The 56,970-nt window shown below is 57.5% G+C and carries 52 protein-coding genes (2 of these 52 only partly in view); 27 read left to right on the forward strand and 25 right to left on the reverse strand.

Translation table 11 applies throughout. From position 1 onward, the window contains the following. From H6G07_RS21810 to H6G07_RS21825, 4 genes are all read right to left on the reverse strand, one after another. Positions 1-86, reverse strand: partial view of a M67 family metallopeptidase gene (locus H6G07_RS21810; protein ID WP_084173460.1) — the 5' end (the start) only. It extends 433 nt beyond the left edge of the window; the window shows 86 of its 519 coding nt (coding positions 1-86); the start codon lies at positions 84-86; its stop codon lies beyond the left edge, outside the window. Between the two features lie 31 nt (positions 87-117). Then, positions 118-1,806, reverse strand: a complete 1,689-nt coding sequence (locus H6G07_RS21815; protein WP_171973074.1) for a TolC family protein — start codon at positions 1,804-1,806, stop codon at positions 118-120. Positions 1,807-1,997: 191 nt separating this feature from the next. Next, positions 1,998-3,455, reverse strand: a complete 1,458-nt coding sequence (locus tag H6G07_RS21820; RefSeq protein WP_073610303.1) for a TIGR03279 family radical SAM protein — start codon at positions 3,453-3,455, stop codon at positions 1,998-2,000. Positions 3,456-3,497: 42 nt separating this feature from the next. Continuing rightward, entirely contained in the window at positions 3,498-4,412 is a 915-nt protein-coding gene (locus tag H6G07_RS21825) for an undecaprenyl-diphosphate phosphatase (protein ID WP_199312336.1), read from the reverse strand. A gap of 504 nt (positions 4,413-4,916) precedes the next feature. Between H6G07_RS21825 and H6G07_RS21830 the strand changes: the two genes are divergently transcribed. The 5 genes from H6G07_RS21830 to H6G07_RS21850 all read left to right on the forward strand — a co-directional run bounded on the left by H6G07_RS21830 (position 4,917) and on the right by H6G07_RS21850 (position 9,524). Then, on the forward strand, positions 4,917-5,594 hold the full coding sequence (locus H6G07_RS21830; RefSeq protein WP_073610305.1) for a DUF3120 domain-containing protein: 678 nt from the start codon (positions 4,917-4,919) through the stop codon (positions 5,592-5,594). Between the two features lie 132 nt (positions 5,595-5,726). Next, entirely contained in the window at positions 5,727-6,710 is a 984-nt protein-coding gene (locus H6G07_RS21835) for an adenylate/guanylate cyclase domain-containing protein (RefSeq protein WP_073610306.1), read from the forward strand. A gap of 317 nt (positions 6,711-7,027) precedes the next feature. After that, the gene (gene rpmG, locus H6G07_RS21840) at positions 7,028-7,216 is read left to right on the forward strand and encodes a 50S ribosomal protein L33 (RefSeq protein WP_017298241.1); all 189 of its coding nucleotides are present in this window, start codon (positions 7,028-7,030) and stop codon (positions 7,214-7,216) included. Positions 7,217-7,225: 9 nt separating this feature from the next. Next, positions 7,226-7,441 carry a 30S ribosomal protein S18 gene (gene rpsR, locus H6G07_RS21845; RefSeq protein ID WP_073610307.1) on the forward strand — a complete coding sequence of 72 codons (216 nt, stop codon included), beginning with the start codon at positions 7,226-7,228 and terminating at the stop codon, positions 7,439-7,441. Between the two features lie 40 nt (positions 7,442-7,481). Beyond that, entirely contained in the window at positions 7,482-9,524 is a 2,043-nt protein-coding gene (locus tag H6G07_RS21850; RefSeq protein ID WP_073610308.1) for a ribonuclease catalytic domain-containing protein, read from the forward strand. A 131-nt stretch (positions 9,525-9,655) separates the two neighbouring features. Here the strand turns inward: H6G07_RS21850 and H6G07_RS21855 are convergent, their stop codons facing one another. After that, positions 9,656-11,125: an MFS transporter gene (locus H6G07_RS21855; protein ID WP_073610309.1), complete on the reverse strand. Its 1,470-nt coding sequence runs from the start codon at positions 11,123-11,125 to the stop codon at positions 9,656-9,658. A 51-nt stretch (positions 11,126-11,176) separates the two neighbouring features. On the opposite strand from H6G07_RS21855, the gene H6G07_RS21860 reads away from it, so the two are divergent. Further along, positions 11,177-11,317, forward strand: a complete 141-nt coding sequence (locus H6G07_RS21860) for a hypothetical protein (protein ID WP_171973075.1) — start codon at positions 11,177-11,179, stop codon at positions 11,315-11,317. A gap of 82 nt (positions 11,318-11,399) precedes the next feature. On the opposite strand, the gene grxD is transcribed toward H6G07_RS21860, so the two are convergent. The 3 genes from grxD to H6G07_RS21875 form a co-directional block, all read right to left on the reverse strand. Next, positions 11,400-11,723: a Grx4 family monothiol glutaredoxin gene (gene grxD, locus H6G07_RS21865; RefSeq protein WP_073610310.1), complete on the reverse strand. Its 324-nt coding sequence runs from the start codon at positions 11,721-11,723 to the stop codon at positions 11,400-11,402. 55 nt (positions 11,724-11,778) lie between these two features. Further along, complete coding sequence (locus H6G07_RS21870) at positions 11,779-12,033, reverse strand: BolA family protein (RefSeq protein WP_073610311.1); 255 nt, start codon at positions 12,031-12,033, stop codon at positions 11,779-11,781. 136 nt (positions 12,034-12,169) lie between these two features. After that, positions 12,170-12,757, reverse strand: a complete 588-nt coding sequence (locus H6G07_RS21875; protein WP_073610312.1) for a hypothetical protein — start codon at positions 12,755-12,757, stop codon at positions 12,170-12,172. Positions 12,758-12,954: 197 nt separating this feature from the next. Here H6G07_RS21875 and H6G07_RS26760 point away from each other — a divergent pair, with 197 nt between their 5' ends. After that, a complete protein-coding gene (locus tag H6G07_RS26760; protein ID WP_073610313.1) occupies positions 12,955-15,078 on the forward strand; it encodes a S8 family serine peptidase in 2,124 nt (707 codons plus the stop codon). A 99-nt stretch (positions 15,079-15,177) separates the two neighbouring features. Here H6G07_RS26760 and H6G07_RS21885 read toward each other — a convergent pair whose 3' ends face one another. The 3 genes from H6G07_RS21885 to H6G07_RS21895 form a co-directional block, all read right to left on the reverse strand. Next, positions 15,178-16,029, reverse strand: coding sequence for an alpha/beta hydrolase (locus H6G07_RS21885; RefSeq protein WP_073610314.1), 852 nt, complete (start codon positions 16,027-16,029; stop codon positions 15,178-15,180). A 143-nt stretch (positions 16,030-16,172) separates the two neighbouring features. Then, positions 16,173-17,615 (reverse strand): Asp-tRNA(Asn)/Glu-tRNA(Gln) amidotransferase subunit GatA, encoded by a 1,443-nt coding sequence (gene gatA / locus H6G07_RS21890; RefSeq protein ID WP_073610315.1) that lies wholly within the window; start codon positions 17,613-17,615, stop codon positions 16,173-16,175. A 220-nt stretch (positions 17,616-17,835) separates the two neighbouring features. Beyond that, positions 17,836-18,561 carry a Bax inhibitor-1/YccA family protein gene (locus H6G07_RS21895; protein WP_073610316.1) on the reverse strand — a complete coding sequence of 242 codons (726 nt, stop codon included), beginning with the start codon at positions 18,559-18,561 and terminating at the stop codon, positions 17,836-17,838. A gap of 325 nt (positions 18,562-18,886) precedes the next feature. Here H6G07_RS21895 and H6G07_RS21900 point away from each other — a divergent pair, with 325 nt between their 5' ends. Further along, positions 18,887-19,396 (forward strand): hypothetical protein, encoded by a 510-nt coding sequence (locus H6G07_RS21900; protein ID WP_139297145.1) that lies wholly within the window; start codon positions 18,887-18,889, stop codon positions 19,394-19,396. A 70-nt stretch (positions 19,397-19,466) separates the two neighbouring features. Here the strand turns inward: H6G07_RS21900 and H6G07_RS21905 are convergent, their stop codons facing one another. Further along, positions 19,467-21,056 (reverse strand): glucose-6-phosphate isomerase, encoded by a 1,590-nt coding sequence (locus H6G07_RS21905; protein ID WP_073610318.1) that lies wholly within the window; start codon positions 21,054-21,056, stop codon positions 19,467-19,469. 132 nt (positions 21,057-21,188) lie between these two features. Further along, on the reverse strand, positions 21,189-21,572 hold the full coding sequence (locus tag H6G07_RS21910) for a cyclic nucleotide-binding domain-containing protein (RefSeq protein WP_073610319.1): 384 nt from the start codon (positions 21,570-21,572) through the stop codon (positions 21,189-21,191). A 254-nt stretch (positions 21,573-21,826) separates the two neighbouring features. Here H6G07_RS21910 and mscL point away from each other — a divergent pair, with 254 nt between their 5' ends. After that, on the forward strand, positions 21,827-22,261 hold the full coding sequence (gene mscL / locus H6G07_RS21915; RefSeq protein WP_073610320.1) for a large conductance mechanosensitive channel protein MscL: 435 nt from the start codon (positions 21,827-21,829) through the stop codon (positions 22,259-22,261). Between the two features lie 96 nt (positions 22,262-22,357). Continuing rightward, positions 22,358-22,564 carry a DUF2949 domain-containing protein gene (locus H6G07_RS21920; RefSeq protein WP_073610321.1) on the forward strand — a complete coding sequence of 69 codons (207 nt, stop codon included), beginning with the start codon at positions 22,358-22,360 and terminating at the stop codon, positions 22,562-22,564. 35 nt (positions 22,565-22,599) lie between these two features. Here H6G07_RS21920 and H6G07_RS21925 read toward each other — a convergent pair whose 3' ends face one another. After that, positions 22,600-22,959: a single-stranded DNA-binding protein gene (locus H6G07_RS21925; protein ID WP_073610322.1), complete on the reverse strand. Its 360-nt coding sequence runs from the start codon at positions 22,957-22,959 to the stop codon at positions 22,600-22,602. Positions 22,960-23,282: 323 nt separating this feature from the next. On the opposite strand from H6G07_RS21925, the gene H6G07_RS21930 reads away from it, so the two are divergent. Genes H6G07_RS21930 through mreD form a run of 3 tightly spaced genes read left to right on the forward strand, consistent with a single transcriptional unit; the run spans position 23,283 to position 25,750 of the window. After that, positions 23,283-24,317 (forward strand): rod shape-determining protein, encoded by a 1,035-nt coding sequence (locus H6G07_RS21930; RefSeq protein ID WP_073610323.1) that lies wholly within the window; start codon positions 23,283-23,285, stop codon positions 24,315-24,317. Positions 24,318-24,350: 33 nt separating this feature from the next. Beyond that, the gene (gene mreC / locus H6G07_RS21935) at positions 24,351-25,175 is read left to right on the forward strand and encodes a rod shape-determining protein MreC (protein ID WP_073610324.1); all 825 of its coding nucleotides are present in this window, start codon (positions 24,351-24,353) and stop codon (positions 25,173-25,175) included. Beyond that, positions 25,172-25,750, forward strand: a complete 579-nt coding sequence (gene mreD, locus H6G07_RS21940; RefSeq protein WP_073610325.1) for a rod shape-determining protein MreD — start codon at positions 25,172-25,174, stop codon at positions 25,748-25,750. The genes mreC and mreD overlap by 4 nt, the downstream gene beginning before the upstream one ends. A 317-nt stretch (positions 25,751-26,067) precedes the next feature. Here the strand turns inward: mreD and gatB are convergent, their stop codons facing one another. The 3 genes from gatB to H6G07_RS21955 form a co-directional block, all read right to left on the reverse strand. Continuing rightward, positions 26,068-27,570: an Asp-tRNA(Asn)/Glu-tRNA(Gln) amidotransferase subunit GatB gene (gene gatB / locus H6G07_RS21945; RefSeq protein ID WP_073610326.1), complete on the reverse strand. Its 1,503-nt coding sequence runs from the start codon at positions 27,568-27,570 to the stop codon at positions 26,068-26,070. Positions 27,571-27,699: 129 nt separating this feature from the next. Next, positions 27,700-28,584, reverse strand: coding sequence for a 4-hydroxybenzoate solanesyltransferase (locus H6G07_RS21950; RefSeq protein ID WP_073610327.1), 885 nt, complete (start codon positions 28,582-28,584; stop codon positions 27,700-27,702). Positions 28,585-28,672: 88 nt separating this feature from the next. After that, on the reverse strand, positions 28,673-29,638 hold the full coding sequence (locus H6G07_RS21955) for an RsmB/NOP family class I SAM-dependent RNA methyltransferase (protein WP_073610328.1): 966 nt from the start codon (positions 29,636-29,638) through the stop codon (positions 28,673-28,675). Positions 29,639-30,117: 479 nt separating this feature from the next. Here H6G07_RS21955 and H6G07_RS21960 point away from each other — a divergent pair, with 479 nt between their 5' ends. The 3 genes from H6G07_RS21960 (at position 30,118) to H6G07_RS21970 (ending at position 32,496) form a co-directional block, all read left to right on the forward strand. Beyond that, positions 30,118-30,435: a hypothetical protein gene (locus H6G07_RS21960; RefSeq protein ID WP_073610329.1), complete on the forward strand. Its 318-nt coding sequence runs from the start codon at positions 30,118-30,120 to the stop codon at positions 30,433-30,435. Between the two features lie 142 nt (positions 30,436-30,577). After that, positions 30,578-31,540 (forward strand): putative 2-dehydropantoate 2-reductase, encoded by a 963-nt coding sequence (locus H6G07_RS21965; RefSeq protein ID WP_073610330.1) that lies wholly within the window; start codon positions 30,578-30,580, stop codon positions 31,538-31,540. Positions 31,541-31,608: 68 nt separating this feature from the next. Continuing rightward, complete coding sequence (locus tag H6G07_RS21970; protein WP_084173466.1) at positions 31,609-32,496, forward strand: methylated-DNA--[protein]-cysteine S-methyltransferase; 888 nt, start codon at positions 31,609-31,611, stop codon at positions 32,494-32,496. A gap of 154 nt (positions 32,497-32,650) precedes the next feature. On the opposite strand, the gene psb29 is transcribed toward H6G07_RS21970, so the two are convergent. The 3 genes from psb29 to H6G07_RS21985 form a co-directional block, all read right to left on the reverse strand. Further along, entirely contained in the window at positions 32,651-33,403 is a 753-nt protein-coding gene (gene psb29 / locus H6G07_RS21975) for a photosystem II biogenesis protein Psp29 (protein ID WP_073610332.1), read from the reverse strand. 87 nt (positions 33,404-33,490) lie between these two features. Then, positions 33,491-34,489 (reverse strand): glycosyltransferase, encoded by a 999-nt coding sequence (locus tag H6G07_RS21980; RefSeq protein WP_073610333.1) that lies wholly within the window; start codon positions 34,487-34,489, stop codon positions 33,491-33,493. Between the two features lie 94 nt (positions 34,490-34,583). Continuing rightward, complete coding sequence (locus H6G07_RS21985; RefSeq protein WP_073610334.1) at positions 34,584-35,489, reverse strand: LysR family transcriptional regulator; 906 nt, start codon at positions 35,487-35,489, stop codon at positions 34,584-34,586. 308 nt (positions 35,490-35,797) lie between these two features. Between H6G07_RS21985 and H6G07_RS21990 the strand changes: the two genes are divergently transcribed. After that, positions 35,798-36,085: a hypothetical protein gene (locus tag H6G07_RS21990; RefSeq protein WP_073610335.1), complete on the forward strand. Its 288-nt coding sequence runs from the start codon at positions 35,798-35,800 to the stop codon at positions 36,083-36,085. A gap of 335 nt (positions 36,086-36,420) precedes the next feature. Continuing rightward, complete coding sequence (locus H6G07_RS21995; RefSeq protein WP_073610336.1) at positions 36,421-36,906, forward strand: hypothetical protein; 486 nt, start codon at positions 36,421-36,423, stop codon at positions 36,904-36,906. A 29-nt stretch (positions 36,907-36,935) separates the two neighbouring features. On the opposite strand, the gene H6G07_RS22000 is transcribed toward H6G07_RS21995, so the two are convergent. From H6G07_RS22000 to H6G07_RS22015, 4 genes are all read right to left on the reverse strand, one after another. Next, a complete protein-coding gene (locus H6G07_RS22000; RefSeq protein WP_084173468.1) occupies positions 36,936-39,953 on the reverse strand; it encodes an EAL domain-containing protein in 3,018 nt (1,005 codons plus the stop codon). Then, entirely contained in the window at positions 39,934-40,668 is a 735-nt protein-coding gene (locus H6G07_RS22005; RefSeq protein ID WP_199312337.1) for a FecR family protein, read from the reverse strand. The genes H6G07_RS22000 and H6G07_RS22005 overlap by 20 nt, the downstream gene beginning before the upstream one ends. Positions 40,669-41,045: 377 nt before the next feature. Beyond that, a complete protein-coding gene (locus tag H6G07_RS22010; protein ID WP_073610339.1) occupies positions 41,046-41,783 on the reverse strand; it encodes a type 1 glutamine amidotransferase in 738 nt (245 codons plus the stop codon). 295 nt (positions 41,784-42,078) lie between these two features. Next, on the reverse strand, positions 42,079-42,648 hold the full coding sequence (locus H6G07_RS22015) for a hypothetical protein (RefSeq protein WP_073610340.1): 570 nt from the start codon (positions 42,646-42,648) through the stop codon (positions 42,079-42,081). Positions 42,649-42,942: 294 nt separating this feature from the next. Between H6G07_RS22015 and glnT the strand changes: the two genes are divergently transcribed. The 6 genes from glnT (at position 42,943) to H6G07_RS22045 (ending at position 51,130) form a co-directional block, all read left to right on the forward strand. Further along, positions 42,943-44,268, forward strand: coding sequence for a type III glutamate--ammonia ligase (gene glnT, locus H6G07_RS22020; protein WP_073610341.1), 1,326 nt, complete (start codon positions 42,943-42,945; stop codon positions 44,266-44,268). A gap of 318 nt (positions 44,269-44,586) precedes the next feature. Then, complete coding sequence (locus H6G07_RS22025; protein WP_073610342.1) at positions 44,587-45,765, forward strand: iron-containing alcohol dehydrogenase; 1,179 nt, start codon at positions 44,587-44,589, stop codon at positions 45,763-45,765. Positions 45,766-46,097: 332 nt separating this feature from the next. Next, the gene (locus tag H6G07_RS22030; protein ID WP_073610343.1) at positions 46,098-47,498 is read left to right on the forward strand and encodes an aldehyde dehydrogenase family protein; all 1,401 of its coding nucleotides are present in this window, start codon (positions 46,098-46,100) and stop codon (positions 47,496-47,498) included. A 97-nt stretch (positions 47,499-47,595) separates the two neighbouring features. Beyond that, positions 47,596-47,886 carry a YkvA family protein gene (locus H6G07_RS22035; protein ID WP_073610344.1) on the forward strand — a complete coding sequence of 97 codons (291 nt, stop codon included), beginning with the start codon at positions 47,596-47,598 and terminating at the stop codon, positions 47,884-47,886. A gap of 148 nt (positions 47,887-48,034) precedes the next feature. Then, the gene (gene ftsH / locus H6G07_RS22040; protein ID WP_073610368.1) at positions 48,035-49,903 is read left to right on the forward strand and encodes an ATP-dependent zinc metalloprotease FtsH; all 1,869 of its coding nucleotides are present in this window, start codon (positions 48,035-48,037) and stop codon (positions 49,901-49,903) included. Positions 49,904-50,077: 174 nt separating this feature from the next. Continuing rightward, the gene (locus tag H6G07_RS22045; RefSeq protein WP_084173472.1) at positions 50,078-51,130 is read left to right on the forward strand and encodes a Rieske 2Fe-2S domain-containing protein; all 1,053 of its coding nucleotides are present in this window, start codon (positions 50,078-50,080) and stop codon (positions 51,128-51,130) included. A 152-nt stretch (positions 51,131-51,282) separates the two neighbouring features. Here H6G07_RS22045 and H6G07_RS22050 read toward each other — a convergent pair whose 3' ends face one another. Next, complete coding sequence (locus H6G07_RS22050; RefSeq protein WP_338420723.1) at positions 51,283-52,089, reverse strand: septal ring lytic transglycosylase RlpA family protein; 807 nt, start codon at positions 52,087-52,089, stop codon at positions 51,283-51,285. A gap of 1,110 nt (positions 52,090-53,199) precedes the next feature. On the opposite strand from H6G07_RS22050, the gene H6G07_RS22055 reads away from it, so the two are divergent. The 3 genes from H6G07_RS22055 to H6G07_RS22065 form a co-directional block, all read left to right on the forward strand. Continuing rightward, on the forward strand, positions 53,200-53,406 hold the full coding sequence (locus H6G07_RS22055) for a hypothetical protein (protein WP_073610346.1): 207 nt from the start codon (positions 53,200-53,202) through the stop codon (positions 53,404-53,406). Between the two features lie 159 nt (positions 53,407-53,565). Beyond that, on the forward strand, positions 53,566-56,124 hold the full coding sequence (locus H6G07_RS22060) for an EAL domain-containing protein (protein ID WP_084173476.1): 2,559 nt from the start codon (positions 53,566-53,568) through the stop codon (positions 56,122-56,124). Positions 56,125-56,454: 330 nt separating this feature from the next. Next, positions 56,455-56,970 carry the 5' portion of an NAD-dependent succinate-semialdehyde dehydrogenase gene (locus H6G07_RS22065; protein ID WP_073610347.1) on the forward strand. Its footprint extends 876 nt past the window's final position, so only the first 516 of its 1,392 coding nucleotides appear in the window; the start codon lies at positions 56,455-56,457; the stop codon falls past the right edge of the window.

Here is a 56,970-nt window from a genome sequence, read left to right on the forward strand (position 1 = left end):
AACCCACAGCATTCCTTGGGGTAGCCAGCGACAGCCGCCTCGACTATGGCTTGGTAGCAGTCGTCATCAAGGTAAAGCTCAGCCATAGCAAAAGATAGCCGCTAACGTGGCCCCTTCCTATTCTTCAACTGTTCCCGGAGCGTCAACTGTTCCCGAAGCATCGACGGCTGGGGTGTCTAGGTTGCTGACAGCTCGCTCTAGACGGGCCAGGGCGCGGTTATATTCAAGCACTGCGGTCACCAAGTTGCCCTGGGCTTCAGTCAGATCTCGAATCGCGTTGATCACCTCTAGCTGCGTACCCACCCCAGCATTGAACCGTAGGTCAGCCAGCTCCAGGGCTTCCTCCGCCTGGTTGACGGCCACCGAAGCCGTGTCAATATTCGACTGGTTAGACACCAGGGTGTAGTAAGCCTCTTCCACCTGCACCCGAATGTCGTTGCGGGCACTCTCAAACTCCGACTCATCGGTTTCAATGTCGATTTCGCTCTGGTCAGCGGCAGCTCGGGCCGCCCCGCCGTCAAACAGCCGCCAGTTGAGCTGTGCCCCCAGCGAAAACCCGTCGTCGATGCTGGATGATGCCCCCGACGATGAACTCAGCAAGCTCTGCACCCCGTACTGGGCAAACACTCCCAGATTAGGGCGAACCGCTGCCAGACTAGCCTGACGCTGGGCATCGTTGAACTCGCGCTCGACCAAAAATTGCTCTAGCTCGGCCCGATTTTGAAAGGCCAACACAATGCTTTCCTCCAGCGAGAGCGGCCAGGCTCCGGCAATGTTGACCGCCAGGGTCGTCAGATCGATCGAGGGCTGAATGTTGAGCCGTCGGGCCAGCTGTCGCTGGGAAATCTGGCGCTGGCTGATGGCCTGGTTTAGGGTCTGGCGCGCGTTGGCCACCTGCACCTCAGCCTGCAATACGTCAAACCGGGTGCCAACGCCCACTTCTTCTCGTAGCTGGGTATCGCCCAAGTTGCGCTCGGCAGCCTCTAAAAAGGCCTGGCTAATGCGAATCTGCTCGATCGCCTCCTGCACCGCGTAGTAGTCAGTAGTGGTATTGAGCCGCAACTCTTCACGGGTTTGCTCTACCTGCAGCTCAGAGACGCGCACCTGGCGCTCTGCCGCGCGAATGCGGGCCGATCGCTCCCCCGAGAGGCCCAGGTCATAGTCGGTTCTGAGGGTGCTGCCAGCAGTGGTGCTAGTCGAGTCAAACGTTCCCCCCGCCCCCGATGACGACTGGTTACTGGTTTGCAGATCGGCCCCCAAATCTACCGTGGGCAGCCGCGCCGCTTGCTGAACTCTCAAACCTGCCTGGTTGCGCTCCAGCCGCAGCTGCGCAATCCGCAGTTCTTCGCTGTTGCGGTAGGCCAACTCTAGGGCCGTTTCTAGGGACAACGGCTGGGTACCCAAAATTTCTACCTCCTCGGGCTGGGTGGGCACCAGCAGGGGATTAGGGCTAGGAGTCAGGTAGTCGGGTGGGGTGTCAAAGCCCTGATCGGTGGGGCGATCGGACTGGGGTATCAGAGGGCCAGTCTGCGCCGTGGAGGAGGGAGTAGTGGCTCCGTCAGCGTCTAAGGGCACAGCCTCTTCGCCGGGCTCCAAGCCTGGTGCGCTTACCTCAGGGGTAGGCACCTCCTCAACAGCGGCTGGGGATGGTTCTAAGGCTTCGGTCTCGGCCTGGGTAATGCTGATTCCCGGGTTCTCGTCGGTCAGGGGACGAGGCTCAGAGTTAGCCAACCCCGCAGCAGACCAGCTAGATAGGGTAATGCCTAGGCTTAGCGGTATGAGGCAACGGCAATAAGAGTAAAGCATAGGCACCATGGGCTATTACTACCTAAATTGAGTCACCAACGGGAAAAACGAAAATTTCTGCCACAGTTTTTTAGCATATCGGCATTAACCGAAGATAGACCCGCCGAAGCCGGATTTATCCTGCCTCAGGGAGAAAGATCAGCCACAAAATTTTCAGTCATCAGCTTAGCAAACTAAACCGTTTAGTACAATCACGACGGCGTCCAATAGCCAGCGGCGGGCTGCAAATCAGCGAAGTTGTGGTTGGGAAGATCGCCGCAGCAGGCCTGCACTAGGGCGTCGGTGTCGTCTATGGGAATGACTGGGCAGCTCAGTCGCTGGCTGATTTCGGCGACGCTGAGGTCGTCTAAAAACAGAGTGTCGCTGGCTTGGCCCGAATCACTGGGCTTAAGCATCACCGTCGGCAGCAACAGGGCATCGCCTAGGGGGCAAGGCCGGGACAAAGGTTGATTCTGTATCGGTGGTTGATTAGCAGGCGAATCGCGCAGCCCCAGCAACAGATCGTGGCCGGTCAGCAGCCCTGTTACCGTCATTTCTCGTCCCCAGTAGTCGCTGGCTAGGGCAGCTAGGCGAACGGTCAAACCCTGGACTTGGTTGAGGCGATCGACGATGGGCTGAAAGGCGTGTTCTACCGCATTGCCCACGACCCAGGTTAACGTCCGCGGTGGGCTGACGGTCTCCGGCAAGTAGTCGTCAGCCGACTGCTGAAATTCTTTGAGAAACTGACGAATCGACCCCACCCCGTTGCCCAGTTGGGGATAGTCTTCGTAGTGGCTCTCGTCGGGCACCTCTTGCTGAGCAATCAAAAACCACTCGTCGGCCAGCCAAACAAAATTGGTGCCAAACCGCTGCTGGCAGTCCTGCTGGAAGGCTTGCACCTGGGCAATTACCTGCTGGGCTTGGGCTTGAGTTACCGGAGTCAGCTCATCGTCGGAGGGGCGAAACCGGGTGAGACCCACGGGCACCACGGCCACTGACGCTACCGCAGGCACTTCGCCCTCGTGAAACCGGGCTAAATCCCGCAGGGTAGTGGCTAAGTGATCGCCATCGTTGATGCCGGGACAAACCACTACCTGAGCGTGAATCTGCAAGCGCTGGTCGCGGAACCAGGCCAACTGATCGAGAATTTGGCCTGCCCGAGGGTTTTTGAGCAGGCGCGATCGCACCTCCGCCTCCGTCGCATGTACCGACACAAACAGAGGCGATAGCCTCATCTGGGCAATCCGCTCCCACTCCTGGGGCAGCAGGTTCGTGAGGGTCAGGTAGCTACCGTAGAGAAAGCTGAGGCGGTAGTCGTCATCTTTGAGGTAGAGCGTACCGCGCTTGCCAGGGGGCTGCTGATCGATAAAGCAAAAGGGGCAGGCGTTGTTGCACTGCATCAGCCCGTCAAAGAGAGCGGTGTCAAACTCCAAACCCAGATCGTCGTCGATCTCTTTTTCGATATCAACGTGGTGGGTCTTGCCCCGGGTGTCTAGCACCTCTAAGGTTAAGTCTTCGTCAGCGCAGAGAAAGCGATAGTCAATTAAGTCGCGAGGTTTCTGGCCGTTGATGGCCACCAGGGCATCGCCGGGCTCAAAACCAATCTCGTCTGCGATCGAGTCGGGCAGCACGCGGGTAATGCGAGCAGGGCGAATAGCCGAGGCAGCCATAGCTAAAGAAAGCCTTGGAGAAGCAAAATGTGCCTTCCTATATTAGATGTTTTGCATTTTTCCGGTAGCCAGCGCCAGCAGAATGGCGGCTCCAAAGGCGAGACGATACCACACAAATACCCAAGTGCTATGCCGCTTCAAAAAGCGAATCAGCCAAAAAATCGCCAGATAAGACGACACCACCGCCGCCACAATGCCACCGATTAGCGGCACCGGCCCAGCGGCTCCAAACCCAGTTTCTAAAAAACCTTCTAGCTCCACTAGCCCCGATAGCGTAATGGCGGGTACCCCCAGCAAAAAAGAGAACCGCGCCGCTGTCGATCGCTCTAACCCCATAAACAAGCCAGCCGTGAGCGTAGACCCCGACCGCGACACGCCGGGAATCAGCGCCAGAGCTTGGGCAAAACCCATGGTCACGCCATCTCTTAAACTGAGAGCCTCAAAGGTGCGCTTGTGGTGGCCCACAAACTCGGCAGCAGCCAGAGCCAAGGCCATCAAAATAGACACTATGGCAATAGTAGAGGCACTGCGCAACGGCGAATTGTCAAAATCTGGGATGAAAATTTTGATCAAGAGGCCACAGACCACAATGGGGAGGCTGCCCAGCAAGATGCCCAATCCCAGGCGAAACTCTGAGGAGTCAAACTGTCGGGTCATAGTAGCCTTGACCATGCCCATCGTCACCTGGCGCAGATCATCCCAAAAGTAGTAAAGAATGGCCGCAATGCTGCCTAGCTGAATAACGGCGGTAAACGCCACCCCTGGGTCGCCCCAGCCCAGCACCACGGGGATCATCTTGACGTGGGCTGTACTGCTGATCGGTAAAAATTCCGTTAGTCCCTGCACAATGCCAATCACAATAGCTTGGAACAGGTTCATCGGTTCTGCAGCAGGCGTGGGTGCGCCGCTGCCTATTTGAGCTGCCGTAGCTACTAGGTTAGGAAACACACTATTCATAAAGAAGTAACCATAGTCTGTGGATATAGCGTTGCAAAGCTAGCGTTGCTAGCCGGAGGCACCTGCACAAAGACGAGCGGGAAGTTTGGGCAGTTGCGGCCATGGCGCAGTGACTGACTGGGAGGATAAACCCAGCATGACGCGGCCTCCTCCCTGGGATACTTCCTTAAATACTTAAAATAAGTACACTGTTTTCATGGGCAGCCTCCCAACTTGGCGTAGATTTTCTCCAACTATCTTTACCTTGACTATTCTATGGAGCAGACAGAGTATCCGGTACTGAGGCACTCAGATTCTTCGTTTACCTTTAATCCCTGACTGGTTTGAGTATGAACTTAGGGACAGCCTTAATCTGAAGACAACCTCAATACTGGTCTGCTCGCTGCTTTGGCTACCCTATCCCCCCCCGGGGCATGTTATGTTAATAATGATTAATCAAACACTCATAATTACGTTGAGTCTACATTGAGCCTTTCCTACAGTTCTGCTTCAGATAAAAAGACTTTGCCATGGCTGGCTCTAGTCCAGGGCTGGGTAGCACGGTCAGGCCTTCAACTTAAGGTCTTTGGGGCAGCACTGAGCTTAGTGATTCTGCCGGTGTTTGTGCAGGCTCCCCTGGTGCGCTACTTTCCTTGGGTGAGCCTGGCAATTACTCCTCTGTGGTTGGTGCTGGGGGCGTGGCTGATGCAGCGCTCTCGCTGGAGCCTCTGGGGCGACATGATTGTCGGCTTTGGATGGATTTGGCTAACGGGCTCGCTCTACTGGGGCTGGTTTCGATGGGATCCGGTTGTTCACTTGCCGATTGAGGCTTTGGGTTTGCCGATCGCCCTAGTTTGCTTGTGTCAAGGTTGGGGCCGAGTGGGCAGCTATTTCTTCTTAGGGTCACTGCTGGGCACGGCGGTCACAGACTTGTACATCAACTGGATGCACTTGTTTCCTACCTGGCGGCAGCTAATGCTGACCAGCCCAGACGCGGCCCCTTTGGTGCTGCGGGCGGCTAGCGCTACCCTGCAAACGGATGTGGCAGCCTGCCGAGCCGTAATTTTGGTGTTGTTTTTGCTAGTGGCGACGGCGATCGCCCTCAGCACCTCCCGACAATTGGCTTGGTGGGCTTTTGGAGGGGCTGTGTTTAGCACGTTGGTGGTTGACGGTTTGTTTTTCCTGACAGCGGCGCTCGCCTAGATTAGGTACTAGGTTTGCATCTCTGGCATAATAGGGGCAGCTCAGGGATAGTTTGGGGTTATCTGCCGCGATCGCAGCTTGAGTTTTAGCGCAGTCGTGTTTTTGCCCTTTTATTGCCCTCATAGTACCGCTGTGACTTCATCTGGCCCCTACCTTGCGCTTAAAACCGGCTCCGGCGATCGCCAGCTTTCCTTGGCGGGTGCTAGCTATTGGACGGTAGGGCGGGGCGACGACAATAATTTTGTGCTGCCCGACCGCTGGATCTCACGCAACCACGCCATGCTTCAGAGTGCCGACAGCGGTCGGTTTTACCTCATCGACCTGGGCAGCCGCAACGGCACCTTTGTCAACGGGCGTCGGGTCAGCGTGCCCGTTATTCTCCACGATGGCGATCTGCTCACCTTTGGCCAGACCGAGCTGCGGTTTTTCTCACCTCAAGATGCAGCTGAGGCGTTAGACGCGCCCCTGGGTGGAGCCCACGGTCAGAATGCCACCGCTACGGCGATGCTCCACGTGCGGCAGCTCATTTCGGTCATGGTGATCGACATTCGCGACTTCACCATACTGACCCGCCAAATGGATGAAAAAATTCTTTCCGAGGCCATTGGCACCTGGTTTCGCCGCGCCGGAGAAATTATTGGTCAATACGGCAGCTGGGTCGATAAATATATCGGCGATGCTGTAATGACGGTTTGGATCCATGGCCCCGAAGGAGCCGACCAAGCCAGTATGATCAAGATTTTGCAGGCCGTCAGCACCCTGGCCGAGATGACAAGCCAGCTCCACGAGCAGTTTCCACTGCCGTTCCCCCTGCGTATTGGGGCCGGCATCAACACGGGCTACGCCATGGTTGGCAACACCGGCAGCGGCGATCGCCCCGACTACACCGCCCTAGGTGACACCGTCAACGCGGCCTTTCGCCTAGAGTCTGCAACCAAGCCCCTGGGTCTAGATATTGCCATTGGCGAAACCACCTATCAATACCTGCAAAAGTCCGGGGTAGATGACCCCTGCTTCAAGTGCTTCACGGTTGAGATGAAAGGCTACGAAGAACCCATCGCCACCCGGGCTGGCACCTTTGTCGATTTGAACCAGTTTTTAGCTAAATACTCTTGACTCCCCGCTCACTGGCTCGTCTCACGCACCGCACGAGGCAAAGCCGGGCGATCGGCGCTCTAAGCTGGGACTTATGCCAAGGCCACCTACAATCATCGGTGCTCGATCAGAGGGGGAGTAAGCAGACCCTCCGAGTTTTCAACGTGCCTTGGCCACGAATCGCGGGCTACGACAACCCATCCAGTTGTATCCCTGCTCTGCCAATATGCGCTTACTCTGATCGCATCAAAATTGATGTTGGCGATCTTGGCGGGCTGTGAAATAATAGAAGGCTGTGTCTTCATTTTTCTGCCCGCCCTATTTTCAGGTAAACAGTCATGGCTAAAGGCGTCCGCCTCGTCATAACCCTAGAGTGTACCGAATGTCGAACCAACCCCGACAAGCGCTCTAACGGTGTATCTCGCTACACCACCCAAAAAAACCGTCGTAACACGACCAACCGCATCGAACTCAAAAAGTTCTGCACCCACTGCAACAAGCACACCATCCACAAAGAAATCAAGTAATTAGCACCCATGGCCTATTTTCGTCGTCGAGTATCTCCAATCAAGCCCGAAGACCCGATCGACTACAAAGATGTCGATCTGCTTCGTAAGTTCATCACCGAGCGCGGCAAAATTTTGCCCCGCCGCATCACTGGCTTGACCGCTAAACAACAGCGGGCACTCACCACTGCCATCAAGCGGGCGCGGATTATCGCCCTGCTACCCTATGTGAATGGGGAAGGCTAGGCTAGGCTAGGCTAGGGATGATGATCGCTAGGGTGTTGGCTTGGTTGATAAAGGAACGCTAGTCGAATTTAAGCACCAGGGGCAGCCCCGTCTAGGGGTTGTCGATCGCCCTGAGGGCAAAAAAAACTGGGTGGTCATCGACGAGCGGGGTCAAGCCTACACCCTGCATCCCCGCGATCTCACCTATGAGGTCAGCGGCAATACTTACAAACCCACCGACATTGCCCCCTTCGCAGCGGAGGCTGGATCATATATCGATCCGTCCAGCCTAGAGATTGCTTGGGAGTTTTTTGCAGAAGCCGGTGAGTCTGCCGATCCGGCCACTTTGGCAGAGCTTCTGTTTTCTGACCAAAGTCCCACGTTTTGTTACGCGGCCCATCGGCTGTTGGTAGAGGACAAGATTTTCTTTAAGCAGAAGGGCGATCGCTACGAACCTCGCCCTGCTGCCCAAGTTGACGAACTGCGGCTACAGCTCGAGCGCGAAGCCCAGCGCCAGCACGAGTGGGAATCATTTATCACCAAGGCCCGTCAGGCCATGGCAGGGGAAACCGTGGGGTGGGAGAAGAGCGATCGCCCCCGCCTCGAAATCCTTGAGCGCCTGGCGCTGTTAGGTGACGAGTCGAGCCAGCGCCCCCAGGCCGTAGAAATTCTTAATGCTCTGGGTATTAACCCGACAGCGGCGGGTGCATTTGATACTCTAGTGGCACTGGGACTCTGGAGCGTCCACGAAAACCTGGCCCTCAGGCGCAGCCAAATTCCCGGTCACTTTTCTGAGGAAACCCTTACCATGGCGCAGCAGCGTCTTCAGTCTCCGCCGCCTGACCCCGACGCCCACCGGATAGACCTCACCCACCTCAAGGCCTACACCGTAGACGACGCCAGCACTCAAGAAATCGACGACGGCCTGAGCTTAGAGACGCTGGATGACGGCACCCAACGCCTGTGGATTCATATTGCCGACCCCACCCGCTGGCTCATGCCCGGCGATGATTTAGATCTGGAGGCCCGTCGCCGCTGCACGACCATTTATCTGCCCACCGGGATGATTCCCATGTTCCCCATGGAGCTGGCAACCGGGGCTATGAGCCTAATTCAGGGGCAAACCTGCTGTGCCCTCAGCTTTGGCATCACCCTCACAGCCAATGGCGATATTCACGATTATCAAATTCACCCCACCCTGATTCGGCCTACCTACCGCCTCACCTACGACGACGTTGACGAGATGCTGGAGCTGGGCATTACTGCCGAGCCCGAGCTGCAAGGGCTAGCCCATTGGGCCAAGGTGCGGGGCCAGTGGCGGCTCACCCAGGGGGCAATCAGTATCAATATGCCTGAGTCGAGCATCAAGGTGTCTGAGGCCGAAGACGACATTGTCATCGAAGTTCTCAACGACTCTACGGCCCGGCAGATGGTAGCCGAAATGATGATCTTGGCGGGAGAAGTGGCCGCTCGCTACGGGCAAACCCACGCCCTGGCCATTCCCTTTCGCAGCCAGCCCCAGCCTGAGCTGCCTTCAGATGAAGAACTCATTCAGCTGCCCACAGGTTGGGTGCGCGACTCGGCCATTCGCCGCTGTATGACTCGCAGCGAAGTCGGCATCACCCCCAGCCGCCATGCCACCCTAGGGCTAGAGAGCTACAGTCAGGTCACGTCCCCCATTCGGCGCTATCTCGACTTAGTCACCCACTTTCAGCTCAAAGCCCACCTGCGGGGCGAGCCGCTGCCCTTTTCTTCCACAGAGGTGACCGAGTTGGCCATTGGCGCTAGCTCTGCCGCCTACGAAGCCACCCTGGTTGAGCGCCAGACCAAACGCTACTGGGCCTTAGAATACCTGCGTCGTCACCAAGACCAACCCTGGGATGTGATGCTGCTGCGCTGGCTGCGGGAAGACGAAGGATTGGGGCTAATTATGGTAGAAGATCTAGGCTTGGAGTTGGCCATGCGCTTCAATCGAGCCGTTGCCCTAGGGGAACAGTTTCAGGTGCGGGTCAGCCATGCCAGCCCTCGCCAGGATGTGATTCGCTTTGAAGAGGTCGCCCCCGAGAGTGAAGCCGCCGCCGCTTCAGCCATGACGGCGAGCTGAGGGCTGTTTCAGAGTTGCTTGATATAATTGCAGAAGCGCTTCTCTGCCCATAGGCGCTCTTGGCCGTAGTGCCCTGCCCTAACCGAACGTACATTTCGCCTAGGGCTACCCCCTTACCGCCAGGAAATTGCTCACGTAGGCGGGGAGTCGGCGATCGCCCCATCACTCCCATCGCCGAGCAGCCGCAGCTGTGCCGCTTCCCGCCGGTAGACAAAGGTCACCACGGCGGCCAACCCACAGAGCAAGGCCAACAACACCAGTGTTAATGCCAACCCTAGAGCCTGCTGTAAAACCGGCAGCCCAAAGGTGCCTAACACTGCCCCAGCTTTAGCTATGGCCGCAGATAACCCAGCCCCACTGGCTCGAATCGCAGCCGGAAACACCGCCCCTGAAAGTAGAAAGGTCGTGGCATTGGGGCCGGCATTCATCAAGAGATTAAACAGCAGAAAGCCGCCAAAAATCAGCCCCATCGCCGCACGGCTCTCGGCTGGCAGCCCCGTTGAGGCCGCCAGCAGCCCCAGCCCCAGGGCCATGCCTAAAAACCCAACGATTTGCAGCACAATCGGCCCTAGCCGCTTGACCAGCAGCACCGCTAGCAAAAAGCCGAGAATTAAAAAGATATCGACCAGCGCCGAGCCTTTGGCCGAGGCCATGGTCTGCGCCACTAGGTTAGACGAGCCGCCAAAGACCAAAACACCCAAAATAACCGGGGTAAAAATGCCCACGCCGTAGGTGGCAATATCTTGCAAAAACCAAGGCACCGAAGCCAGCAGCGTTTGGCGACGGTAGGTGGGCACAAACAGGTCTCGATAGCGGAGCTGGGGCTGGTCGTCTGGTGCAAAGATCGGCCCTTCAGGGCCATCGGGCTTTAGGGTCATAGGCTCTTCCAGCAACTCAGAGGCCATCGCAGACGCCGCTTCATAATCGCCTTGGGACAACAAATAAGCTGGGCTTTCCAAAGAAACTGCCAGGCGCGCTAGAGCTACTCCTAGTGCTAGCACTACTCCTACCCCCAGCATCCAGCGCCAGGCATAGTGAATAGCCATCTGCTCGTCACCTGGATAGCCCACAGAGAATCCATACAGGATGGCGATGCCCACTAGCGCCCCCAACAGCGCGCCTACCGCCTGAAACGAGAACGCTCCAATTACGAGCTGGTCGCGGTGGCGCGTGGGCACGTTTTCAACAATGTAGGCCACGCTGATAGGATAGTCGGCCCCGATCGCCACCCCAACCAATACCCGAAAGACCAGTAGCGAAGCCAGGTTCCAGGCCAGGGCGGTGCCAGCGGTAGCCACGACAAAAAGAATGACATCGGCAATCAGCATGGGCTGACGACCCAGTTTATCGGTGAGCGGCCCGAGGAACAATGAGCCCAGCAGTGACCCAGCCACCGCCGCCGCCGCCACGGCCCCAACTGCCGCTGGCCCCAGCCCTAAGTCACGCTGCAAAAACGGCAGGGCAACCCCAATGATAAAAAAGTCAAACCCGTCTAGGGCGATCAGGCTGGCGGCCAGCAGCCACAGCCGCACCATTGGGCGCGTGATAGCAGATTGATCGAGACGCTGCTGAAAGGCAACCGGCAGGGTAGTTGGGGACATGACTAGATGCGAGGGTCTGACTTCACCCTAGCAATCCTAAGGGATCGATAAGTGGCTGCCACAGATGTGAGGATGCAGTCGAGGCTCAATATTCCAGAGATTTACGCCTGCTACCTCGGCAGAACCGCCCATGGGGACAGCCCCGATCTCGATCGCAGCTCTCTACACCGCCTGAGCCTTGGGCATGCCTAGTCTGTCTGCTAGATCAACAACTCCGCTCAACCTCTAATGAACGAGAGTTAAGCGGAGCTGTTCACGAAGCTAGACCTATGCCCTAGGAAGCCAGGGCGATCTCAACCATCTCCTGGAGCTTGCCGTTTTGGTACAGCTCAATGAGAATGTCAGAACCACCGACAAACTCGCCATTGATATAGACCTGGGGAATGGTGGGCCAGTTGGAATATTCTTTGATGCCCTGACGAATGTCTGGGTCAGCCAGCACATCGACGGTCTCAAAGGGAGCGCCCAGCACGTTGAGAATTTGCACAACGTTGTTGGAGAAGCCACACTGGGGCATGAGCTTGTTGCCCTTCATGAACACCATGATGGTGTTGTTTTGAACCAGCTGATCGAGTCTTTCTTTAGTTGCCGCATCCATAGCGTCGATACCCTTGCAGAACGAAATAAACGGTTAAAGCAAAGCGATGCCCAGGCTAGGCGCTTTGAGCGGCCCAATCTTCTGGGGTATAGGTTTTTAAGGCTAACGCATGGATAGCCTCGGAAGACATGGCCTCGCGCACCGCTCCGTAGACTAGCTGATGCTGCTGTACCAGGCTGCGCCCGGCAAACTGTGACGAAACCACAACCACCTGGTAATGGTCACCGCCGCCGGTTAAATCTTGCACCTGCACATCGGCGTCGGGAAGGCCAGCCTTGATCATGGTGCTAACCTGGTCGGGAGTAATCATGAACAGTTTCCTTGTGGGATGGGTAGCCGGGGTACTCAAATCCCCTAAGACCATATTGCCAGTTGCAACCCCCAGTCGCTAACCCAGGGGCATTGAATCTAGCTATAGCTGACTGAGAAAACAGAGGGGCGATCGCCTATTCGGTCGGCTCGGCAGGTTCGGCGGGGGTGGTAGCAGCCCGACCATTGTAGGGTTGATCGACAAAGCCGAGTTCAAATAGCTGTTGATAGGCCCGCTGGCCCAGATCGCGAGTGGGCTGCTGGCTGCGCAGAATCTCCATCAGCAGGGGCACTGCCTCACTGGCCTGATTTTGCGAACGATAGACCAGCGCTAGCTGATAGGTAGCCTGATCGCGCAGCTGAGCGGTTTCGAGCGCCTTTTCTCGGTTGCTGCGATTGATCTGGGTGTCAACCCCGACAAACATCTGCGCCAGCTCTTGGTAGTAGGTCGAGATCTGATTGAAACTATCCCTCGCCGCCTCAAGTTTTTCTTCGGCTAGGGGGTAGTTTTGGTCGGCGATCGCGGCGCTGGCCTCGGTCATTAGCTGCTGCCCTGAAGCAATGCTGAGAGAGCTGCTGGCCTGGTTTAGCGGTCGCGCTGGGTCAGAGCCACTAGCCTCCTGGGCCAGGGCCACCCCAGATCCCCCCGCAACCAGGGCGATGGACAGGGCAGCGGCGGCACAACCGCCCCAAGACTGACGCAGAAAACGAGTGAAAACGACCATAGAGTAAAACGTAGTGAGGGACAACGAGCAGGGCGAGGCAACTGAACAGAAAAACACTGAGGTATCTTATCATCTCGGTATGGCGCAGTACCGATCTTTGGCCCAGCCAGGCAACTGTCCTAGGGCTAGGAATAATGCCATAGCCAGGTCACAGACTGCTCTAGCGATCAAAAGTTCCCGTCGGAGCCCATTACTCGATGACCGGATTTTCCTCTGATGCTCGTTTGCCCCATAGTGACCCTGGCAGCAGTGGCCCTCGCAGCGACTTTCGAGGAGAAATCTTGCAGCGCGGCGGCGAAGAGCTACTGCTCGAAAAAGTGCCCACCCGTTTCACCACTCGGCTCACGGCAGCCACGGCCTTAGAATCACTCCAAGAGCGCCTAAACCCTTTGGCGGTGCGCCCGGTGGCCGGAGGGCAGTTAGTGGAGTGGCAGATGGCTGAGAACGGTCTGGAAACAGCCCTAACCACGGCCCGCCAAGACCCGACGGTGCGCTTTGCCAGCCACGTATATCGCCTGGTCGATAGCCCGCAAACCTGGGTCTATCTCACCGACCAGCTCACGGTGCAGTTTGCCCCCGACACGACCAAGGACACCATTGACGCCCTGCTAGCAAGCCTGGGCATTGCCATCGAAAACCCGCTAGAGGGCATGCCCAACACCTTTGTGGTGCGGGTTACCCCAGCGGCGATCGAAAATCCGATCAAAATTGCCAATCGGCTAATGGCCCTGGAGATGGTTTTGGCGGCGGAGCCAAATTTGGCCATCGAAACCGGCAGCCTCTATCGCCCCACGGACGATCGCTATCCCCAGCAGTGGCACCTGTTTCACAACGGTGGCGCTAGCTTAGCCGCCGGGTCGCACATCTCAGCGGAAGCGGCTTGGGATATTACTCGGGGATCCAGGTCGGTAGTGATTGCCGTCAGCGATGACGGGTTTGACCTCAACCACCCCGATCTCCAGGGGGTGGGCAAGCTGGTGGCACCGCTAGATCTGAAAGATAAAGACGCCCTGCCCCTGCCCGCCAAGCAGGGCGAAAACCACGGCACCGCCGTCGCCGGGCTGGCCATTGGCGAAGAAAATACCACGGGCATTGTTGGGGTGGCCCCTGGTTGCGCCTTTTTACCGATTCGCACCACGGGCTTTATCGATGACGGGGCGATCGAGCAGCTGTTTAACGAAGCGGTGCGCCGGGGAGCCGCCGTGATCGTCTGTAGCTGGTCACCGGCGGCGAACTACTTTCCCCTCACCCTGCGGCAGACCAATGCGCTGACTCGGGCTGCCACCACCGGGCGCAATGGCAAGGGTTGCGTGATTGTCTTTTCAGCGGGCAACGCCAACCGCCCCGTCAGTGGCACCATCAACGAAACCCAGTGGCCCAAAAACGCGCTCAGTGGCCCCACCCGGTGGCTAAGCGGGTTTGCCATTCACCCCGATGTGATTGCGGTATCGGCCTCGACCAGTCTGGGCACCAAGGCTGCCTATAGCAACTGGGGCGAACACATCGCTGTGGCGGCCCCTAGCAACAACGCGCCCCCCAATATGGCTCTGCCCCAGGTGGGCAATGTGCCAACTGGGCCACCGCTGACCCAGTACCAGCCGGGGCGGGGGATGGTGACGAGCGATCGCACCCAGGCCGCTGGCTACTCGGGCGACGACTACACCAACGCCTTTGGCGGCACCTCTAGCTCCTGCCCGGTGGTAGCGGGGGTGGCGGGGCTGATGCTCTCGGTTAACCCCGGCCTGACGGCCCGGCAGGTGCGCGAAATTTTGCAGGCCACCGCCGACAAAATTGTCGATCGCACCCCCGACCCCCAGCTCGGCCTTCAACACGGCACCTACAACGCCAGTGGCCACTCCCAGTGGTTTGGCTATGGCAAGGTAAATGCGGCGGCGGCGGTACGCGAGGCCCAGCGTCGGGCCTTTGCGGGGCGACAGCTAGGGCGGGTAGTGCAGCAGCAAAACCAAACCGCTCAAGACATACCTGACAACCAGCCCAATGGAGTGGAGAGTAGTATTGCTGTAGCCACCACCGGCACCGTAACCGACGTGCAGGTTGAGGTCAGCGCTAATCACGAGTTTCTGGGGGATGTCAGTTTCACCCTGATTGCCCCCAACGGCAGCACAGTCCTGCTCCAAGGACGCAGCCTAGGTCGCCAAACCGAGCTGCGGACGACCTATTCCTTGCAAACGACCCCCGTACTGATGCGATTCATCGGCCAGGCCACCCAGGGAACTTGGCGGCTGCGGGCGGTTGATCATGCCCCAGAGGCCACCGGCAGGCTGCTGAGCTGGACGCTAACCCTGGCAGTGAACGGGTAAGGCTTTGGGTAGATGAGATGAGGAGCCAAGTTAGAGGCCACCGCTGCGGGCGCTTACAACCCTCACAACGGGATTCACGTGAGCTTTGCAGAGCGGTCGTCAGTACTTGACTAGCACGTAATCTTGCAAAAACTGGCGTAACCGCTGATCAAACTCATCGCCCGCCCAGTCAGGTAGGTCGTTGTGGTCGGCATCGGGCACCAGCCAGAGAGATTTTGGCCCAGCCGTAGCCTGGTAAAGCGCCTCGCTCATCACAGCCGGAACTGAGGCATCCGCTAAACCATGCAGGTAAAGCGTAGGCACTTTGAGGCGATTGACCTTGGCGATCGACTCAAACCGCTGGGTGAGCAGCTGACGCACCGGAAACCAGCGATTGTACTGCGAGAGGGTCGCCATATCGGCCATGGAGGTGAACGACGCTTCAACTACCAACCCTGCCAGATTGGGCACATGGCTAGCCAGCTCAATGCCGATCGCCCCACCGAGGGAATGACCATAGATCACTAATTGTTGGGGCATAACGCCTTGCTCAACCTGCAAAAACCGCCAGGCCGCCAGAGCATCTGCGTAGAGCCGCTGCTCGGTGGGGAAGGGGCCAGAACTCTGGCCATAGCCACGGTAGTCGATAGTCAGCACCGAGGCCCCTAGCGATCGCAGCTGTAGCGCCTTGCCCAAATTGCTAGACACATTCCCAGCATTGCCGTGGAGATACAAAATGGTCAGGTCATTGCCCGAGTTTGCTGGCAGCCACCAGCCGTGCAGATGCCCAGCCCCATCAATCGGAATCCAAACATCTTCGTAGACTATGCCAAACGCATCCGGAGTCGCGCCCATGGCTGGACAGGGCAAATACATCAGCCGCCGTTGGGCAAACCACAGCCAGCCACACAGTGAAACATAGATGACCCCTGCGATGCCCAAAATACCGAAGAGAAGTTTGATAATGGGCATGGAAAGAATGGAGGAAGTAGGTGAGTAAGCGAATAGGGTTGTTAAAAACCAGTGACGGTTGCCAGAACCTGGCCCCTTGCTTGCTGCCTATTATGGGGCATGTGACCCGCTTCCCCGTACTCCCCTGTGCCGATTTTTCATCCCTAGGGCACCCGATTGTGCCACTCTGTAGCCTGCTCGTAGGCATAGCCCACCTCAAACAGCAGGTCTTCACGCAGGGCATTGCCAATCAGCTGTAGACCGATGGGCAGCCCTTGATTGTCGAAGCCGCAGGGCAGGCTCAGCCCCGGCAGCCCCGCCAGGTTCACCGGAATCGTCATTAGGTCAGACAGATACATGCTGAGGGGGTCGTCTACCTTTTCGCCCGCCTTGAAAGCCGTGGTGGGGGCCGTCGGGCACACCAGCACGTCGACCTGGCCAAAAGCGGCCTCAAAGTCTTGCTTGATTAGGGTGCGCACCTTTTGGGCCTTGAGATAATAGGCGTCGTAGTAGCCCGCCGACAGGGCATAGGTGCCGATCATAATGCGCCGCTTCACCTCAGCCCCAAAGCCCTCGGCGCGGGTTTTGGTGTACATCGACATCAGGCTGTCGTTGTTGTTGCGAACGCCATACTTAACCCCGTCATAGCGGGCTAAGTTCGACGACGCTTCCGACGGCGCGATGATGTAGTAGGTGGGCAGACCGTAGGGAAAGCGAGGGCAAGAGATCTCTTGGATCTCAGCCCCAAGCTCCTTAAGTTGCTGAATGGCCTTCTCGGTAGCCGTTCTAACGGCGGGGTCGATGCCCTCAGCGGCAAAGGTTTCGGTGATAATGCCGACTTTGCGGCCCTTGAGGTCAGTCTTGAGGTACTGCGTGTAATCGGGTACCTTCACATCTAGACTGGTGGAGTCTTTGGGATCGTGACCGGCAATGCCCTGGAGCAGCAGTGCCGCATCTTCTACCGTGCGGGCCAGGGGGCCGATCTGATCGAGGGACGAGGCGTAGGCCACCAGACCAAACCGCGAAACTAGGCCATAGGTGGGTTTCAGCCCCACAACACCACAAAATGAGGCGGGCTGGCGAATGGATCCCCCAGTATCGGAGCCCAGGGCCACGGCGCATTCCCCAGCGGCCACGGCGGCGGCAGAGCCACCCGACGAGCCACCCGGTACCCGAGTCACATCCCAGGGGTTGCCGGTGATCTGGTAGGCCGAGTTTTCGGTAGAGCTGCCCATGGCAAACTCGTCGAGGTTGGTTTTGCCCAGGGCGATCGCCCCTGCGTCCCGCAATTTTCCAGTCACCGTTGACTCGTAGGGCGGCACAAAGTTTTCGAGAATCTTCGACCCGCAAGTGGTGCGTACCCCCTGGGTGCAGAGGTTGTCCTTGAGGGCAATGGGAATGCCGGTCAGCGGGCCAATGTCTTCCCCAGCGGCAATGCGGGCATCGACCTGGGCCGCCTGGGCCAGAGCTTGGTCAGCCGTCACGGTCAGGTAGCTGCGGATGGTGGGTTCCAGGGCTGCAATTTGGTCGAGGTAGCTCTGGGTAATCTCCACCGCAGAGCGTTCTTTACTGACCAACTGTTGATGCAGAGCGCGGATGACAGACATGGGACTCCTTAAAACTGATCCGGGGCGACTAAGGGTAACGGGCACCAAGGTATCAGTATAGGAAGGATGGGGCGCGAAACGTCGTTTTTAGTTGAGTAGGTTGGTGAAGGCCCCAGCGCCTTGAGCTGATCAACTTGACTAAGCTGCCCGTACAAAAATCCCGGAAACCATTCGGCTCCGGGACTTCGATGTAACAGGGAAAGTAAACCCTAGCAGCGTGCTAGTCGCGGTTGATGGCGATCAGCAGACGCAGAATGAAGACAAACAGGTTGATGTAGGTGAGGTACATCGATAGCGCCGCCGATAGATACTGCTCATCTTTGTAGGTGCGGGGCAGAATGAAGAAATCGACTACCGAAGCACCGCAGAACACCAGCACGCCAAAGGCAGAGATGGCGATGTCGAGAAACTGGGGAATGGGGCCGCCAAACATGGCGAAAATAAACTGACCCACCACCGCAATTAGGATGGCAACTACGCCAATGCCGATGGTTTTAGTGAGAGCAAAGCCATCTTCCTCCGAGAGGTTAGAGCCAATCTGGCGAGCCGCAATAAAGACGATGCCGCAGGACAGCGCCGCAAAGCCAATGCCGGTGACGCCAACGCCAGACGTGCCTAGAGCAACGGCTAGCAGACCGCTGAGGGTGTAGCCCGTCAGCAGACTATAGGTGGCGAGCAGGGGTAGGGCAGTGCTGTTGTTGCCCTTGGAGGCGACGTTCATCGCCACAAAGAAAAGCACGATCTGGGCAACAAACGCCACCCAAAAAGTGGGCATAAAGATGGCTGGGTTGCTGGCCATTACGGTCAGGCCGCCAAAGGAACCGAGGGCGGTTAGAATCAGCCCGCCACCTACATAGGGCAGGGCGTTCTTGATAACGTTGGGGCCAACCAGGGTTTGGCCCTTGGCCTTGCTAATCGCTTCACGAAAATTGCTGGTATTACTCAAAGCCCTATCCTCTACGACGAAATAGATTTGGCAAAATAGATTTAGGTGCCCAGGTCAGGGCGATCGCACAAGCTAAATCAACCGCCAACGCTAGCTTAGCCGCTAAACCTGAGTAACTGTTTTTCCTTATATAGATTTTAGTCAACTTTACTGAATTGGGTGGGTGGCCTCAGAGTGTGGATATCTACCCGCCAATTGGCGAAGAGTCACAGGCATCTCTAGGTTGAGAGTAGGGGCAACTACCATCGGGTTGGGGATCGCGAGGCGAAGGAGTGGTGGCATGGTGGTTGAGGCCGATAAGAGTAAGTCTTTTAGAAGATCGGGGTTGAAAACCGTCCCGAGAGCAATCCCAAGGCGCTGGAGTTGGCTCTGGGTTGTAGCGGTGGCGATCGCCCTACCCTGCGCACCGATTGCCCAGGCCCAGGAGGGCACTACTGCCGAGCCCGACCGCATTATTCGCTCAAACCGACGGGTGATTATTCGGCAGTCGCCCAACATTTTTCGCCAGCCGTCAATTATTATTCTGCCCTACCCCCGCCCTGAGCCAGAGAGCGAGCAGGTCAGGATCGAATTTGATGCCCGAGGCGACGACTGGGGTGCAGTTTACTTAAACAACCGCCTGGTATATCGCCCCCACAATTTCGATCGCCAGGAAACTCTCTACTTGCCCCCCGGCGGCTACCGCCTCGAAATTACCGGCGTAGTGCGCTCTGAGGTTTGGGCCAGCGGCTACCTCGACCTGGGCCGCGACAGCTCTCGGCTAGTCGTGATCCGCTTTTCCAAAGCCGAGGGCATTACGGTCTCGGGCAGCCCCTACGTGTGGATTCCGGATTAAGGGTGAAGGGTAGGGGGTGAGGGGTAAAGAAATGGCCTAACCCCCTACTCCCCACTCCCCACCCACTCCCTCACCGCAGGGCCGCAATTTTGATCGCGTCGGGATGGCCGGGGTTACCGTGAATGACCAAGCTGCGCTGGTTGGCATGGAGGTGGCGGGCGATCGCATAGATCGTCTCCACTTGATCAGGCGCTCCCGCTGCGGTAGCCAGTTCACTTAGGGTTAACGGCCCTGAGCTTTGGGCCAGGGCGTTGACCACAGCCTGTTGCAGGTCGAGCACCCCGGAGGCGGCCAGTTTGCCCGCCTCAACCCCCGGCTGGTGGTAGGCGTTGATGTTCACCAGCGACGCGTAGAAGCCCACCGCCCGCTCATACAGCGCAATCATCGCCCCGATGGTGTGGGCATTGACCTCAGGAATGGTCAAGGTAATAGACTGTCGCTGATTTTCGTAGAGGGCTTTGCGGGTGCCCTGCAAAAAGCCAAAGAGAAAATCACCGCTGGTGGCACCGGGCTCCATCTCCACCGAGTCACCGGCCCGGTCTTTTAGCACCTCGATAAAGGTGACGAAGAAGCTGGCTACGCCTTCGCGGAGCTGCTGCACGTAGGCGTGCTGGTCGGTAGAACCCTTATTGCCATAGACAGCAATGCCTTGATAGACCAGGTTGCCGTCTAGGTCTTTTTCCTTGCCCAGCGACTCCATCACTAGCTGCTGTAAATAGCGGCTAAACAGCAGTAGGCTGTCTTTGTAGGGCAGCACCACCATGTCTTTTTCGCCTTTGCCGTTGCCCGCGTAATACCAGGCCAGCGCAATCAGGGCGGCGGGGTTGCGGCGCAGATCGGCCACGCGGGTAGCCGCATCCATCTCGCGCGCGCCGCCGAGAATGGAGCGAATGCTGATGTTTTGCAGAGCGGCGGGTAGCAGCCCCACCGCCGATAGCTCAGAGGTGCGGCCACCCACCCAGTCACGCATGGGGAAAGTGGCTAGCCAGCCTTCGCTGAGGGCCTGGTTTTCGAGCTTGCTGCCCCGTCCGGTAATGGCGACGGCCTGCTTGGGAAAGTTTAGCCCTCGCTGCTCAAATCGGGTGCGTACTTCAACCATGCCGTTGCGGGTTTCGGCGGTGCCCCCCGACTTAGAGGTAACGATCACCAGGGTGGTAGACAATTTGTCTTCCAGCCGGGCAAGAATGCGATCGATGCCTTCGGGATCGGTATTGTCGATAAAGTGAATTGCCAGGGGCGGAAAATCAGGCCCTAGGGCCTGGGCGACAAACTGCGGCCCCAAGGCCGAGCCACCAATGCCAATGGAGAGAACCTCGGTAAAACGCTCTTGATCAGGGGGGTAAATGCCGCCCGTGCGCACCTGACTGGCGAACTGCTCAATGCTGGTCAACGTGTCGAGAATGTCTTGTTTGAGTTCGGGGGTGGGGGCTAGGTCGGCATCGCGCAACCAATAGTGGCCTACCATGCGATCTTCGTCGGGGTTGGCGATCGCCCCAGCTTCCAGCGCGGCCATATCGGCAAAGGCTTTCGCAAAGCGGGGTTGCATATCAGCGACAAAGGCATCATCAAAACCCATGCGGCTGACATCTAGGTAAAAGCCCAGACCTTCGTGGTAGTAGAGCCAGTCTTTATAGCGTTGCCAAAGGGCGGCTGCATCCATCCTGTCACTCCTCGGTCTAAACCGTATTCACTAACGTCCTGAGGTGCAGTTTAGGATAGGACGGCCACCGCTACAAAAAGGGTGGCTAAACATACAGCCTGGTCCCGGCAAGGCACCATGAAGGCGATCGCCCTATCCATCACTCCTAACCGCCGCCTTGGCCGCCCGTAGACGGCTTGAGAGGCTACGAATTACCTCTAGGGCAAACAGCGGCGTCTCTTGTACTAAAAACTTAAAGTGAGCCTCATCCACTAGAGCTAGCCGACAGTCGGTCTTAGCCACTGCCGTAGAGGCCCGCACATGGGGAATTTGCACCAGCGCCCCTTCCCCAAACACGTCGCCAGCAGAAATGGTTTCAAACACGCGGCCACTAACCCACAGATCGACCTCTCCCTGAATGATGCCGTACATACAATTTCCCAAGGCACCCACCTCAAAAATCGTATCCCCAGCCCCAAAGTCTTGATGGCTAGGGGTCGTCATCAACAGCTCAACAACTTGAATCGGTTTCAGCATGGGTTCGCTTCGCTCCCAGGAATTGTCCTCAAATCAGTGCCCCTACTCTCGCTCTGGATGGATTCTACCAGGGCGCAGCAGTTCACCCATGGCTGCCGCAATTCTATAGCCCGGTCATCTTGGAAGGTTAACCGCACTTTAAGTCTCTGTTTTTGCCGTCTCAGCAGTCCGAATATGAATGAAGCGTTTAAAACGCTGATATTGTTTTAGTCGTATACCGTATGGTCTTAATTAGAAATAAGGATTGAGGAGACATGGCTAACAGACAAACTCGAGATCGGGCGGTGAATTCCGCAGGTGGCTTCGCGAGAGACTTTAAAGAATTTCTCATGCGCGGCAATGTCATTGACCTAGCTGTCGCTGTGATCATCGGCGCAGCTTTCAATGGTGTGGTCACCTCGTTTATCGAAGATATCATCACTCCTGTTCTGCTAAATCCGGCGCTACAGGCAGCAGGGGTAGAGGATATTGCCAATCTTTCTGCCAACGGCATCAAGTACGGCCTGTTTCTCTCCGCTGTCATCAACTTTGTGGTGATTTCGTTCGTGATCTTCTTGATGATCCGCGCCTTTGAGAAATTAAAGCGGAAAGATAACGTTGAGGCCGCAGCAGAGCCCACCATCGAAGAAAAGCTCAACGACACCTTGACTCGGCTGGCCAGCTATCTAGAAAGCCGCCCCGAGCGATAGAGCACATCCTCAAAAGCGGGATTTCTCAGGGCAGAGGCAGTATTCAGCCAGAGCCGCTATAGTAAGGGCTAACTACCAGCATCTGCCCCGATTTCTATGCCATCCCAACGCCAAAATCAGCTCATCGAGTTTCTTCAGACCGAACTAGCGGTGTCCTCTGAGGCGATCGCCATGGGATTGCGCAAGGCAGGGCAAGCCACAAACCTATTACCCATGGCACTGTGGCAATACGGGTTGGTCAGCACCGATCAGCTCAGCCAAATCTTTGACTGGCTTGAGGAAGTCGGCCCTGCTGCTCCATAAGCCCTAGGTATTCACCTGAGCTAAGGGGTTAGACCCTAGAATTCATCGTCGCTATAATTCATTGATGACTCGTTATCCCGGCGAGAGCCCAGCAGGTCTAGTCGATCTACTCGCACTACCGGCTTTGAGCGCGCTGCACCGCTAGAGCGATCCTGCCAATGGTCTAGCTTCAGGGCACCGCTGATACCAATCAAACTGCCCTTGCGCACGTAGTTGGCCGCCACCTCGGCATTTTTACCCCACAGTTCGAGGTTAAACCAGTCAGGCTTATCGTCTCGGCTCGACCGTCGCCGCACCGCTAGGGTCAAGTTGCACACCACCGTACCCGACTCAAAATATTTCACCTCTGGGTCAGTGCCCACGCGGCCTACCAGAGTCACCACATTAATCGTCATCGCTGATTGCCCAACACTTGTTTCAGCATTGTAGGCGAAACCTCAAACATCCGTCAGGAACACGGCGGCGATCAATGCCGTCATGGAGCAGGCTATGCATCTTTATATATTGGTAAGGTCGCTCTCAACGTTTAGGACCTGCTCCAGCCAGTTTAACGCCTTTGGAATTGCCCCTTGGCTTTTCCCCCTATCGATAAATATTTGATTACTAGACGCACTGATACGAAACGTAATAGAATCCACTTCGATGTCAACGTCATCCCCTAGGGGCGTGCCTTAGCATTGGTTCACTGTCTTTTCTTGATGTAGGGGCGTTATTGCCTGTGGCTTTCTTCGACAGATTTTCTCGCGATATGGGTATTGACCTCGGTACGGCCAATACTCTGGTGTACGTCTCCGGCAAAGGGGTCGTACTGCAAGAGCCTTCCGTGGTGGCCATCGACCAGATTGAAAAGAAGCCCCTGGCGGTTGGGGAAGCGGCTAAGCGGATGCTGGGTCGTACCCCTGGCAACGTCGTGGCTCTGCGCCCGCTGCGAGACGGTGTCATCGCCGACTTTGACACCGCTGAACTCATGCTTAAACACTTTATTCGTCAGGTGCATGAGGGCCGCACCTTGGTATCGCCCCGTATCGTAATTGGCATTCCCAGTGGTGTGACTGGCGTTGAGCGCCGCGCGGTGATGGATGCCGCCCAGCAGGCTGGTGCTCGTACCGTCTACCTGATCGACGAGCCGGTAGCTGCTGCCATTGGCGCAGGCCTGCCCGTGGCTGAACCCACCGGCAACATGATTGTAGATATCGGTGGCGGCACCACCGAAGTTGCCGTGCTGAGTTTGCAGGGCACCGTGCTGAGCGAGTCGGTGCGCGTAGCCGGAGACGAACTCAGCGAAGCCATCTCCAGCTATATGAAGAAAGTGCATAACCTCGTGGTTGGGGAACGCACCGCCGAAGAAATCAAAATCACCATTGGGTCGGCCTACCCTAACCCCGATGACCACGAGATTGCCATGGATGTGCGAGGTCTGCACCTGCTGTCGGGTCTGCCTCGCACCGTGACGGTCAAGAGTGCCGAAATTCGCGAGAGCATGGCCGAGCCGCTTTCGGTCATCGTTGAAGCTGTCAAGCGCACCCTAGAGCGCACTCCGCCCGAACTTGCGGCTGACATTATCGATCGCGGCATTATGCTGGCTGGCGGCGGAGCCTTGCTTAAGGGGCTAGACACCCTGATCAGCCACGAAACCGGCATACTGGTGCATGTAGCGGCGGATCCTCTTAGCTGTGTGGTGTTAGGTACCGGGCGAGTACTAGAAAACTTTAGCCAAATGGGCCGAGTTTTCAGCGGGCGATCGAGCCTGTAGGGCATCCCCAGAGTCGTCATCTACCCAGAACCTATGTTTGCCCTACGCCGCTGGTGGACACGTCATGCCCTCAAAGCGGGAATGGTTACCCTGGCCATTTCCTCCGCTTGGCTAATGCGAGCCAATGATGGTGCCGTTATCTACGAAACCTATCATTGGTTAACCCGGCCTCTACAGCCGGGCATGAGCCGCGAGCAGCAGTTCGAAAACAGCTACATCCTTGAGCTCCAGCAGCGCATCGTGGAGCTAGAAAACCAGAACCGATCGCTGCAAACCCTCAGCGACTACGAAGCCGCTACGCCCCTAGACGGGGTGCGGGCAACAGTAATCGGACGCGGGGCCGACCACTGGTGGCAGCATATTATTCTCAACCGGGGCAGCCGCGACGATGTGGCAGATGGGCATGTGGTGACTGGCCCTGGCGGGCTGATTGGTCGAGTAGTAGCGGTTTCTCCCAGCACCTCACGGGTGCTGTTAATTAGTGACCCCACCAGCCGAGTGGGCGCTAAGGTCAGCCGCAGCCGGGCCATGGGAGTAGTGAGAGGGCAATCGAACAACCGAGTGGTGATGGAGTTCTTTGAAAAACTCCCCGACGTGAAAGCCGGTGACGTAATTGTTACCTCCTCCTACAGCCGCTTGTTTCCCCAAGACATTCCCATTGGCCGCATCGAATCGATTGATTTAACCAAAAGTCCGGCTCCAGAAGCGGTGATTCAGCTATCGTCGCCCCTATCGATTTTGGAGTGGGCCATTGTTCACCCCTTCGAGCCGCAGGAAACGGTGGATTTGCCCGTGCTGCCGGGGGCATCGCCTGAAAATGGCGTGATCCCTGAAAGCGGCAACGGAGCCCGGCCATGACCTTGGGGATGAGAGCATCGTCATTGCCCCTGTGGCGTCAGCCTTGGGTGATCAATAGCTTAGTTACGGCAGCGTCGGTGTTGGTCTGCCTACTGCTGCTGCCCAGTCGCATACCAGGAATGGAACTGCTGGGGGTTGCCCCTCACTGGTTGCTAATCTGGGTCGTAGCCTGGAGCATTAGGCGCACCCAGTGGGAGGCCGCCATAGCCGGGCTGGTGCTGGGCCTGCTACAGGATGCCATGACCTCTCCCAACCCAACCCATACCCTCAGCTTGATTGTGGTCGGGGTGCTCACGGCACGGCTGCAAAAGCAGCGCTACCTCCAGGAAGACATTGTCTCGGTGGCGCTGATTGTGTTTGCGATGGCGGTGATTGCAGAGACAGTGCTGGCACTGCAAATTAGTTTTGACCAGATTTTGTCGGCCAATTCGCTTTACCCACCCCTGGGCAGAATCTGGATCTATCACCAGCGGGTGGCGTTGAGTTCCGCTATTTTAAGCAGTCTGTGGGCTCCAGCCTTGTATTACCCGCTGAACCGCTGGTGGGATCGCTATGCCACTGAGTCTCAGGGGTAGAAGGGTCGGCGATCGCAACTATCGCAACTTCTGAGCACCCTATCCTGTTCAAATAATCGCCTTTAACAATCTCAGGTCGTCGGCACTTAGGATGGGCAAAATTAGCTGACCCATCGGACTGAGCCCAGACGAGTTTCTACTAGAGCATGGATGAATGCTTAATGGTTGTAGGGGCAGCCCCGCAAAAAATAGGCAAAAAAAAGGAGAGCTCAATCGGCTCTCCCTACCATCAGGGTGCATCTACGTACCATATTAACTCAAAAATTGCATGGGGGGTAAGACCCCTCATTTAATTTTATCAATGATTTTGAGAAACTTCATTGATTAAGCTTTTGACTGAGCAGCTGATTGCTCAGTTTTGGATCTACTCTGCCGCCGCTGCGCTTCATTAGCTGGCCCACAAAGAACCCCTGGAGCTTTTTCTTACCGCCACGGTAGGCCTCTAGCTCTTCGGGATGGGCCGCCAGCACCTCGTCAATCATGGCCTCGATCTGCGCCGGGTCAGAAATTTGACTCAGCCCCCGCGCTTCCACTAGAGCTTTAGGGGAGCCACCCTGGGTGAGCAGCTCAGGTAGCAGATCCTTGCCAATTTTGTTGCTGATCGTCCCCGCCGCGATTAGCTGCACTAGCTCGGCTAGGGCAACAGGGGTCAGGGGCAGTGCATCGATGGAAACTCGCTCCGTGTTGAGGTAGGCGGCGATGTCCTGGGTGATCCAGTTGGCGGTGAGTTTGGGGTCGGCACCAGCCGCCATCGCTGCTTCGAAGTATTCGGTGATGGCGCGCTCGTCGCTCAGCACCCGGGCATCGTAGGGCGAGAGGCCAAACTCGGCTTCATAGCGATCGCGCTTTTGGGCGGGTAGCTCAGGCAGTTCGGCCAGCCAGCCCTCTTTTTGCTCTACCGACACCACAATAGGCGGCAGATCGGGCTCAGGAAAGTAGCGGTAGTCGCTGGAGCCTTCCTTGGAGCGCATGCTCTTGGTGCGCTGGCTGCTTTCATCCCACAGGCGAGTCTCTTGAAGGATTTTCTCGCCGGTCTGATTGGCTTTAATCTGCCGATCGATTTCGTACTCGATCGCCTTTTGAATGGCGCTGAAGGAGTTCATGTTTTTGATCTCCACCTTGGTGCCAAACTCCTCTTGGCCAACTGGGCGCACGGAGATGTTGACATCGCAGCGCAGGGAGCCCTCCTGCATGTTGCCGTCGCTAATGCCCAGGTAGCGCACGATGCGGCGCAGCTCTTGGGCATATTCGGCGGCTTCTTGGCCGGTGCGAATATCGGGTTCGGAGACGATTTCGATCAGGGGGACGCCAGCACGGTTGTAGTCAACCAGGGAGTAGGTGGAGCCAGCCAGGCGATCGCTACCTGCGTGCACCAGCTTGCCCGCATCTTCTTCCATGTGCAGGCGGGTAATGCCGATGCGCTTGCGAGTGGCTTCCTTAGTCTTTTTATCGATCAGCTCAATTTCTAACCAGCCGTGCTCGGCGATGGGCAGGTCGTACTGAGAAATTTGGTAGTTTTTGGGCAGGTCGGGGTAGAAGTACTGCTTGCGATCGAACTTCGAGTAGGGGGCAATCTGGCAATTTAAGGCTAGCCCGGCTTTGACGGCATACTCCAGCACGCGCTGATTGAGCACCGGCAGCACCCCTGGCATACCCACCACAATGGGGTCGATGTAGGTGTTAGGGTCGGCCCCAAAAGCCGTAGAGGCTGGGGAGAAGATTTTGGTTTCGGTGCACAACTGACAGTGGGTTTCGAGACCAATGATGGCTTCGTACTGAGTCTTAGCGGGCTGAGTTTTGGCGGGGGCCGCAGTGGTCATAAACCGCTCCAACGGGGAATTGCATTCTTAGAGTAACTATTGTAGCCCTGACGGGGTAGGTGGAGGGGTGGGGGAGTAGGGGTGAGGGGTGGGAGGGTAAGGGGTACGAGGGTGAGGGGTGGGGAGTGGTTACAGCAGAAAGCCTAGGATCATGCCGATGAGAAGCCCGAAGCCGAGTTGGACATTTTGCCGAAAGATTTGCCCGTAGAGGGTGAGGGGTGGCTTGTAGCGGCTGAGCAGGTAGGACTGGCGCGACCATACCATCAGCGCAGCGGCTAGCCCCAGCCAGTACGGGAACGCGAGGAGCAGCAACAGGCCTAGCCAAATCAAGAGCAGCCATGCACCCAAGAAGCAAAAGCCGATGAATTGGGGGGTGTAGTCGCCAAAGAAAAGGGCAGCGGAGTTAACGCCCAAGCGGCGATCGTCGTCGCGATCGGGGATGGCGTAGACGGTATCAAAGCTCAGAGTCCACAGCACCACGGCCAGCCAGAGAATCCACACGGGTAAGTCTAGGTTATTGGTGACTGCCGCCCAAGGAATCAGCACCGCAAACCCCCAGGCGAGAGACAGCACTAGCTGCGGCACCGGAAACACGCGCTTGGCCAGGGGGTAGAACAGGATAAACGGTACGGCCAGCACACACAGCCAAAAGCTCAGGGCATTGAGGTAAAGCGACAGACCGTAGGCACAGAGCAGGGACACCAGCAGCACCCCGATGCCCACCTGCACGGACAGATCGCGGGCAGCCAGAGGGCGGGTGCGGGTGCGGGCCACGTGGGGGTCAATGTTGCGATCCCACAGGTCGTTGACGACGCAGCCAGCAGCACTGGTGGCCAGGGTGCCCAGAATAATCACGCCAACCAAAGGCAGGGGAGGGCTACCCTCGGCGGCCAGCACCACCGACCACAAGGCTGGAATCATCAAAATTAGTCGCCCGGTGGGCTTATCCCAGCGCAGCAGGCGAATGATGGCATCTGGGGTGGAGGGTTCGGGACGGGTGGAAGGACTCGCCATAGTCGCCAACGATGATTGCATAGGTACATCTTCAGCATAGCGGCGGTTGAGCCTGGCCCAAAGCGTTGGCGGCAGGGCAATAGCTTGGTTAGGGCGATCGCTCTACACCATAAATTTGCATGCCCTGAGCGGCTAGAAAGTCTAGATTGATCGGCTCTGTTGAGGTCGCCCTGTTGTGCAGCAAAGCCGTGAAACCGCCCGCCCCCAGCCCCGACTGGGGCCAAAGGCGATAGCAGGGCAAAGCGGACAGGGGTGAAGCGTAGTCGGCCAACACAGGGACTTCCACGGCCTCAAACTGGGGAAACTTTTTGATCAGCCACTCTACGACCTGCTCGTTTTCGTCGGGGGAGAAGGTGCAGGTCATGTAGGCCAAGTAGCCGCCACCGGTCACCGTTTGGGCGGCACTGGCCAGAATTCGCTTTTGGCGGCTGGCGTTTTTCTTGATGTTGACGGGGTGAAAGCAGCCTAGAGCCTGATCGCCTTTGGCCAAGAGCGACTGACCGCTGCATGGAGCATCGACTATCACTACTGAGGCGGCATGGGGAAGCTGTTCGGCAAAGGTTTGTGGGTCGAGGTTAAACACTAGCGAGTCGGTCAGCCCGCAGCGTTTGAGGTTAGCAATCAAGACTCTGACCCGCTTGCGGACAACTTCGTTGCACCAGAGATGATCTGGCGTTAACGCTTTCCAGGCCAGCAGGCTTTTGCCGCCTGGGGCGGCGCAGAGATCGAGCACTGACTCTGTCGGGGTAGCGATCGCGCTCAACACTGCCGCCGAGAACACCGAGGCCATATCCAAACAGTAGTAGGCTCCATCCTGGTGGAGCCCATGTTGACCGGGGCGCTGATCACCGCTGAGGCGATCGACCCAGGCGGGCTGCCAGGGTAGGGCTGGGGCGATCGCAAAGGGCACTACCTCTAGCCGGGGCTGCATCCACACAATGGCAGTCGGAAACGGCTGAGGGTTGACTAGGGCCTCTACAAAGGCATCGCGATCGCGCGCCTCAGCAAACAGCCGACGACTCAGTTTTAGCAGCAGGTTAGAGGGTTCGCCCATAGGGCAGGATTATGCCACAACCTACGGGTTAACCGTAGAGCTACAAGATTTGGGCCGCAACCATTGACCTTCAAGCTATTACCCTCAAGTTAATCAATAGTTAACCAATTCATATCTAAAGAATGACGGAGGTTGAGACAATAGTATTGAGGCAAACTCAGTAGTCTCAATGGTGACATTAGCTACTGAGTTTTCAAAAGCAGATCAATTGGTCTGCTATCTGCTTAATTAAGCAATAGGGATAATACCCCTTTTTGAGCTGATCCCTAATAAGTTTACGTTCGTTGAAGTTTTAAGCATTGTTCATTCACATAATTGTGACTATCTCCAACGTAAACATAAAGACAATATAAAAGGCATTTAGCAATTTCGTGGGCTACATCCTTGTAAGACCTAAAGGTTTGGGCCTTGAGGTAGATGATCTCCGCTTTTTAAGGAGTGAAAATGTAGAAGAGACATGCAGCTTTTAGGAAGCCACTATGAAGTCAGCGCAGGGCCGGGTGTCATCGTGTAGTCGCTGCCGTTTTTATGCTCCGGAGGGCCGACGGGGAGGACAGTGCAGTCAGCTTGGCGTGCCGGTAGAAAGCCGTTGGAAACCGTGCCCCCTGGCTGTGCCAGTGTTTGCGCCACCGCTGGTGCCAATCAAATCTTTAGATCTCTTACCTCAGCCCTTAGAGTTGGGCTTTCCTACAGTTTTTCGAGAGGCGGCGCGGCTGGAGGCAGCTTTGGAGGCTCCGGCTGTCACTGGGCATTTAGCAGAGGCTATTCAACCGATCCCAGCCCAGGTTTGTCGCTAAAGCAGCCAGGGATTGGCTCTAGAATCTAGAGGTGAGCTGTTTCCGTCCTTTTTATGCACAATCGAGTCCTTTGGGCAACCAGAGCAAATGCGGCAGGCTGGGGGTTAGCAGGGGCTAGTTGTCAACGGGCTGCGATCGCCTAATGTCGCTGCGTTATGCCGTTGTTGGCACTGGGGCCGTGGGCGGTTACTACGGAGCCCGACTCCAACAGGGGGGAGCTGAGGTGCATTTTTTGCTGCACCGCGACTATGACCACGTGCTCAAGTCTGGCCTGGTGGTGCAGTCGATCGCGGGAGATTTTGTCCTGCCCCAGGTGCAGGCCCATTGCACCACCGCTACTATGCCCCCCGTTGATGTGGTGGTGATTGGGCTCAAGACGACGCAAAATGCTTTGTTGCCCAACCTACTGCCGCCTCTTTTGGGGCCAAAGACGGCGATTTTAACCCTGCAAAATGGCTTTGGCATTGAGGCTGAGCTGGCGGCTTGGGTCGGCGATCGCCCTATTTTGGGCGGGCTGTGTGTTATTTGCGCCAACAAAGTCGGCCCTGGAGCCATTCGCCATCTCGACTACGGCAACCTGCTGCTGGGACAGCATCGCCCCGATCACCAGCCTGCTGGCATTTCGCCCTTGCTAGAGCAGATTGTGCAAGACTTTGCGGCGGGGCAAGTCACCGTAGACAAGGTTGAGGATCTGCGTCTGGCCCGGTGGCGCAAACTGCTCTGGAATATTCCCTTTAATGGGCTGTCAGTGGTGATGGCTGCTACGACGGACGAAATGATGGCCGATCCCAACATTCGCCAGCTAGCAGAATGGCTCATGGCAGACGTGTTGGAGGCCGCTCAGCACGATGGAGATACCCTTTCTCCCGGTCAAAACCGGCATTTGCCGCCAGCCTTAGTTGCTCAGATGCTGGCACACACCGAGCAGATGACGCCCTACCGCACCAGCATGAAGATTGATTTTGACGAGGGCCGTCCCCTAGAGGTAGAAGCCATCTATGGCAATGCTCTACGGACTGCCCAGGCGGCGGGGGCAACGGTGCCAAGAATTGAGATGCTGTATCACTGGCTCAAGGCAATCGATCGGCGACGGGGGAAAGGGTAATCGGGTGAGGTCGCAAGAAACGGGTGGTATGGGTTGAGGGCGATCGCTAGATTGGGGATTGTAGTTGAATGGCTGCTCAATCTATGAACCCTGTGGTAGAAACTGCGATCTATGACGATGAAACCTACAGACAGGTGGCTGAGGCGATCGCATTTTTGCGCCAGCACCATCTCGATCAGCCCGACCTGGCCACCGTAGCCCGCCACGTACACCTCAGCGAGTACCACTTTCAGCGCCTGTTTACTCAATGGGCGGGCATTAGCCCTAAGCGGTTTTTGCAAAACCTGACGGTGGACTACGCCAAGGCCAAAATTGCTGAAACCAAAAGCCTGTTGGATTTGACCGGGGATGTGGGCTTGTCAAGCCCAGGCCGTTTGCACCATCTCTTTGTCACGCTGGAGGCCATGTCGCCTGGCGAGTTCAAAGCTGGAGGGGCGGGCTTAAAAATTTGCTATGGCATTCACGCTACGCCGTTTGGGCCTTGCCTACTGGCTAAGACAGCGCGAGGCATCTGCAACCTGCACTTTTTAGATGCGGCCCACCGTGAGACGGCAGAGCATCTGCTGCGAATAGAGTGGCCCAAGGCGACTCTGATAGTCGATCAGCCAGGGACAGCGGACGCGTGCAATCGCATCTTCACCCCAGATCCCGATCGCCCCTTGGCGCTGGCCGTTAAAGGCACCAACTTTCAGATTCAGGTGTGGCGGGCACTGTTGCAGATTCCTTCAGGTGGGCTGACAACGTATCAGGGCTTGGCAGAGGCGATCGGTCGTCCTACAGCGGCGCGAGCGGTGGGCAATGCGATCGGGCGCAACCCGGTCGGGTATCTAATCCCCTGCCATCGGGTGATTCGAGCTTCAGGTGAGTGGGGCGGCTACCGCTGGGGGTCGGCGCGCAAGACGCTGCTGCTAGGTTGGGAAGCTGGTCAAACCCAGGCCCTTACCCAAGAGGCGTGAAAGCCCGTCACTCGATCGATGGTGGTGGACAGCTTAATTTTGCTGGGCACCGCGATCGCCAACGCCCTGTTTAACCCCAATAAAAAAACAGCCCAGACTCCTCCGAGAGACGTCTAGGCTGAAGGCTCTAGGCTAAACTTTTTTGCGCGGTGGCCTACTCGGCGGTTTCTCCCGATTGGCCTGCGTCGGGGACGGTGGCTACGGGTTCGACGATGCCTGCGGCCTCGGCTTCGGCAGCTTTTTTGCGGTCTTCGCGCTTTTTGCGATCGGCGGCCAGCATGTCTTTCATCACTTCCTGGGCTTGGGCAAACTTCTCCATGTTGCTGCGGTAGAGTTCGACGTCTTTTAGCAGCTTGTCACTGGAGATATTGAGCTTGCCCGCCAGGTCTTTGAATAGGGTCTCGACGGTTGCTTTATCTTTGAGGTCTTCGGCAGGGGTGACGGCTTCTACCAGGGTGTAGAGGCCGATGCCAAAGGGGCGGCTGTACTTAAATTTTTCTCGGTTGGCGACCGAGGCTAGGGTGCCGCGTAGGCCGTCGCCGCCGTCACTGAGGTGCTCAAACTGCCCCTTCAAGTCGTCCAAGGACATGCCGTTGACGGAAGCTCTTACGGCTTCAGCATCGCCGCGATAGTGCTCGGGGGTGCTGTTGATCGAGCGGCATAGGGCATTGAAAATGGTGACTTTGTCGCTCTCGGGCTCGTAGCCCACCATGAAGCGATCGAAGGTGGTGACGATGCCCAGGGCGTAGATGGGGTCGTAGGCAAAGTCGACGTTGACAGAGAGCAGGTGCATCTCTACCATCAGCTCGTCTACCACGCGCCGGTAGATGGAGTTGATGGGGCGAGTGTGGTGGGTGTAAAAGTCGCGCTTGGCGTCAGATACCGTGCGTACGGGTGCGTTGTTCACAGCCTAGGGTTCAAAATATTACAGTTCTTATATTGTATTGTCTCGCGGGACTGTGCCTTTGCCAACCTACCCAGCCAAAGCTGGGGATCAACGGCCTTTGAGCTTTTTGCGAACTTTGGCGGCAGTGCGCTGGAGCCAAAGGCTGGCCAGGCGGGGTTTGGTAAGGTCGGGAATGTCTCCGGGGTGCTTGGCTCGATAGTCAAAGAACTGGTTAATTTCAGCCAGAATGACTTCTAGCCGGGGCAGCAGAGCCGGAGCGCGGTAGGGTTCTAGATCCGCTGGGGACATGGCTAGGGGAGTGGGCCTTTGCAGGGCGGTGAGGATGCGATCGCAGTCGTACCCCGTCGAGTACACCCCAATCTTGTAGCAGTTAAACCCTGGATCCAGATAATCTGCTAGCGCCCCGTTGACGCTGGTAAACACCTGACAACCACAGGCCATCGCCTCCATGGGTGGCAGGCCAAACCCCTCACTCACCCGGCTCAGCGCCCAATATTCTGCCGAGTCGTAGAGAAATATTTTGCTGCGGTTAAACAGAATCGACAGGTCATCGACAAACCCGGTCAGCGTCACCACGTTGCAGCGAGACTCTAAGGTTGGCACTAGCTGATTTAGCAGATAATCCGACGACTTGCGCACCTGCACCAGCACATCAATATCCCTAGGCTGCTGCTGATTGGTGAACTCGGGTGAAATGTGGTTGGGCAGATAGAAAACCAGCCCATTGGGCCGCTTTTGCCCCCAATAGCCCATGGAATTGCGGCTGACGGTAATGATGGGAATATCGCCCGGCAGACTAAACCCGTAGCCGCTACTGTGGGCGTGGTAGACCACTGGGTAACCCCGCAGCCGTTTTACCAACCGAGGAATATGAAAGCCCCAGCTAATCACAAAAACGCTGTTGTCGAGATTGGGCTGCTGGAGCAGGTCATCTAAAAACAGGGTATCGGCCTCGCGCTGATCGTAGGTGACCACCTCGGCAGAGCAAACCTGCTGGGCCAGCTTGAGGGTCTTGAGTTCGGCAAACAGCCCGCCGCAGTGAAAGCGCTTGCCCGTACCCGGCACAAGAAAATAGAGGTGGCGCATGGGGTTTAGCGATAGGGTGACTCATCCCATAAGCATCATGCTGTCTGGGGGATATTTTGTCCAAGGTCGTACAATAATTCTGAAAAATAATTCCTTAAACGGCCTGAATGCGGCTAAATTCGCCGACCTCGCGCAGGGCATCTAAAAAGGCGTAGAGCGCGGGGGTGTGCAAGGCGTCCTTGAGAATGGTGGCCCCGATCGGGCGCGAGATGGGGAAGGGCATAGAGACGATCTGCACGTCGGGGGGCACGGGTTCGGCGGCGAGGCGGGGCAGAATGGCAATGCCCAAGCCCTGTTGCACCATGGCCACCATCGACGAGTCGTGGCGAATGCAGTAGGCAATTTCTAAGGGATGTTCTTGGGCACCCAGCACGGTGCGAATGCGTAGGCCGCAACTGCTGTGGCTAGAGCCAATGATCGGCATTTGGCGCATGTCATGGACGGTGAGCTGGCCGGTTTTGGGGCGATAGCCGGGGGGCAGCAGGGCCACGTAGTCGTCGTCAAAGATGTGCAGGGTTTCTACATCGTCGTCAGCAATGGTTTCGGCAACGCAGAGGTCAACTTCGCCCTTAAACAGCGCTTGTTTGAGCTGGTGCACTTCATCCATTTCGTGGACGCTGATGGCGATCGCAGGATATCTGCGGTGCAGTCGGGCGATCGCACCGGGCAGCACATGGGTCGCCACACTGCGAAAAGAGGCAATGCGCAAATGGCCCCCCTGAACTCCCCGCGCCTGGTTGGCCTCGCTGCCAATGGTGTCGAGCAGGCCCAGCACGGTGCGGGCGTGGGCGGTAATGCGATCGCCCACGGGAGTCAGCCGCGCCCCGTGGCGACCGCGCTGCAACAGGGTAACGCCTAGCTCGTCTTCTAGGGTGGCGATCGCGTGGCTGATGGTGGACTGGGTGACATCGAGCTTGAGGGCCGCTTCGCTGAAGTTGCCGCAGTCGGCGATCGTCACCAGTGCCCGCAGTTGTGACAGCTTGATTTTGTTGAGGTTCATGGCAGCTCCAGGCACCTAAACGCCTATTTCAAGGCTAAAGGCAGAGGCTTGAGCTGGCCTATCGATTTTTTGCATAGCACCCATTCACGTCATGCTTTGTTACAAACTGATGCCCCGGATACATTGAGGACATCAGCAGCGGCAGCGCTTGGGCCTAGTGCTACTAATCCCAAGGCTAGAACTCCGACCGTTAGCCTCAGCCTTTGCACTCTGACCCTTTGCATTTGCGCTCAGCCCCTCCCAGGGCTGACAGAGGCTATTGGCTAGACAGACCGCGCCCGCTGTCGTTCCCCTAGTCGAGAAATACCATGAACACCACCACTCGCAACTCCAACTCTGAGCTCAACCGGCAGCGGCAGCGCCTTGAAACCCTGGTACAGCCGGTTCAACGTCCCTCTGGCCTAGGCCAGGCGCTCAGTACCGTGGGCGATCGCCTGCTCAACTTCTTCACCGGCACCCAAGAACTGCGCATTTGGCAGAGCACCCGCAATGGGCATCCAGTCTGGTTTGCCCACGACCCGGTGACCAGTCGCACCCGCTCGTTTTACTCAGAGCAAGATGTGCACTACTGGCTCGACAATCGCTACTACGAATAGTCGGCCCTGTTGCCATCGAGAACCATGATGGAACACCCCGACGCAGAAGGTGAGGCGCACTGTAGCCCTGCCGCTAATACAACGCCCAGGGCAGCAAAATCGAGCTTATGCCGGTCTTGTTGCCCTGATTAGTATGACGGGACATAGTTTCAGGCCTCCCTACATTAAGTATCTCGACAATCTAAAATGAGGAGAACCATGTTCGCTCCTCAGCAATATTTGCATTTTAACTTTATGAAGTATTAGCAAAGCCCAAAACCTTTCTCCACATTTCTTGAAGACAGAAAGGTTCTATAGATAGAGTACTTGAGAAAATTGGAAAATTGGTGATAACTATGGGTATAGGCGAGCATGAACTAACGAATGTGCTTGATGATATCTCCTGCTCTGCTAATGCTTCAAGCCAATTCTATGGCAGATTATTGAACTGGAAAGGGCAGGATGGATTTTGGCATTACGGCATTGGTTTGTCAGATGCCAAGATTTTTGACACAGGTAGAGGGTTCAAATCTTTTGAAAGCCACCATGTCAAAGCAAAGTTTGTAAAGCATGTTGACGCTATAGCTTTCTCGCCTGAGAAAACAATTCAACGATTAGTCTATGCGGTGAATCGTTTCAGAGAATGGGAGTATGGTCTGCTGGGGTGGAATTGTGAGCATTTGGCTCGGCTTGTAGCAACCAACCGAGCTATTTCTTATGAGGTCAAAAAACAGCCGTGGCCAATTCCAGATCTCAACCACAATGGCAAACATCCCCATGCCAAGGAAGATTTTTACAATTACCTTCAACAAAACGCGCCTGAATTGACTGTTAGAAGCTAATTGAAGACTAGCTGCCAACTTTAAGTGGCTTACCAACCGCCCTCTCCGTTGCGTTGACTGCGCAAATATTGGCTAAATTGGCTGACGCTCAGCGGGCGGGCAAAGAAGAACCCCTGGCCGAATTCGCAGCCCAGTTGAGTCAGCGACTCTAGCTGGGGAAACTGCTCAATGCCTTCGGCAATCACTTGAATATTGAGGTGAGCCGCGAGGTGAATAATGGTTTCGACGATGCCGTATTGCTGCGGGCTGTGGTGAATGTTGGCGATGAAGCTGCGATCGATTTTGAGAATATCGACGGGCAGCTTTTGCAGGTAGCCCAGGGAAGAGTAGCCGGTGCCAAAGTCATCGATGCTAAGACGAATGCCGCGATCGCGCAGGGTTTGAATCATCGGCACCACCTGCTCAGGGTTTTGAATCACGACCGTTTCGGTGATTTCGAGCTTGAGGTTAGCCGCAGGCAGGCCGCTGTCGGCAAGGACGCTGTCAACCTGGGCCAAAAAATCGGACTGGGCAAACTGTAGCGCCGACAGGTTCACGCTGACCACAGCATCGGCGGCAATCAGGCTGCGCCGTCGCCAGCGCTGCATTTGGGTGCAGGCTTCTCTCAGTACCCAGGCTCCGATCGCCGCCATCATGCCCGTATTCTCGGCAATAGCAATAAAATCGTCGGGAAACAGCAGCCCCCGATCGGGGTGCAGCCAGCGCAGCAGGGCTTCACACCCCATCAGCTGCTGGGTGTCGAGGTTGACAATGGGCTGGTAGTGGAGCTGAAATTCTTGCCGATCTAGGGCCAGCCTGAGGGCGGTTTCAATCTGGAGCGAGCGGCGCACGTCGAGGTGCATGCCCGGCTCAAATAGGGCATAGCCCTGGTTGTTGATTTTGGCCTGGTACATGGCGGTGTCCGCATCGCGCAGCAGCTCGTCAGGGTGCTGGTAGTCGGGGCCGCCGATGACAATGCCAATGCTGGTGTTGGTAAATAGCTGGTGCTCTTGAATGTGCAAGGCTTCGGTAAACCGCTGGCGAATGCGCTGGGCGACGGCGATCGCATCCCCCATCTGCTCAAGGGTGGTCAGCAAAATGGTGAACTCGTCGCCGCCAAACCGGGCCACCACGTCAGTGGGGCGCACGCACTCTTGCACAATGGTGGCCACCCGCTTGAGCAGCTCATCTCCCACCCAGTGGCCAAAGGAGTCGTTGATCAGCTTGAAGCGATCGCAGTCGAGAAACAGCACCGCGTACAGCCCCGGCTCGGGTAGAGCAAACTGCTCGCCCAGGTGGCTCAAAAACTGGCGGCGGTTGGGTAGCCCGGTGAGCGGGTCGTGCAGCGCCTCATAGGCGAGCTGATGCTGGGCCAGCTGGCGCTCGGCAATCTGCTCTTGCAGCGATCGATTGAGCTGCTCTAGCTGCCGCGTGCGCACCTCCACCTGGTTTTCTAGGCTGTCGTTGAGCCGCCGCAGTTCGGCTTCCATCTGCTGGCGGTAGGTAATGTCTTCGAATAGCACAATGGCCCCCCGTGGCCAGTCGGCGGGGGGATGAGCACTGACAGCCAGGGATTCTAGCCGCAGCTCATACCAGCGATCGCCCCGCTGGCGGAGCTGATGCGTTACGGCTTGACCACGACAGACTCGCTCCCACAGCTGCTCCCAGGCGTCACCCTCAAACCAGTCAGGCGGCAGAGCCGAGGCCAGGCGATCGCCCGCCGCCAAGTCTAACCATTCAGTGGCCAAGGGGTTGGCAAACCACACGGTGCCATCCGCCGCCGCCGCCGCCAGCCCTAGGGGCAGGCTGCGGGCAATGGCCGCCTGAATCGCCTGCGATCGCCCCAGTTGCTGAGTCAGCTCGACCAGCTGGGACAGATCCGAGGTGCGATCGCCCTGGGGCACCAAGCCAGTCTGTGCGAGGGCGGCGGGAGGTGAAGGATCGGGCAGCAGCACCTCGGGCGAGTGGCGATGCCGTAGTACCGTCGTCATCTGCCGCAGCCAGCGGGATTGTCGCAGCCAGTGCTGACCTAGAGCCAGACCGCCCACAGTACCCAGCAACAACCCTGGCCCTACCACTGGCAGCCACAGGTTAGCGCCCATCAGCACTAGGGCTGTCCCCCACCAGCCTGCTATCAGGCCACCCACCAGCGTCCCCTGTAGCCAAAACGCCCCCTGCCGCCGCTGTAGTGTCAGACTCAGGGCCAGGGCCAGGGCGATCGCTCCAGCCCAGCTTCCGGCTACTGGTCTTAACCAGCGCTGGAGCAACAGGTTATCGATTAGAGCCCCATGCAGATATACGCCACTCGCAGGCGGGTCAATATTAAAGGGGGTCACCCCATCGTCAAGCCCTAGGGCCGTGGCCCCAATCAGCACGACCTTGCCCTCAAACGCTCGGGACGGCACCCGGCCCTCCAGCACATCCACAAATGAGTAGGTGGGCAGCACCGCAGCAGCCCCGGGCCAGTTGACCCAGAGGGGGCGATCGAGGGGAGGCAAGGGAACGACCTGCTGGGTCAAACTCAGCGCCTCTGCGGTGACAACGGCCAGGGCGGGCTGGCTGCCCACCATCGGCTCAACGCTGTGGATGTAGCCACCCTGGTGCCGCTGCAAAATATGGCCAGTGGCCAAAGCCGCCTCAGCCAGCCTCGGGGTTGGCTCTAGGGGTCGCCCGTCACGCTCCCTAGCGGAGGCTAAGATGACGGCAGGGTGAGCGGCGATCGCCTCAGCAAACACCCCATCATCGGGGCTAGGGTCGCCAAATAGCAAGTCGAACACTACCACCTGGGGTGACGCTGATCGCAAACCCTGCATCAGCTCAGCGTAGCGGCGACGCGGCCAGGGAAACGCCCCTAACGCGTCCAAGCTGGGTTCGTCGATAGCAATCAGCACCACCTGGTCAGCCCAGGGCCGCTGTCCGCGCAGCCGAAAGCGCAGCCCATACTCGGCCTGCACCAGAGGCATGAGCAGGCCCAGCTCGCTTAGACTCACAACCAACAGGCCGGCAGCAGACAACGTCAGCAGCGATTCTAACCCTCGCCGAAGCCGGCTAGAGAAGATAGATCTCATGGACTTCCTGGCGACCAAGGGGAGTGATCACGACAACCTCGACCCGCAACCGAGCTGTTGCTACCCGGGTCAGGCGAAATTCACCCTGGCGATCGACAAGTTGGGGAGCACCATCGACAAACACAGTATTGACCGGGTCAACTCGGCCCGTGAGCGTGACCACGCGGGTGTTGTTTTCAAACGATACGCTGCGCTCGTACTCCAGCCCGGGATCATCTCGCAGGGGCACTGGCTGGGTAGGGGGCTCACCAGGCCAGATCAGGTTTTGGTAGCCTCCAGGTACCGGTACCGATGCGCCAACGGCACTGGTTTCTACCGCCCCGGAGAGGGTGGCAATGCCGGTCTTGCCGTCATCTTGCACACTGACCCCAAACTCCGTCCCCCGCACGCCGCTAATGCCAGCGGGAGTTTCGATCTCAAACTCAGAGCCGGCTTGGGTAAAGCGGCGCAGCTGAGTGCGCACCTGCCCTCGCGACACGCTGAGGTGGGTAATGCGTCCCCCATCGGCAGCCGTCTCAAGGGTGCGAATGCGCAGTTCGGTACGCTCTGAAACCTGCAAAAAACCCACGTCGGTATCTACGTCTAAAACTGCGGTCGATCGCGCCCCCGTTCGCAATCCGTCACCGACTTGATTGAGGCGATCGCCCGCCCGAGCAGGGCTAGTGCTGCTAGAACGCAGCAGCGTTACCTCTCCCTGTAGCTGCCTCAACGCCATCCCTCTCTCCACACGGACGGGTATCGCCTGAGTAGCAAAAGATACTGATACAACCGCAATAATACTGAATACAGCCAGGGCCAGCTTTCGCCACCGCGAGGAACGCGTTTTCAGAGCGGAGGCCATTGGCCGGAGTAGATAATTGATCATGTGTATTTTTTACCATGATCCCTCTTTACATACGCTAGCCGGCGTAGCAATTCTTGAGGCGTCTTATCCGCTTACAACGGTATCAACTCTAGGCTTAGGCTGCTAAAAGACGCAGCCACAACTTCGCAACCGCTTACCGGCTGATAGACTCACTACCAAAGCTGTCAAAAATCAGTGTAGCAATTGTTGCCCCTCTCCTTTAGGTCGCAAGGCTCAACTGACGCGATTTAGCTAGGACTGCCTTGCTCAAGTAGTGAACCGGTTTGAGCTGAAGTCACTACCTGGTCATACCAAGCATTGGCTAACTTTTCGGTGAACTGGGCCGACTGAACCCAGTGCAGCACCAGCTGCTCCCGCAGTTGCTCAAACAGGTGGGGATAGTTAGCCTCAATCCATTCGGTTTTAAAGGCCATCCAGTTCATCACCGTTTGCGGCGTGACTTCGGGGTGAAACTGTAGGCCATAGATGTTGCTGCCGATGCGAAAGGCCTGATTCTTGCAGGCATTGTTGGTGAGCAGCAGTTTCGCTCCGACAGGCAGTTCAAAGGTGTCGAAGTGCCACTGCATCATCGGCATCCCCGGTGGGTAGTCTTGCAGCCAGGGTTCTTCGGGGGCGGCGGTGGGAAACAGGGGCGTAAAGCCCAGCTCTGGCACTTCGTTTTGGTAAACCCGGCTGCCAAAAGCGCGGGCAATTAGCTGAGCCCCCAGGCAAATGCCCAACACCGGTTTACCCTGGCTATGGAATTTGCGAATCAGCTCTGCCACTCGTATCAGGTGAGGAAAGTTGTCGTCTTCGCAGGCGTTCATCGAGCCGCCGAGCACAATTAGGCCGTCGTAATGGCCATGGGGCGGAGTCGATCTCTGGGGTACTAACCAGGTGTGCAGCCAAGCTCCTCTGACCTCTAGATATCGGCCTAGAATGCCTACGGGGTCGGCTTCGACATGCTGAACAACCAAAATATCCATGGATGAACCCGGCCTTTGAGACGCTTGGGGCGAAATCTAGTGCAGTGAAAGTGGTGAAGCTTAGTCCAAATGCCTCTCGGGGCATTTGGACTAAGCTTGTTATATCAAGTTATCCCAAAATTCTTCGAGATTGGCAAACAACTCGCTGGCGGTTGTGACCTTCGCCATAGCTAATAGTTTTTGAAGCGATCGCAGCAGCCCCGGTAAAGGCGCACTACGATCACGAACCGCCGAGCCAGTCACTCTGGCTCAGCAGTTTAAAGGGGACTATTTAAGCTGGTGTGCCTCAGCGAGGTTACAGCATGCCGGTGGTGCCATCGGTGCGGCGGGTGTCGTTGACGCTGCGGCGATCGTCAACCTGCCGATCTGAGTCACGGCTGACGGTAGACTCTAACCGGTGCCAAGCGTCTTGGCTGGCGTGCTTGGCTTTTTCCCAGCCGAGGCGGCCACTATGACTTTCGTAGTCTTTTCGCAGATGGGGTTCGGCTTGGCTAAAGGTCATACCCTGACCAGAGTAGGTGTTGTAGCCCTCATAGCCCGTGCGATAGGCAGGGCTGTAGTCGTCGTAGCTATAGTCAGACTCAACGTAGGGCCGATTTTGGTAATTGGTGCGCCAGTAGTCATCCTCCACGGTGGGATCGACCTTTTCTGCAACGCCTTTGCCCGCTAGCCCGCCAGCCACAGCGCCAACGGCTGCGCCAACTACGGCTCCCACGGGGCCACCGACCGCACCGCCGACCGCAGTGGCGATCGCGCCTACTCCGGCTGCACCTACTCCAGTGCCAACGGGATGTGATCCGGGCTGCCCAGTGATGGGATCGGGGTTAGTGTCAGGATTGCGATCCAAATTCTTGTCACTTTCCATGGTGTTAACTTCCGTATGAAGGGCAGTGCTGAGTGTGGGTTAGCATCTGCTGCCCTACGTTCAGTACTTCTTATAAGCTATGAACTTTTCCAATCAAACAAGTCGGTAGGATGGCAGATATCGATCTATACAACCGGAGAGAGTTAGCGCCGTTTCGCTAGGCCAAGCTGGTGTTGTCTGGGGGCTAAAGCCAACCACCCCAAAAGAACAACCCTCAACCGCCACCCGTATCTACAACTACAAAAGCGACTTCGTCAGCCTGTTTTACTAGGCTGAAACGTCTGGAGTCGCTCTATGGTCGGCATGTTGACTCAGGTTCAGAGCCTGGCAGAAAGAGCCAAGGCCCTCGGCATCAGGTTTTTTCTCGTTTCCTACACCGATTTACTAGGGGGCACTCGGGCCAAGCTGGTACCCGCCACGCAAATGGCCTCGGTAGAAAAAAACGGCGCGTTTTTCTGCTCGTTTGCCTCCAACCTGGGTTTGGGGCCAGAGGCGGCTGAGATTGCTGCGGTGCCCGACCCCGACTCGCTAATTCAGCTGCCCTGGGAGCCGACTGTGGGCTGGGTAGCCTGCGATGTTTACTACGAGGGTGAGCCCTTCCCCGCCGCGCCCCGGATGATGCTGAACCGGGTGATCGATCAGGCCGCATCGCTGGGCTACACCCTCAAGACTGGGGTAGAAGCAGAGTTCTTTTTGCTGCGCCAGACCGAGGCGGGGTACGAAATTGCCGATCCTAAAGACACCGCCGAGCGGCCCTGCTACGACCAGCTCAATCTAATGCGCCAGTTTGACCTGATCTCTACCATCGTTACTTACATGGAAGATTTGGGCTGGGGGCCTTACCAGTGCGACCACGAAGATGCCAATGGTCAGTTTGAGCTGAACTGGACTTACAGCGATGCGAGGACAACCTGCGATCGCCACGTCTTCTTCAAATACATGGTCAAAACCCTGGCCGAGCAGCGCGGGTTCATGGCCACCTTTATGCCCAAGCCCTTTAGCCACATCACCGGCAACGGTGGTCACGTCCACAACAGTCTGTGGCAGGGCGATGTCAATGCCTTTGCCGAAGGGGCTGACGAGGGCGGACTTTCGCCCCTGGGCTACCACTTTTTGGGCGGTGTCTTGGCCCACGGCAAAGGGCTGACGGCCCTCTGCGCCCCCACCGTTAACTCCTACCGTCGATTGGGGGCCAACACCACCACCTCTGGCAGCACCTGGAGTCCCCGCTACATCTCCTACGGCGGCAACAACCGATCGCACCTGATCCGCATTCCCGACACAGGCCGCTTCGAGTGCCGCATGATCGACGGGGCCGTCAACCTCTACCTAGCTACCGCCGGAATTTTAGCGGCAGGCCTCGACGGCATCAAGCAGCAAATTGACCCCGGCCAGCGCATCGACGAAAACCTGTTTGCCCGAGGCGACGAGTTCACCAACCTGCAAACCCTGCCCCACAACCTCTACGAGGCGATGGCCGCCCTCAAGCAAGACCCCCTGTTGATAGAGATGATGGGCGAACTCGGGGCCAAAACCTTCCTCGAAATGAAAGCGAAGGAATGGAACGCCTTCAACGCCCAAATCACCACCTGGGAGATGGATAAGTACGTGAATATTTAGAGGTCAAGGTTCGATTTATTGATTCTCTCTTGGGGTAGATGGTGGGCAGTGCCCACCCTACGGTTGTTGAAATCAATTGCAGAGAGGAGCCGGTTCATTGGCAAAACAGAAGTTTAAACCGATGATCGGTAACTCCTTTCCGTGAGGTGAAGGACGACGGAACGTCCTTCTCGACGGGGGTCTGGGGCCAGCGAAATGACCCCAGCGGCAGATACGGCTATTGACCTAAATCGTGCGCCGCGATCGCAGAGAACTTGCCCAGATGATGCACTGCTGCGCGGATGCACCCACGGTTCCTCTTTTCAGGCGTAATTCTCAATGTCTTCTATTCACACCTACAACTTTCCCACCCACATTCGCTTTGGGCCAGGGGCACGAGCCAAACTTACAGCCGAACTCACCGCTTTAGGCATTCAGCGAGTCCTGATCGTCACCGATAGAGATGTCGCTCAACTGCCCTGGTTTCCTGAGCTTCAAGCTTCCCTCGCGGCTTTTGGTGCCGTCACGTTTAGCGGCGTTTGGGGCAACCCGGTGGTTTCTCAGGTCAATGCGGGCATCGACGCCTGGAAAGCCAGCGGAGCCGATGGCATTGTGGCTGTCGGCGGCGGCGCACCGATGGATGTGGCCAAGGCGATCGCCCTGATGGCCAACCACCCCGGCCACCTGTTTGACTACGAAGACGGCCACAGCACCCGCCCGATCGATCAACCGATTCCGCCGATTGTTGCGCTTCCCACCACCGCTGGCACCGGCAGCGAAGTGGGTCGCAGTGCCGTAATCTCGGATGACGACACCCACGCTAAAAAGATCGTGTTTGACCCGCAGCTATTGCCCCAGGTAGTGCTGGCTGACCCAGAACTGCTGCTAGGGCTACCGGCCAAGATCACCGCTGCGACGGGGATGGATGCGCTGACCCATCTAGTGGAGGCGTTTCTGGCTAAGGGGTTTAACCCGCTGTGCGATGGCATTGCGCTGGAGGGCATTCATCTGGTGGCGGAGAATTTGCAGGCCTGTGTGGATTTTGCGCGGCGATCGCAGGCAGGAGAAGCCTTCGGTGAAGCGGCGGCGGCACATCTAGCGGCGCGGGGAGGGATGCTGAATGCGTCGATGATGGGGGCGATCGCCTTTCAGAAAGGGCTTGGCGTCACCCATTCCTGTGCCCATGCGCTGTCTACGGTGTATGACACGCACCACGGTTTGGCGAATGGCGTTATGCTGCCTGCGGCGATGCGGTTTAACCTATCTGCTGCCCCGGAGCGGTTTTTGCGGATGGCACGGGTCGTAAAGCCAGGGGCAACGGATGGGCAAGAATTTATCGATTGGATTGTGGGGCTGTCGGAGTCGATTGGCATTCCGGCTTCGCTGGGGGCTTTGGGGGTGACGCCCGACGGGCTGGGGCCGCTGGTGGCGGTGGCGATGAAGGATGGCTGTCATCCGCTGAATCCTAAACCTGTTATAGAGAAGGATTTCTACGCTATCTATCAAGATGCTTTCTGATTATCCTGCGTGCGTTCTCCCATCCAACCGTAGGGTGCATTCGCGAAGCAATGCACCGTCTAAGCGAGTTCTCTGCGATCGCGGCGCACAATCTAGGGCTAAGGCCAAATCTACCGCTGGGGCCATTTCGCTGGCCCCAGACCCCCATCGACAAGGACGTTCCGTCGTCCTTGACCTCACGGAAAGAACTGACTGATCATCGGTTTAAACCTGTGTTCTGCGGACGAATCTGTCCTTCTCTGCAATTGGCCCAAGCAACCGTAGGGTGGGGACTGCCCACTATTCACCCCGCGCCGAAACCATCATTAACAACCTATTTCCCTTCCCTAGCGATGGCTGACCCGCTCTCCATTATCAACCCCGCCAACGAGGCGCTGATCAAAGAACTCTTGGTGGACGATCGCGCCGCTGTCGCCGAAAAATATGCCAGGGCGCGGGCGGCGCTGCCGGGGTGGGCGGCACTGCCGCTGGCCGATCGCATCTCGCCTATCCTGCGGTTTCGAGATCTGCTAATCGAGCGGGTTGATGCCCTAGCGGCGTTGCTGACGTCAGAAACTGGCAAGCCGATTACCCAGGCGCGTAATGAAATTTTGGCGGTGCTCGGACGGATCGATTTCTTTGTGCAGAATGCCGCTCAGGTACTGACTCCAGAGCGCGTCTACTCTGAGCCAGCCCATGCGCTGCCGGGTAGTGGCACGTTAGAAGAAGTGATCAGCCACGATCCGCTAGGCGTGATCGCCAACATCTCAGCCTGGAACTATCCCTACTTTGTGGGGGGGAACGTGTTTATTCCGGCGCTGCTGCTGGGGAATGCGGTGCTGTATAAGCCGTCGGAGTTGGCGACGCTGACTGGGGGGGCGATCGCCTCCCTCCTCTACGAGTCCGGCATTCCAGAGGATATTTTCATCCCGATAATTGGCTCAGGGCTAACCGGAGCCGCCCTGTTAGAACAGCCTATTGATGGCGTATTTTTCACCGGCTCCTACGCCACGGGGCAAAAGATTGCCGTGGCGGCGGCTTCCAAACTCATTCGCACCCAGCTAGAGCTGGGGGGCAAAGACCCGGCCTACGTCTGTCCAGACGTAAACGTGGCAATAGCGGCGGCGGGGCTGGCCGATGGAGCGTTCTACAACAACGGCCAGAGCTGCTGTGCGGTGGAGCGTATCTACGTTCATGCCGATGTCTACGACGAGTTTTTAGAAGCGTTTTTGGCAGCGGTAGAGGGCTTCAAACTGGGTGACCCTACCGACCCGGCCACCTACCTTGGCCCGGTGAGTCGCAAGCCTCAGCTCAGCGTCTTGGCCGATCAGGTCGCAGATGCTCTGGCTAAGGGCGCTACCCTGCGCTGCGGCGGTGCAACCCTCGATCGCCCCGGCTGGTACTTTGCCCCCACGGTGCTCACCGAGGTCAACCACACTATGACCGTCATGCAGGAAGAAACCTTTGGCCCGGTGATAGGCATTCAGCGGGTGACCAGCGACGAGTCAGCCGTGGCGCTGATGCAGAACACGCCCTACGGACTGACGGCGGCGGTGTACAGCACCGATCGCGACCGGGCCGTAGGGATTTTGCGCCAGCTCAAGACGGGGAGCGCATACTGGAACTGCTGCGATCGCGTCAGCCCCCGCTTGCCCTGGAGCGGTCGTGGCCACTCCGGTTTGGGTGCAACCCTCTCGCTGGCAGGGCTCTACGCGTTTTTGCAGCCCCGCGCTTGGCACCTGCGTGCGGGCTAGGGTTCGGCCCTCGCCCTAGTTAGCGGACGGCTATCCGCCACGGAGCAAGCAGGGGGTTCCGTGGCACCATGAAACCATCGCATTCAACCTTGCCCCCATGGACTCTCCCGTTCAGTCGTTTTATGACTGGTATAAGCGCACCCTTGAACACCCCAAATACCGCTGGCTGTTGGCCGGTGCCACACTACTTTACCTAGTTAGCCCCATCGACATTTCTCCCGATTTCATCCCCATCATCGGCTGGATTGATGATGCGGCAGTGGCCTCTATTTTTATTGCCGCTATGTCGCAGATCGTGCTGTCTGGGTTGACCAACAAAAAACAGTCTGGGCTGCGGTCTGATGCTCCCGATGCCGCCAAAACCACAGTCGATGTGGATTTTAATTAGCTCAGCTTCTCGCGCGCTGGGTTATAGCTCTCAAGGCTATTGACTATCGCCAAAACTGAGGGAGCCTGACTCACCACAATCGGTTCATCCCCTGGTGTGTTTGGGCGATCGCCCTGCCAAAATCCAAAATTGCCAATCTAAAATCGCTATGCCTGTTAAAAAAGACCCTCAGCCGCCGCGATCGCGGCAAATTGTCAATATCGTGCTCTGGGCCGCCACTGGCCTGCTGCTGCTCAACATTGTGTTCTCTAGCGTGTTTGGCAGCCAAACCGCCCGCGAACCCTACAGCATGTTCATCCACCGCATCGACGAGCAGGAGGTGGTGCGGGCCTCGGTGGGCCAAAACGAAATTCGCTACCAGGTCAAAGACCCGACCACGGGCGAACCCGGCGATGTGTATACCACTACCCCCATTTTTGACCTGCAACTGCCCCAGCGGCTCGAAGACAACGGGGTTGAGTTTGCCGCTGTGCCGCCGCCCAAGGGCCAGTGGTTTGGCAGTCTGCTGAGCTGGGTGATTCCGCCGCTGATTTTCATTGGCGTGTGGCGGTTCTTTCTGGCTCGCGGTGCCGGTGGTCCCCAGGGGGCGCTTTCCATTGGCAAAAGCAAGGCTAAGGTCTATGTAGAGGGCGACGCTGGCAAAATTACCTTTGACGATGTGGCCGGGGTCGAAGAAGCCAAAACCGAACTGGTAGAAGTGGTCGATTTCCTCAAAACTCCCAAACGCTTTACCGATCTGGGGGCCAAAATTCCCAAGGGCGTGCTGCTGGTTGGCCCACCGGGAACAGGCAAAACTCTGATGGCCAAGGCTGTGGCGGGTGAGGCAGGAGTACCATTTTTCAGCATCTCCGGTTCAGAATTTGTCGAGCTGTTTGTCGGCGTGGGCTCTTCTCGGGTGCGCGACTTGTTTGAGCAGGCCAAAAAGCAGTCGCCCTGCATCATCTTTATTGATGAGTTAGATGCGATCGGTAAATCGCGCTCCAGCAACGGTTTCTACGGCGGCAACGACGAGCGCGAGCAGACTCTCAACCAGCTGCTCACCGAAATGGACGGCTTTGATGCAGGCGATACTACGGTGATCGTGCTGGCTGCTACCAACCGGCCCGAAACCCTCGACCCAGCCCTGCTGCGCCCTGGTCGCTTCGATCGCCAAGTCCTGGTCGATCGCCCCGATCTCAAAGGCCGCGAAGCCATCCTCAAAATCCACGCTAAGGATGTCAAGCTGGCCGACACCGTCGATCTCAAGACCACCGCCACCCGCACCCCGGGCTTTGCCGGAGCCGATCTGGCCAACCTGGTTAACGAAGCCGCTCTGCTGGCCGCTCGCCGCAACAGCACCGTAGTCGAGCAAGAAGACTTTGCCGAGGCGATCGAGCGCGTCGTGGCCGGTCTAGAGAAAAAGAGCCGCGTGCTCAACGACAAAGAAAAGAAAATTGTCGCCTACCACGAAGTCGGCCACGCCCTGGTCGGCGCGATGATGCCCGGCACCGACGAGGTCGAAAAAATCTCCATCGTGCCGCGCGGGATGGCCGCCCTGGGCTATACCCTGCAACTGCCCACCGAAGACCGCTTCCTGCGCGATGAGGCGGAGCTAAAGGGACAAATTGCTACCCTGCTGGGTGGGCGATCGGCTGAAGAAATCATCTTCGGCAGCATCACCACCGGAGCCTCTAACGACCTCCAGCGGGCTACCGACCTGGCCGAGCAGATGGTCACCACCTACGGCATGAGCCAGGTGCTCGGCCCCCTCGCCTACGATCGCGCCCAGCGCAATGCCTTTCTCGACGGCGGCATGCCCAACGCCCGCCGCCCCATCAGCGAAGAAACCGCTAAGGCGATCGATGAAGAGGTGAAGGCGATCGTCGAAGAAGGCCACCAGCGCGCCCTCGACATTCTCAAGCAAAACCGCGAGCTGCTCGAAACCCTGGCTCAGCAATTGCTAGAGGCCGAGGTGATCGAAGGCCCCCCCCTGCGCGAACAACTCAAGCAGGTGCAAGAACCCCATACGGTGGGTTAAGGGCTACTGAATAGTTAACGACGATTGCCTCAGCCTGGCTTGCACAGGCTGAGGCAATCGTCGTTAAGACATAGCCGCAAGACGTACTCTGAACTGGCCCAAGCTAAATCTTCGCCACTACCAAGCCTCTGCTACAGTATTAATCGCCTCAATCCCTAACTCTTCAGAAAACCTGTGGTTGCCGTTAACGACATCTACCTGCTGCGCAACATCTGGTACCACGCCATGCCCAGCCATGAGCTGAAGGCAGGCAAGATGGTGGCCAAAACCCTGCTCAACGAGCCGATTTTGTTTGGCCGTACCGACCAGGGCAAAGCCTTTGCTATTCGGGACATTTGCCCCCACCGGGCGGTGCCCCTAAGCTGTGGTCGCTTTGACGGCACCGAGGTCGAGTGCTGCTACCACGGCTGGCGCTTTAACGAAAACGGCCAGTGCACCGAAATTCCATCGCTGCTGCCCGAGCAGCAGATGGATTTGAGTCGGTTTGATGTCAACCGCTACGAGGTCAAAGAGGTGCAGGGCAACCTGTGGGTCTATGTGAGCGATCGCGCCAACCCCCAGCCCCCTCGTTTCGACGTGCCGCGCGTACCGGGTTTTGGCGACGATGTGCGCCCCAAGGTCACCTACACTATGCGCTTTCCCTGCTACATCGACCATGCTGTGGTGGGGCTGATGGATCCGGCCCATTCCCCCTTTGTGCATCGCTCGTGGTGGTGGCGCGGAGCAACCTTGAATGACGAAATCAAGTGGTTCGACCCCTCCACCTACGGCTTCACCATGCGCAAACACCGCATGGGTGACAACATGGGCTATGGCTACTGGCTAATTGGCGGCGTGCCCGACAACGAAATTATCTTTTACCTGCCCGGTGTACGCACCGAAGAAACGACGACCGCCAAGCACCGCGTGGTGAACCTAACCACGGTAACGCCCCTCACTGACGACCAAACCGACGTCACCTTTGAGCTGTACTGGGATTTGCCCTGGGGCGCTCTGCTCAAGCCAATTTTGCCCCTGATGATTCGCTCATTTTTGGGCCAAGACCGCGACGTGGTGATCAAGCAGCAGGAGGGGCTCAAGCACGAAACAGTGCTGCGGCTGATCAAAGACTCTGACACCCTAGCCCGGTGGTACTACCAGCTCAAAAAAGAGTTCCAGCGCTCCCAGGCTGAAGCTCGCGAATTTGTTACCCCCGTCAAGACTCAGCTACTCAAGTGGCGGGCCTGATTGGGTTTGGTTATGCCTTAGGTTTGACCTACTGAATTGGGTTATTTCTGAAGGCGATCGTCGTCCAGCCACCCCATGGCATCACAAAAGTCTGGGTCAAGGATTGTTGGACTCACAGCTCCCATTCAGCCCTAAACCTGGCCATCCTTTCCCTAGGGAAGCGCGGCTACGACCTCAGAGCGCCAAGCTTGGGGAACCCCCGGCGCTAGAATCGTCGCCTGATAGGGAATTAGCCCAACCTGAGCACCCCCTAGGCACTGAGCCGCAGCGTAGGAGAGATCGAGGGAGCGATCGCCGATGTAGGGGCCGCGATCGTTGATCCGCACGACCACGCTCTTGCCGTTGAGCTGGTTGCGCACCTTGAGGTAGGTGCCAAAGGGTAAGGTCTTGTGGGCCGCCGTCAGGTCGTTTTGGTTAAAAATTTCACCCGTGGCCGTCTGCCGCCCATGAAAGTAAGGCCCATACCAAGACGCTGTGCCGTTAAACGTCTTGCGGGTTTCACCCAGGCCGTGGGCCACCATCTGCACCTGACTGGGCTCGAGGGGAGACCCGCCAAAGGCTAAGCGCAGGTTGTTGACCCAGGCGATCGCCTGTAGGGCAGTCTGACTAGGATGAGCTGCCTTCGCCGCGCTGGCCTGAGCGGCCCCTGCCTTAGGCAGCACAAACACGGTTTTGCCATCGACCTGGGCGGCGGCTAAGGCCTCGCTCAACTGAGGGGTCAGCCCGTTGGGGTTGGCCTCTAGTGCAGGCACCGCCTGGCGAATCTGGTGAGCGACTTGATCTGCCGCCGGACGAGATGGCACCTGCCCAATCACCACATTCTTAACTCGAATGGTAAACCCTTTAGCTGGGGCATTAGCGTTTGCCGCAGCCAGCTTGCCACAGGCCGCCGGGGTAGCGGCAACTTGGGTCGCCCCGCTGCCCATATGGGCGTTTGTGCCCTGGCCGACCACAGCCACGGCGGCGGTAGCCCTCCAGAGTCGCCAATCTACAGATGCCGCCTGCGGCCAACCCAGCTGAGGCAACAACTGAAGAGGCTTGTGGATGGCAGATTGCAGATGCAATGGAGAATAAGGCGTAGCGCTTGGATCTACCGCAGGTGGGCGCTGTGAATGAGCCCCTGCGCTCGAACTAACCGGCAGCGCCAAAAAGCCAAATGAGCTCAGCGGATTGAAATAATGCGGTAGAAATGCAGCCCAGAAAAGTCCAAATAGCGTCATTTATGCGTGTGCAGAAAGCGACGCCCTAGCCCTCACCGGTTTCACCTAATGGTGAAGTCAGCCGCAAGCTTGGGCCACGGGCAAGATAGACAACCGCCTCAGATGTTGCGCTTGCTCAGCAACTAAGGCAAAAAACTGGATTTTTAAGGCATAAAACGACTATTCGCAAGGTTGCGACTAGTTTTTTCAGCCTATCACTTAAAATTTGTATCTGCAATCACACACCGCTCGCGCTCTTTAGGCTGAGCAAAAATCTCACTGCGGGTAGAGAACTATTTCTTCCCAAAGACAGTGGCACAATCTGACGCTCAGGCCAACAAGTAGTAGAAATTTCCGCGATCGCCGCCAAGCCTGGACAGCGCAGCTTAATGCAGTTGGGAAAATGCCCCTATGGGGCGATCGCCCCAATGCTCACCTCAAAGCGTTGCCGACAATCAGCTAGTAACGGCCCAAAGTGGCTTCCAAAAGTAGCAGCCCCGTCAAAATGACACCAACAGAGGGAGTCAGACGAGGCTGGAGACGCAGTTAGGAGGTATCTTGCGTTCAGCATATCTGTGGAATGGCTGAGTAGGGTCTTCCCTTAACAAGTTTTTAAGGCTTTCGGTGGAGCGATCGCCAGCAAACGCAGACCACCGGCTCCCCTGCCTCAATTTAGCGGCTGAGCCAGCTCAGGCTGACCGAGCTTTACCGCTCCATAAAGCTTCAGTAAAAGCCCAATCTTTCAAGTATCGAATATAACCTCAGCCGTGAAGAATCACACTATGCCCCCGCAGTGTGCAAGTTCGTTAAACCGAGCCTTTGCCAGCGGCAGGGCAGGGGTTCTGTCACTAATCCAGGGTCGTTCTAGCTATGAAGGCAACGCTGATTCGAGTCTTTATTTGGCCCAGTGGTGCCGCGCTACTGGTGGGGTTCAGCATGTTAAGTTTGCTACTTCTGCACTGGCCCCACTCTGAGGCTGAGCAGCAGGCCAGCGGCAACCGCGACGAGTTTCCGGGCCAGCGGCGGGGGGGCGGCACCCACTGGGTTAACGGCCAACACAATGACACTATGGCTTAAAGGCTGTGGCCTAGCAGGCTAACGATTCTCCAGGGGCGCAGGGGCAAGCTGGTTGCCAACCATTTCCGGATAGCGCTGTTATTCCCTGTATATCTCTGTATTCAGGGAATTGCGAGTCAATGCCTGCCATTGCCACTCCTACCATTGCCGGTTTAATCCATGGTGCATTTTCGGGTCTGGCCGTCTAGGCAGCAGCTCCAACAGTGGGCCTCCCGTTTTGATCAGCCCATCAATTTTGGCAGCCGAGCGGTGTTGGTTTCTGGCTTGCTCGCCCTGACGCTAGTGTCTGCGGGCAAGCGGCTACAGCTATTTGAATCCCTCGAAACCTCTAGCTTTGACCTGCTCACCCGGCTGCTGATTCAGCAGGCTCCAGACCCCCGGCTGCTGATTGTAGAGGTGACCGAGGCCGATCTAGAAGCCTACGGTTGGCCCCTGTCTGATCAGGTGGTAGCCAATATTATTGCCGAAGTGCAGCGCCACGAGCCGGCGGTAATAGGGCTCGATCTGTACCGCAACACCCCCCAGGACGTGCCAGGTCAGGCAGCCCTGGCCCAAGCCTTTACCGATTCTTCAAACGTAATCGGCATCTTTAATGTGGGCCAGCAGACAAACGGCGTTGAGGTACCCGCTCCAGCCACCTGGCCCGCCGATCAGGTGGGGTTTAACGACTTTGTCATTGACCCCGACGGCGTGCTGCGCCGCAACCTGCTGTACGTAGCTATCCCCAATAATCCCGCTTACTCGTTTCCGCTGCGGGTGGTGCTGGCCTACCACACCGATTTAGCGTTTCAAGTCGATCGAGACAACGATCTGCTGCGCGTTGGGGAAGCTGAGTTTCCGGCCCTGTTAGCTAAGGATGGTGGCTACGCCAACATCGACGACCGGGGCTTTCAGGTGCTGATGAAGTATCGCACTCCCTACGAACCGGCGCCCACGTTAACTATTACCCAGGTGCTAGCCGGGGCCGTGCCCCCCGACTGGGTGCGAGGCAAGATTGTATTGATTGGCTCCACCGCCTCCAGCCTGAAGGACGAGTTTTATACCCCCTTTAGTCACGAGCATGAAGCCCAGTTTGTGATGGCGGGGGTTGAGGTGCATGCCCAAAGCATTAGCCAGCTGCTCGATGCGATCGCAGGCGAACCCGCTCTCTACCGTTTTTTGCCCCAGTGGGGCGAATTTGTCTGGCTGCTGGGCTGTACCCTAGCCGCCGGGGTCATGGGCTGGCAGGTGCGCCGCCCCCCCCTGCTGCTATTGCTCAGCGGGGGGATGGTGTTGACCATTCGGGGGCTGAGCGGCCTGGCCCTGGCCAACCTGCTGTGGATTCCGACAGTAGAACCTGTGGCGGCGTTTTTGCTGGCCCTGGGGCTGGTGCTGACGCAAAAGGTGCTGTACCGCAGCAGCTACGACCAGCTCACCCTGCTGCCGGGGCGAGACATGTTTGTGCTGCAAGTGCAGCGGGCACTCTGCCAAAAACCCGCTACGGCGGTGACGGTGGTGTTTCTCGACATCGATCGCTTTAAGCTGATCAACCAGTCTTTTGGGCATATTGTGGGCGATCGCGTGCTGCAAACCCTGGCTCAGCGGCTGCAAAAGTTTTTGCCCCCGTCGGCTCAACTGTCGCGGGTGGGGGGCGATGAGTTTGCCTTTCTGCTGCCGGTGCACGACCAGCCCACCGTAGACGAGTGGTTAAACCGTTTGCAAACCGAACTGTCAGAGCCATTTTCGCTCACGCGGCGGCGGCTCTCGGTAACCAGCTCGATGGGGGTGGCCATGGCCCACGGCGAACATCCCCCCAGCCCCCAAGACCTGCTGCGCGACGCCCACACCGCCATGTACCGGGCCAAGGCTCTGAATGAATACCGCTACGAAGTGTTCGCCAGCACCATGCACGAAGAGGCCGTGCGCCGCCTAGAGCTAGAGAGCCACCTGCTCAGCGCCTTTGAAAACAACGAGTTTTTGCTCCACTACCAACCGATTGTCTGTTTGCAAAGCGGGCGCATTGCGGGCTTTGAGGCGCTGGTGCGGTGGTACCGCCCGGAGGAGGGCTTCGTGTCGCCGGGGCAGTTTATTCAGGTCACCGAAGAGACCGGGCTGATTGTGCACCTGGGCCAGTGGATCTTTCGGGCCGCCTGCGCCCAGCTCAAAGACTGGCAGCAGCAGTTTCCCGACCATCCCTTGACCATGAGCATTAACCTATCGCGGCGGCAGTTGCACCAGGTTGACCTAGTGGATCAGTTTGGGGGCTGTCTGCGGGAGCTAAATCTGGCTGGCAAGCAGGTACAGCTCGAAATTACGGAAAGCATGATCATGCGGGACGTGGATGGGGCGACGGAGCTGATGCACCGGCTCAAGCAGCTGGGGCTGAAGCTGGCGATCGACGACTTTGGCACCGGCTATTCATCGCTCAGCTACCTGCACCGTTTCCCCACAGACACCCTCAAAATTGACCAGTCGTTTGTTGGCCGGATGGATCAAAGTGGCGACGATCGCGAGATTGTGCAGACCATTATCGCCCTAGGCCAAAAGCTGAATATGGATTTAGTGGCCGAAGGCATTGAGACCGAAACCCAGCTCAATCGACTGCGGGCCATGGGCTGTCGGCGCGGTCAGGGCTACCTGTTTTCTCAGCCCCTGGGCCGTGAGGCGGCGACAGCACTGTTGACTAACCCCTGGCCTTGGCTCAGGGCCAGCACCCCAGACGAGGCCCAAAAGGCTTGAAAACAGGCGGTGTTTGGTCATCGTTACATAACACTATGTTTTGTGCAGAAGTAATAGGATGTTGGGGTAGGCTTTTGTGCTTCAGGGCACAGTTATAGAGAGCCTTAGTTTTAGAGGTTGGCGGCCAAGCTGCGCTCGTTTGAGAGCTAACACAGTCCATGGGCCAACTAGTCTGGGTTGTCGAGATTTAGACCCAGCTGGGCTACCCGCAATTCCTCAAGGAATTGCTGCGCCAATCGCGGTAGCATCGCCGCGGTTAGCGGTAGCCGTGGTGATAGCAACGACCGAGCGCCCTACCGCCGACCTCAGTGACCAACAGGAGGTCAAACCATGCCCATTGCCAGCATTAACCCCGCCACCGGAGCGGTGCTCAAGGAGTTTGAGCCCTTGAGCGAGGCCGAAATCGAGCACAAGCTCGCCCTGGCCACCCAAACTTTTACTACCTACCGTCACACATGCTTTGAGCAGCGCGCTGGGTGGCTGCATCAGGCCGCCCAGGTGCTCGACGACAACAAGGCCGCCTACGCCAAAATCATGGCCCTGGAGATGGGCAAACCCCTGGCGGGAGCGATCGCCGAAGTCGAAAAGAGCGCCCTGGTCTGCCGCTACTACGCCGACCACGGAGCCGAGTTTTTGGCCGATGAGCCCGTCACCACCGACGCCAGCCGCAGCTTTGTGCGCTACCAGCCCCTCGGCCCAGTGCTGGCGGTGATGCCCTGGAACTTTCCGTTTTGGCAGGTGTTTCGCTTTGCCGCCCCGGCGCTGATGGCGGGTAACGTGGGGCTGCTCAAGCACGCCTCGAATGTGCCCCAGTGCGCCCTGGCGATCGAGGAAGTTTTTCAAAAG

This window comes from Phormidium tenue FACHB-1052, assembly GCF_014696675.1.
Taxonomy (GTDB): Bacteria; Cyanobacteriota; Cyanobacteriia; order Phormidesmidales; family Phormidesmidaceae; genus Nodosilinea; species Nodosilinea tenuis_A.

Excerpts from the sequence above, each read along its gene's own strand:
- H6G07_RS21920 (WP_073610321.1), top strand. The coding sequence starts at position 22,358 with ATGCCATCCCAACGCCAAAATCAGCTCATCGAGTTTCTTCAGACCGAA.
- H6G07_RS21995 (WP_073610336.1), top strand. The coding sequence starts at position 36,421 with ATGGGTATAGGCGAGCATGAACTAACGAATGTGCTTGATGATATCTCC.
- H6G07_RS22030 (WP_073610343.1), top strand. The coding sequence starts at position 46,098 with ATGGCTGACCCGCTCTCCATTATCAACCCCGCCAACGAGGCGCTGATC.
- H6G07_RS21815 (WP_171973074.1), bottom strand. The coding sequence starts at position 1,806 with ATGCTTTACTCTTATTGCCGTTGCCTCATACCGCTAAGCCTAGGCATT.
- H6G07_RS21985 (WP_073610334.1), bottom strand. The coding sequence starts at position 35,489 with ATGAACCTCAACAAAATCAAGCTGTCACAACTGCGGGCACTGGTGACG.
- H6G07_RS21950 (WP_073610327.1), bottom strand. The coding sequence starts at position 28,584 with ATGGCGAGTCCTTCCACCCGTCCCGAACCCTCCACCCCAGATGCCATC.
- H6G07_RS21980 (WP_073610333.1), bottom strand. The coding sequence starts at position 34,489 with ATGCGCCACCTCTATTTTCTTGTGCCGGGTACGGGCAAGCGCTTTCAC.
- H6G07_RS21905 (WP_073610318.1), bottom strand. The coding sequence starts at position 21,056 with ATGGATGCAGCCGCCCTTTGGCAACGCTATAAAGACTGGCTCTACTAC.
- H6G07_RS21910 (WP_073610319.1), bottom strand. The coding sequence starts at position 21,572 with ATGCTGAAACCGATTCAAGTTGTTGAGCTGTTGATGACGACCCCTAGC.
- H6G07_RS22055 (WP_073610346.1), top strand. The coding sequence starts at position 53,200 with ATGAAGGCAACGCTGATTCGAGTCTTTATTTGGCCCAGTGGTGCCGCG.
- H6G07_RS22015 (WP_073610340.1), bottom strand. The coding sequence starts at position 42,648 with ATGGAAAGTGACAAGAATTTGGATCGCAATCCTGACACTAACCCCGAT.
- H6G07_RS21970 (WP_084173466.1), top strand. The coding sequence starts at position 31,609 with ATGGCTGCTCAATCTATGAACCCTGTGGTAGAAACTGCGATCTATGAC.
- H6G07_RS22000 (WP_084173468.1), bottom strand. The coding sequence starts at position 39,953 with ATGAGATCTATCTTCTCTAGCCGGCTTCGGCGAGGGTTAGAATCGCTG.
- H6G07_RS22005 (WP_199312337.1), bottom strand. The coding sequence starts at position 40,668 with ATGGCGTTGAGGCAGCTACAGGGAGAGGTAACGCTGCTGCGTTCTAGC.
- mscL (WP_073610320.1), top strand. The coding sequence starts at position 21,827 with ATGGCTAACAGACAAACTCGAGATCGGGCGGTGAATTCCGCAGGTGGC.
- mreC (WP_073610324.1), top strand. The coding sequence starts at position 24,351 with ATGTTTGCCCTACGCCGCTGGTGGACACGTCATGCCCTCAAAGCGGGA.
- H6G07_RS26760 (WP_073610313.1), top strand. The coding sequence starts at position 12,955 with ATGACCGGATTTTCCTCTGATGCTCGTTTGCCCCATAGTGACCCTGGC.
- ftsH (WP_073610368.1), top strand. The coding sequence starts at position 48,035 with ATGCCTGTTAAAAAAGACCCTCAGCCGCCGCGATCGCGGCAAATTGTC.
- H6G07_RS22060 (WP_084173476.1), top strand. The coding sequence starts at position 53,566 with ATGGTGCATTTTCGGGTCTGGCCGTCTAGGCAGCAGCTCCAACAGTGG.
- H6G07_RS21990 (WP_073610335.1), top strand. The coding sequence starts at position 35,798 with ATGAACACCACCACTCGCAACTCCAACTCTGAGCTCAACCGGCAGCGG.
- rpsR (WP_073610307.1), top strand. The coding sequence starts at position 7,226 with ATGGCCTATTTTCGTCGTCGAGTATCTCCAATCAAGCCCGAAGACCCG.
- H6G07_RS21885 (WP_073610314.1), bottom strand. The coding sequence starts at position 16,029 with ATGCCCATTATCAAACTTCTCTTCGGTATTTTGGGCATCGCAGGGGTC.
- H6G07_RS22010 (WP_073610339.1), bottom strand. The coding sequence starts at position 41,783 with ATGGATATTTTGGTTGTTCAGCATGTCGAAGCCGACCCCGTAGGCATT.
- mreD (WP_073610325.1), top strand. The coding sequence starts at position 25,172 with ATGACCTTGGGGATGAGAGCATCGTCATTGCCCCTGTGGCGTCAGCCT.
- H6G07_RS22025 (WP_073610342.1), top strand. The coding sequence starts at position 44,587 with ATGTCTTCTATTCACACCTACAACTTTCCCACCCACATTCGCTTTGGG.
- gatB (WP_073610326.1), bottom strand. The coding sequence starts at position 27,570 with ATGACCACTGCGGCCCCCGCCAAAACTCAGCCCGCTAAGACTCAGTAC.
- H6G07_RS21870 (WP_073610311.1), bottom strand. The coding sequence starts at position 12,033 with ATGATTACTCCCGACCAGGTTAGCACCATGATCAAGGCTGGCCTTCCC.
- gatA (WP_073610315.1), bottom strand. The coding sequence starts at position 17,615 with ATGTCTGTCATCCGCGCTCTGCATCAACAGTTGGTCAGTAAAGAACGC.
- H6G07_RS21965 (WP_073610330.1), top strand. The coding sequence starts at position 30,578 with ATGTCGCTGCGTTATGCCGTTGTTGGCACTGGGGCCGTGGGCGGTTAC.
- H6G07_RS21825 (WP_199312336.1), bottom strand. The coding sequence starts at position 4,412 with ATGAATAGTGTGTTTCCTAACCTAGTAGCTACGGCAGCTCAAATAGGC.
- rpmG (WP_017298241.1), top strand. The coding sequence starts at position 7,028 with ATGGCTAAAGGCGTCCGCCTCGTCATAACCCTAGAGTGTACCGAATGT.
- H6G07_RS21960 (WP_073610329.1), top strand. The coding sequence starts at position 30,118 with ATGAAGTCAGCGCAGGGCCGGGTGTCATCGTGTAGTCGCTGCCGTTTT.
- H6G07_RS22035 (WP_073610344.1), top strand. The coding sequence starts at position 47,596 with ATGGACTCTCCCGTTCAGTCGTTTTATGACTGGTATAAGCGCACCCTT.
- H6G07_RS21855 (WP_073610309.1), bottom strand. The coding sequence starts at position 11,125 with ATGTCCCCAACTACCCTGCCGGTTGCCTTTCAGCAGCGTCTCGATCAA.
- H6G07_RS21925 (WP_073610322.1), bottom strand. The coding sequence starts at position 22,959 with ATGACGATTAATGTGGTGACTCTGGTAGGCCGCGTGGGCACTGACCCA.
- H6G07_RS21875 (WP_073610312.1), bottom strand. The coding sequence starts at position 12,757 with ATGGTCGTTTTCACTCGTTTTCTGCGTCAGTCTTGGGGCGGTTGTGCC.
- grxD (WP_073610310.1), bottom strand. The coding sequence starts at position 11,723 with ATGGATGCGGCAACTAAAGAAAGACTCGATCAGCTGGTTCAAAACAAC.
- H6G07_RS21820 (WP_073610303.1), bottom strand. The coding sequence starts at position 3,455 with ATGGCTGCCTCGGCTATTCGCCCTGCTCGCATTACCCGCGTGCTGCCC.
- glnT (WP_073610341.1), top strand. The coding sequence starts at position 42,943 with ATGGTCGGCATGTTGACTCAGGTTCAGAGCCTGGCAGAAAGAGCCAAG.
- H6G07_RS21955 (WP_073610328.1), bottom strand. The coding sequence starts at position 29,638 with ATGGGCGAACCCTCTAACCTGCTGCTAAAACTGAGTCGTCGGCTGTTT.